Raw genomic sequence first — 56,211 nt, 5'->3', positions numbered from 1 at the left:
TCGCGAAGCTTTTATCGACCTCAAGGGCCTATTCGCGAGCAAGCTCTGCTCCTACAAGGACCGGGGTTGACCCTGATTGAATGACATCAGGACTGTCCCGGCCCCAGGGTTTCCTACCAGAGTGGCACCACATAACTTACATAGAAGCGGTTTTCGTCTTGGATGGTCGCCCCCGTGATGTCCGGGCTTGCATGGGCATTCTGCCAACGTACGCCAAGGCCTTTCAGCTGACCGCTCGGGACGTTGTAGGCCAGCGAGATATCGCGTTCCCATTCCTTGGCATTGGGGTCGGAGGGAGTCCTGATCTGATCGCCGTGAGCGTAGGTGGCGGCAAATGCCAGGCCATCGATCCCCAGGTGGGCGAAGTCGTATTTGTACTGCGCCAGCCAGGTGCGTTCACCGGCGTGTTGGAATTTGTTCAATTGCAGGTTGGTCAGCGCCGGGGTGTCAGCGCCCGAGCCCGGGCCCTGGAGGCTGGAGCCGCTGTTCAGGCCGGAGTCCAGGTATGGGAAGTCGCTGTTGCCACTGTTTTTCTGGGCACCCAGGCCAACGGTGTGGCCGGCCAGGCTATAGCTTTCCATCAGGCTGATGGTCGACTGGTTGATCCGCCCCTTGGTCAGGCCGTTGCCGTAGTAACCGGCGGCCGCGTACTGGCTGTCGCCATCGGAGTTGCCGCCGGTACCCAGGCTGCGGTAGGCGCGCAAGTCGCTGTCGATGGCGCCGACGGGCAGGGCGTCATGCCGCTTGGCGCCGAGGAAGGCCTGTTGGTAGTAGTCCGACAGGTTCGAGTACCAGGCGCTCAGGGTGGTGCCCGGGATACCGGCGTAGTCGGCACCGCCGTAGAGGAAACGATTACTCTTCTTGGTGCCGCCGGCGGTGATCATGCCGACGTCGCCGGTTTCGTTGCGAATCTTGGTCTGGGTGATATCGCCGACGGTGAAGGTGAAGTTATCCAGGTCCTTGGACACCAGTTGCGCACCGGTGTTGGTCTGGCGGTACAGGCGGCCGTCGGTGTTGGCCAGCATCGGGTTGTTCTGGTACAGGGTACCGACGCGCAGTTCATCCTTGAGGAAACGCGCCTTGATCGTCGGGCTGAGCACGCCGAACTGATCGACGGACTTGCCGTTGTCCAGCGGAAACATACTGCCGGGGTAGCGGCCCTGGTGGGTCTTGTCGTTCAGGTCGCCGCCGGAATCGAGCTTCAGGCCGTAGAACGCTTGCAGGTCCAGGCCCAGGCCGATGGTGCCTTCGGTGTAGCCGGACTTGAAGTCGAACTGGAAGCCCTGGCCCCAATCGTGATAGCTCTTGGCCTTGGCCGTGCTGCCACTGACGCCTTGACCATCCTGGTTCAGGTAGCGGTTAAGGAGGGTCACGTCGGCGTGACTGTCATCGATGAAGTCCGCGTGGGCGTAGATCGTGACACTCGCCAGGGCGGCGCCCACTAAGGGGCTCAACAGCTTGTTCATTGGGTTCGGATCCTAGTCACAGAATTGAAATAAGAGCAGCAAACTCTTGAAACAATTAAAGGGGCGGTATGTGACAGTTCCGAGTCAAAAAACCCTTGCGGGACATGAACTTTAGTTTAATAAGAGCCTGATTTCGGTCAGGTTTTTTTCCGGCTGGAGGCCTCAAGACGGCGGCTTTCAAGGCCGCCGCCGATGTCGCTGATCAGGCTTTTTGTGCTTCCGGCAGGAACCAGTTCAGCAGCAGCGCGCAGATGCCGCCGGTGGCTACGCCGGACTCCAGCACGTTACGCAGCGCCGCCGGCATATGGGCGAGGAATTCCGGGACCTGGGAGACGCCAAGGCCCAGGGCCAGGGACACGGCGATGATCAGCAGGGCCCGACGGTCGAGGTGGATGCTGGCGAGGATATTGATCCCCGAGGCCGCCACCGCGCCGAACATCACCATGGCCGCGCCACCGAGCACCGGTTCGGGCACCGCCTGGATCGCGCCGGCCACCGAGGGGAACAGGCCGAGCAGCACCAGCATCAGGGCGATCCACTGGCCGATATGCCGGCTGGCAATGCCGGTCAACTGAATCACCCCGTTGTTCTGGGCGAAGATCGAACTGGGAAAGGTGTTGAACAGCCCGGCGAGCAGCGAGTTGGCGCCGTTGACCAGCACGCCGCCCTTGATCCTCCGCATCCACAGCGGGCCTTCCACCGGCTGGCGCGAGACCTTGCTGGTGGCGGTGACGTCGCCGATGGCTTCCAGGGACGTCACCAGGTAGATCACCAGCATCGGAATGAACAGCGCCCAGGAGAATCCGAGGCCGAAGTGCAGCGGGGTGGGGACCTGGAACAGCGCGGCCTCGTGCATGCCGGTGAAGTTCAGGCGGCCCAGGTAACCGGCCAGGGCATAGCCGGCCGCCAGGGCGATGACGATGGCGCAACTGCGCATCCACACCAGCGGGATGCGGTTGAGGACCACGATGATTGCCAGGACCACGCCGGACAGCAGCAGGTTCTCGCCGTTGGCGAAGGTGCCGTTGGCCATGGCGCTGAAACCGCCGCCCATGCTGATCAGGCCGACCTTGATCAGGGTCAGGCCGATCATCAGCACGACGATGCCGGTCACCAGCGGGGTGATCATGCGCTTGACGAAGGGCAGGATCCGCGAGATGCCCATCTCGATGAAGGAGCCGGCGATGACCACGCCGAAGATCGTCGCCATCACCGTCTCCACCGGCGTGCCTTGCTTGACCATCAGCGCGCCGCCGGCAATCAGCGGGCCGACGAAGTTGAAGCTGGTGCCCTGGACGATCAACAGCCCGGCGCCGAAGGGACCGAAGCGGCGGCACTGGACGAAGGTGGCGATGCCGGAGATCACCAGGGACATCGAGACGATCAGGTTGGTGTCCCGCGCCGACACGCCCAGGGCCTGGCAGATCAACAGGCCGGGGGTGACGATGGGCACGATGATCGCCAGCAGGTGCTGCAGGGCCGCGAGCAGGCCGATCAGCAAGCGGGGGCGGTCCTCGAGGCCGAGGATCAGTTCGCTGGCCTGGGGCTCGGCGGCGGGCGGAGTCTGGTGAGCGGTCATGGCGGGGCCCTGGGAAAAAAGAGGTCGCGATTCTACTGCAACGCCCTTCATTTGCGTGAAGCTCGATCGGTAGGCGCCGACCTTGAGAACGCCATCGCCGGCAAGCCGGCTTATTCGAGGATATCGAAACCGCTGCTGCCCAGGCGCTCGCCATTGACCAGCAAATGCACGGCATGATGACCGCTGTAGTGCTTGCGGGTGGTCAGTTCACGGATGTGCTGGCGCCGGCTCAGGGTTTCACTGGCACCGGCGGCCAGGTGCAGGGTCTTGAGCTTGAAGACCTTGCTCGAGGTGGCACCCGAGGCCTTCACGTAGTCGATCGCGTAGTCGATCACCAGCTTCTGGCTGGCCGCCACGCGGGAGGCCAGGGTGAAGGACAGGGTGACGCTGTCGCCGAGGCGGATCACCGCGGGTTCGACCTTCAGCCCCCGCACTTCGACCTCGGCCCTGGCGCCGGCGCCCATCAGCGTGAGGGCCCGTGGATTGCCCTGTTTGATCAGGCTGCGCAGGGCATGACGGGCGATCCAGGCGGTGCGCGGGTCCTCCAACGACCAGCCCTCGATCAGTTCCAGTACCCAGTCGGGATGCTCCTTGGTGATGTCGTTGAGATGGTTGGCCACCGATTTGCGCACGTACAGGCTGTCGTCGGCCTTGAGGGTGTCGAGTATTTCGGCGGCGAGGCTCGGATCGGCCTGGATTTGGGCCAGTCGGAAGGACCATGGCAGGCGTGGTCGCGAGCCTTCGCTGGCGAGGCGACGGACGTGTTCGTCGGGGTCCAGGGACCAGCTTTTCATCACCGCCAGGGTGCGTTCGAAATCGCTGAGCAGAAAGTGCCGTATGGCGAACTCCGAAGAGCCGAAGGCGGTGAAGTACTTCAGTGCGTCCATCGACAGTTCGAAGTCCTCGCTACCGTAGCTCGCCACGTAGTGCGGCAGGCACATGCAGACAAAGCCGCTGTTCAGGCGCGGGGCGAGCTGGCGCAGCAGCTTGAGGGACTGCCTGTAGCTCAGCGGCAGCACCGCGTGCAGGCTTTCGCTGACCCGGGCCAGGCGCTGCATGATCGACAGTTCATCGAGACCCTGGTGGGTGCGACTGATAAAACCGGCGCTATCGAAGTCGGGGTACACCGCGCGCATCTCGTTGGCGATATGCAGCAGGCGTTCGCTGTTGAAGATTTCCTTCAGCGCCGGGGCGGCTTGTTCGGTGCTCATGGTGGGACCTTGTCGGGTTCAGGGCTGTTGGAAAACTCGCCGGGCCTGTTGCTGACGCTGGATGATCGTCGCCCAGGCGGTTGTCGTACAGGGCCTAGAAGGTTGGCGGAGTGATGACCCAGATGACCACGGCGTCGACCTCGCCGGGGTTGCCATAGCGGTGCGGTTCCTGGCTGGAGAAGCTGAAGCTGTCACCCTCGGTCAGTTGGAAGTGACGCTCGCCGACCCAGAGTTCGAAGGTCCCGGACAGCAGGTAGCCGGCTTCTTCGCCTTCGTGGCTGTAGCTTTGCTGGCTGTAGGTGCCTGGCGGGAAGCGCGAGTGGAGGATTTCCAGTTGGCGGTTGGGTTGCGGGGTCAGCAGTTGGTCGACGATGCCGTCTTCGTAGTGCACGCTCAGGCGGCTGTTCTTGCGCACCACGTAGCCGTTGTCCGCGGGGGCGGTGATGGCTTCGCTGGCGAAGAACCACTGGATGGTCACGCCCAGGCTGCGGGCGATATTGAACAGGGCCGGGATCGACGGGTAGGCGAGGTTGCGTTCCAGCTGGCTGATGTAGCCGGCGGTGAGTTCGGCCTGGGTCGCCAGTTCGGTCAGGGTCATGCCACGCCGTTTGCGCAGGCCGCGAATACGCGTACCGAGAAACTGCGGGCCCGCGGCGGCGCTGTCACCGGCGGGCGTTGGGGCGTTGCTCATGGCCTGCTCCAATCCTTGAAAGGGCCGCAGTATAAGGCACTTGGCGAGTGTTGAGGGGGCACCCTGGTACCCAATGATCTCAAGCCTTGCCGAGATTTGTGGCGAGCGGGCTTGCCCGCGCTGGGGCGCGAAGCGGCCCTAAAATCTGCGACCCCATGGTGTCAGATAGAACGCGATCACAGGTTTTACGACTGCTTCGCAGCCGAGCGCGGGCAAGCCCGCTCGCCACCGAGTTCACCTGCCACCGGGTTTAGCAGCCACGAGGTTTGTCCGGCTTACGGTCAGATCTCCCAGGCGACCTTCAGCCCTTCATAGATTGCTTCCTCCACCGTACGCGGCGCCAGGCAATCGCCGATCCGGCGGAACGCCACCAAACTCTGCAATTCATCACCCAGGGTATCGACCGGTTGATGTCCCTGGCACAGCACCAGGGTGTCGACCTCTTCGAACAACATCGGCTCGCCGCTGGCGGTATGTTGCAGGTACACCGTGTTGTCATCGCAGCCATAGAGCCGGGCATACGGGGTGATGGGAATACCGAGGCGATGCAGCTCACCGGCCAACTGGTCGCGCACATACAGCGGCAGGCTCTCGCCACAATGGGGGCCGTTGACCGCCAGTCGCACCTGATGCCCGGCCCGCACCAGACGCTCGGCAATCCCCGGCCCGATCCAGTCGCAACGCCAGTCGACCACCACCACCGAACGGCCGACCGGCACTTCGTCACGCAGCACCTGCCAGGCATCCACCACCTGCAACTCACCGCCGCGCTCGAAGGCCGGCCAGTAAGGTTCGGCACCGGTGGCGACAATCACCAGGTCCGGCCGCTCGCGCTCCACCAGCGCCCGGTCGACCCGGGTATTGCGCACCACCCGCACGCCGGCCAGTTCCATTTCCCGTTGCAGGTTGGTGCTGGCGCCGCCGAATTCGCTACGGCGCGGCAGCAACTGCGCCAGCAATACCTGGCCGCCCAACTGCGAGCTGGCCTCGTACAAGCTCACCTCATGCCCGCGCTGCGCCGCCACGGCCGCCGATTTCATCCCCGCCGGGCCACCGCCGGCAATCATCACGCGCTTGCGCCGCGTCGTGGCAATCAACTGCCCGTACTGCAACTCGCGGCCGGTTTCCGGGTGCTGGATACAACTGATCGGCAGGCCCTTGTGGAAGTGCCCGATACAGGCCTGGTTGCAGGCGATGCAGGCGCGAATATCTTCGCTGTGGCCGCTGTCGGTCTTGTTCGGCATCTGCGGGTCGCAGATCAGCGCCCGGGTCATGCCGCAGACATCGGCCTGGCCACGGCAGAGGATCAACTCGGCCTCCTGCGGCTGGTTGATCCGTCCGGTGACGAACAGCGGAATCGACAGCCTGGCCTTGAACGTGCCGGCTTCTTTCGCCAGATAGGCGGCTTCGATGGCCATCGGCGGGACGATATGCACCGCGCCACCGAGGGACGCTGAAGTCCCGGCGACGATATGCACATAGTCCAGTTCGCCTTGCAACTGCACCACGGCGGCCAGGGATTCGTCCTCGGTCAGGCCTTCGGCATCGCGCTCGTCGGCGGAAATCCGCAGGCCGATGATGAATTGTTCATCGGTGGCCGCGCGCACGGCGGCCAGCACTTCCCGGAGGAAACGCAGACGCTGCACCAACTCGCCGTTGTAGCCGTCGGTGCGCCGATTGATCCGCGGGTTGATGAACTGCGCCGGCAGGTAGCCATGGCTGGCGACCACCTCCACGCCGTCGATCCCGGCCTGGTGCAGGCGCCGCGCCGCCGCCGCGTAGCCGCCGACGATCTCGTCGATCATCGCCTGGTCCAGTGCCCGCGGCATGACCCGGAAACGCTCGTTGGGCACGCAGGACGCCGAGTAGGCGACTGCCAGCAGGCCATCGCTGGACTCCATGATTTCCCGGCCCGGATGGAAGATCTGCGACAACACCAGGGTGCCGTGGGCATGACAGGTCTCGGCCAGCCGCCGATAGCCGTCGATGCAGGCATCGTCGGTGGCCATCAGCACGTGGGAGGTGTAGCGCGCACTGTGGTGGACCCCCGCCACCTGCAGCACGATCAAGCCGACACCGCCTTCGGCGCGGGCCCGGTGATAGGCGATCAACTGCTCGTTGACCAGGTTGTCGGTGGGCATGGAGGTGTCGTGCCCGCTGGACATGATGCGGTTCTTCAGGCGCTTGCCACGGATCTGCAAGGGTTCGAACAGATGACGAAAGGCATGTGGCGACGTCGACATGGCAAGGCTCCAGGCGGCCCGGGATCAAGGACGGGCGGTTGTTATTATTGCTCCATGAAAATTTACCTGTAGTAAAAAATCAACTTGTTTTTTTACTTTGCCTTCGGTTAGCTTCAAAACACGCCTGATGACCGGGCGTACCTCATACAACAAGAAAATGGATCGCCATGGGCGTCGGACCCGGGTGATACCGCACGAGGATTCAACGATGAAATCGAACACCCGCACGTACGGTTTTTATCCCTTGCTCCTGACGCTGGTCATGGGCAGTGTCCAGGCCGGCCAGGACATGGTGGTGGTCGGCTATGGCGGCGCCGGGCAGAAAGCCCAGGACACGGCGTTCTTCCAGCCTTTCAGCGCCAAGGATGGCAGCAAGCTGATCCAGAGCGAATACAACGGTGAAATGGCCAGGATCAAGGTCATGGTCGACACCGGCAGCGTCGACTGGGATGTGGTGCAGATCGAAGGACCGGATTTGATGCGCGGGTGTGACGAAGGCATGTATGAACGCCTCGACTGGAAGCAGATCGGCCATGCCGACCAGTTGATCCCCGATGCGGCCCAGGAGTGCGGTTCGGCGGCGCTGGTGTGGAGTGTCGCCATCGCCTACGACACCGACAAGCTGGCGCGGGCGCCGGTGTCCTGGGCCGACTTCTGGGATGTGCAGACCTTTCCCGGCAAGCGCGGTTTGCGCAAGCGTGCGGTGTACAACCTGGAGTTCGCGTTGATGGCGGATGGAGTGAAGGCCGAGGACGTGTATACGGTATTGAGCACACCGAAAGGGATCGACCGGGCCTTTGCCAAGCTCGACCAGCTCAAGCCTTATATCCAGTGGTGGGAGGCGGGCGCCCAGCCGGCGCAATGGCTGATGGCTGGCGATGTGGTCATGACCTCGACCTACAGCGGACGCGTGGCCGCCGCCGCGCAGCAGGGCAGCCATCTGGCCCTGGTCTGGCCGCAGAGCCTGTACGGCATGGATTACTGGGCGATCATCAAGGGCTCGAAGCACGTTGATCAGGCCAAGCGTTTTATTGCCTTTGCCAACCAGGCCGATGCCCAGGTCAATTACGTGCGGCAGATTCCCTACGGTCCGACCAATACCGAGGCCGCCACGCGGCTGGATCCGAGCCTGGCGAAGTGGGTGCCGACGGCGCCGCAGAACCTCAAGGGCGCGTTGTCGATGAACGTGGCGTTCTGGAACGATCACGGCGAGGAGCTTGAAGAACGTTTCAATGCCTGGGCAAGCAAGTAAAGTAGCGGCAGCCGGGCGATGTCTGTCAGCTAAGAGTAATCTTCAGACTGGCCGATATTTATTTGTGGCGAGCGGGCTTGCCCGCGTTGGGGCGCGAAGCGGCCCTAAAATCAGCGACTTCATTGTGTCAGGTAGAACGCAGTCACAGGTTTTGGGTCTGCTTCGCAGCCCAGCGCGGGCAAGCCCGCTCGCCACAAGACCGCGTCCAGCCTCAAATTTCGTTAACTGGTTGGCATTAGGGATCGCGGACGCCTTTCGGGCACCGCGGTTTATCTGCCTGGAGGAGTTACCCGCTTGAACGACCTTCTGCACACCGCCGCCGCACCGGCGGCCATTGAGCGTCAATTGCGCGAGCAACTGGCGGCCTGTTATCGGTTGATTGCGCACTTTCGCATGACCGACCTGATCTTTACCCATATCTCCCTGCGCTTGCCGGGGCCTGACCATCATTTCCTGATCAACCCCTATGGGCTGATGTTCGAGGAAATCACTGCGTCGAACCTGGTGAAGATTGGTCTGGATGGGCGGGCGGTGGAGGACTCGCCGTATCCGGTGAATCCGGCCGGGTTTGTGATTCACAGTGCGATTCATGGTGCCCGGGAAGATGCGCAGTGCGTGTTGCACACCCATACCCGGGCCGGTTGCGCGGTGGCGGCGCTCAAGTGCGGGTTGTTGCCGGTGAACCAGATTTCCATGGAGTTCTTCGGGCGCACGGCTTACCACGACTATGAAGGCGTGGCGCTGGATCTGGATGAGCAGGCGCGGTTGGTGCGGGACCTGGGGGACAAGTCGGTGATGCTGTTGCGCAACCATGGTTTGCTGACGGTGGGCGAGAGCGTGGCCCAGGCGTTTTTCCGCATGTATTACCTGGAGAAGGCCTGCGAGATCCAGATTGCGGCCCAGGCGTGTGGAGAGTTGGTATTGCCGTCGGACGCGGTGTGCGCCCATACCGAGCGACAGTTCAATGACCCGGGCCGGCCGCTGGAGGAGGGGCAGTTGAGCGACCCGGATGCCATGGGGTTGGCGTGGGCGGCGATGTTGCGGTTGCTGGATCGGGTGGCGCCGGGGTATCGGGATTAACACTTAGGGAATGTTGGACTCGTTTTTGTGGGAGCGGAGCTTGCCCGCGAAGAACGATAACGCGGTGTATCTGCTACTCCGCGTGTTCTCGAGATTCGCGGGCAAGCTCCGCTCCCACAGGGTGCGTGTTCAACCCATGGATCAGTGGTGCCTAGAGGTGCAACGCATGCCCCAACGCCCGCAGCGCCGCTTCCTGCACGGCCTCACCCAGGGTCGGATGGGCATGGATGGTCCCGGCGATATCTTCCAGGCAGGCACCCATTTCCAGGGATTGCCCGAACGCCGCCGCCAGTTCCGACACCCCGGCCCCCACCGCCTGCCAGCCGACGATCAGATGATTGTCACGCCGCGCCACCACCCGCACGAAACCGCTTTTCGATTCCAGGGTCATGGCCCGGCCATTGGCGGCAAACGGGAAACTCGACACCAGGCAATCCAGCCCGGCGGCCTTGGCTTCATCCGGGGTTTTACCGACCACCACCAACTCAGGATCGGTAAAGCACACCGCGGCAATCGCCGTCGGATTGAACTCACGATGTTGCCCGGCAATCAGCTCGGCAACCATCTCGCCCTGGGCCATGGCCCGGTGCGCGAGCATCGGTTCGCCGGTCAGGTCGCCGATGGCCCAGACATTGCGCATGCTGGTCTGGCAGCGGTTGTCGATCTTGATCGCCGCGCCGTTCATGTCCAATGCCAGGGCTTCAAGGTTCCAGCCCTGGGTCCGTGGCTTGCGCCCTACGGCCACCAGCACCTGGTCGGTCACCAGGTGCAGGGTTTCACCCTGGGGATCGCGCACCGACAGGGTGCTTGACGCCGCATCGAAGCCTTCGACGCTATGCCCCAGATGCACGGTAATACCCAGGGCCTTGATCGACTCGGCCACCGGCTGGGTCAGTTCACGATCATAGGTTGGCAGGATCCGCTCGCGGGCTTCGACCACCGTGACCTCGGCCCCCAGCTTGCGGTAGGCAATCCCCAGCTCCAGGCCGATATAGCCACCGCCGACCACGGTCAGGCGCTTGGGAATCGAAGTCGGCGCCAGCGCTTCGGTGGACGAAATGATCGGCCCGCCGAGCGGCAGCATCGGCAGGTTCACCGTTTGCGAACCGCTGGCCAGCAGCAGGTGTTCGCACTGGATGCGCAAGCCATCGACCTCGACATGCTTGCCATCGATGACCTTGGCCCAGCCATGGATCACCTTGACGCCATTCTTCTTCAATAACGCGGCGACGCCGCTGGTCAGGCGGTCGACAATCCCGTCCTTCCACTCGACGCTCTTGCCGATATCCAGGCTCGGCGCCGACACCTTGATCCCCAGCGGCGAGGTGCCGCCACTGTAGCCTCGGGTGGTGTGGAACTGTTCGGCGACATGGATCAGCGCCTTGGACGGAATGCAGCCGACGTTCAGGCAGGTGCCGCCCAGCGCCTGGCCTTCCACCAGCACGGTGGGAATGCCCAGTTGGCCGGCACGAATCGCCGCGACATAACCGCCAGGGCCGCCGCCGATGATCAACAGGGTGGTGTTTTGGGTCTGTTGCATGATCACTCCACAAACAGGCTGGCGGGTTGTTCGAGCAAGCCGCGAATGGCCTGGATGAATTGGGCCGCGTCCATGCCGTCGACCACCCGGTGATCGAAGGAACTGGACAGGTTCATCATCTTGCGGATCACGATCTGGCCCTTGATGACCACGGGCCGCTCGACAATGCGGTTGACCCCGACAATCGCCACTTCCGGCAGGTTCAGCACCGGCGTGCTGACAATCCCGCCCAGCGCCCCGAGGCTGGTCAGGGTAATGGTCGAGCCGGACATCTCCTCGCGACTGGCCTTGCCACTGCGGGCGGCCTGGGCCAGGCGGTTGATCTCGTCCGAAGTGCCCCACAGGTTGAGGCTTTCGGCATGGCGCACCACCGGCACCATCAGGCCTCCGTCGGTCTGCGCGGCCACCCCGACATGCACCGCGCCATGGCGGGTGATGACCTGGGCCTCGTCGTCATAGCGCACGTTGATCTGCGGGAAATCGCGCAAAGCCACGACCATCGCCCTTACCAGGAACGGCAGCAGGGTCAGCTTGCCACGGCTGTCGCCGTACTTGTGGTTGAGGTGGACCCGCAGCTCTTCTAGGGCAGTGACATCCACTTCCTCGACATAGCTGAAATGCGCGGCGCGACGCTTGGCGTCCTGCATGCGCTGGGCGATCTTGCGGCGCAGGCCGATCACCGGGATCTGCTGTTCGTCGGTGCGCTTGGCGTAGCTGGCGACCGCTGGAGCCGGTTGCTCGGATTGAGCCAGGTAAGCGTCGAGGTCGTCGTGCAGGATGCGCCCGGCCGGGCCGCTACCGTGGACGAAACGCAATTCGATCCCGGCATCCCAGGCGCGTTTGCGCACGGCGGGAGAGGCCAGTGGACGCTCGTCGGCGGCGCGGGCCACGGGGGCAGGGGGGGCCGCTGCGGGGCCGGTTGGCGCCGGTTTGGCGACGGGCTTGCTCGCGGTTTCAGGTTCGGCCATCGGCTGTTCCACGACCGCCGCCGGTGCAGCCTTCGGTGCCGGCGCTTCAGCGCCTTCGCGCAGGTTGCCGGCGCCTTCCACTTCAATGCTGATCAGAACGCTGCCGACCGCCATGACTTCCCCGGGCACGCCGCCCAGGGCAAGCACCTTGCCGTGGACCGGCGAGGGGATATCGACCATGGCCTTGTCGGTCATGACGTCCGCCAGCACCTGGTCTTCGACCACCAGGTCACCGACCTTGACGTGCCACTGCGACAGTTCGACTTCGGCGATGCCTTCACCGATATCCGGCATCTTGATGATATGAGTACCCATTCAGACCTCCATGACCCGTTTCAAGGCCGCACCGACGCGCACCGGGCCGGGGAAATAAGCCCATTCCTGTGCGTGCGGGTAAGGCGTGTCCCAGCCGGTGACGCGCTCGATCGGTGCTTCCAGGTAGTAGAAGCAATGCTCCTGGACCAGGGCGATCAGCTCGGCACCGAAGCCGCAGGTGCGGGTGGCTTCGTGGACGACGACACAACGACGGGTTTTCTTCACGGAGTTGACGATGGTTTCCAGGTCCAGCGGCCAGAGGCTGCGCAGGTCGATGACTTCGGCGTCGACCCCGGTTTCCTCGGCGGCGGCCTGGGCTACGTAGACGGTGGTGCCGTAGGTGAGGATAGTCACCTCGGTGCCGGGACGGACGATGGCGGCGCTGTCCAGTGGCACGGTGTAGTAGCCCTCGGGCACGGCGCTGGCCGGGTGCTTGGACCAGGGCGTTACCGGACGCTCGTGATGGCCGTCGAACGGGCCGTTGTACAGGCGCTTGGGTTCGAGGAAGATCACCGGGTCATCGTTTTCGATGGCCGCGATCAGCAGGCCCTTGGCGTCGTAGGGGTTGGACGGCATCACCGTGCGCAGGCCGCAGACCTGGGTGAACATCGCTTCCGGGCTCTGGCTGTGGGTCTGGCCGCCGTAGATGCCGCCGCCGCAGGGCATGCGCAGGGTCATCGGCACGCTGAACTCGCCGGCGGAGCGGTAGCGTATCCGCGCCGCTTCCGAGACGATCTGGTCGGAGGCGGGGTAGAAGTAGTCGGCGAACTGGATTTCCGCCACCGGGCGCAAGCCGTAGGCGCCCATGCCGACGGCGACGCCGACGATGCCGCTTTCCGAGATCGGCGCGTCAAACACCCGCGAGGTGCCGTATTTGTTCTGCAGGCCTTCGGTGCAACGGAACACACCGCCGAAGTAACCGACGTCCTGGCCGAACACCACCACGTTGTTATCGCGCTCAAGCATCACATCCATGGCCGAGCGCAGGGCCTGGATCATGGTCATGGTGCTGGTGGCCACGGCGTTCTCCGTTTGCAGTTTGCTGTGATCGTTCATGGCTTATAACCCCAATTCCTGACGCTGCCGGCGCAAGTGCTCGGGCATGTCCTTGTAGACGTCCTCGAAGATGCTCGCGGCGCTGGGCATCTGCCCGCCGGCCAGGGTGCCGAACTGTTCGGCTTGCTTCTGCGCGGCGACGATCTCGGCTTCCAGTTCGGCGCTGACCGCGGCGTGTTCCTCTTCGGACCATTGGCCGATGGCGATCAGGTGCTGCTTGAGGCGCATGATCGGGTCGCCCAGGGGGAAGTGGCTCCAATCGTCGGCGGGACGGTACTTGGATGGATCGTCGGAGGTGGAGTGTGGGCCGGCACGGTAGGTGACCCACTCGATCAGGGTCGGCCCGAGGTTGCGCCGGGCGCGTTCGGCGGCCCAGGTCGAGGCGGCGTAGACGGCGATGAAGTCGTTGCCGTCGACCCGCAGCGAAGCGATGCCGCAGCCCACGCCACGCCCGGCGAAAGTGGTGGCTTCACCGCCGGCGATGGCCTGGAAGGTGGAGATCGCCCACTGGTTGTTGACCACGTTGAGGATCACCGGGGCGCGGTACACGTGGGCGAAGGTCAGGGCGGTGTGGAAGTCCGACTCGGCGGTGGCGCCGTCGCCGATCCAGGCCGAAGCGATCTTGGTATCGCCCTTGATCGCCGAAGCCATGCCCCAGCCGACAGCCTGGACGAACTGGGTGGCGAGGTTGCCGGAAATGGTGAAGAAACCATGGTCGCGCACCGAGTACATGATCGGCAGTTGCCGGCCCTTGAGCGGATCGCGCTCGTTGGACAGCAGTTGGCAGATCATGTCCACCAGCGGTACGTCCCGGGCCATCAGGATGCTCTGCTGGCGGTAGGTGGGGAAGCACATGTCGTCGAGGTTCAGGGCCATGGCCTGGGCGCTGCCGATGGCTTCCTCGCCGAGGCTCTGCATGTAGAACGACATTTTTTTCTGGCGCTGGGCAACCACCATGCGCGTGTCGAAGATGCGGGTCTTGAGCATGGCGCGCATGCCCTGGCGCAGGATCGCCACCGGCACGCCTTCGGCCCAGGGGCCAAGCGCCTGGCCCTGGTCGTCGAGCACGCGGATCAGGCCCTTGGCCAGGTCGGCGGTGTCGGCGGGTTCGACGTCGATCGGGGGTTTGCGGACCTGGCCGGCATCGGTCAGGCGCAGGTAACTGAAGTCGGTCTTGCAACCGGGACGCCCTGAAGGTTCAGGAACGTGCAGGCGCAGCGGTTCGTACGCTGAGGTCATGGCTTTCTACGCTCTATCTTGTGAATTTCTTGTAGTGGGCGCGCGAGCTGGCAATCATTCCCTAGGTAAGGGAAATCTTGTCCTACAACAATCATAGGCCGGACGAAGAAGAATATTTCTCTCTGTTTCGTTGCGCTTGAGACGATTTGCAGATAAAAAATCTGCATAACCATAAAAAGCAGGTGTTTTTATCTCATGCGCAAACTGGATCGCACCGATATCGGGATTCTCAACAGCCTTCAGGAGAATGCCCGCATCACCAACGCCGACCTCGCCCGCTCGGTCAACCTGTCGCCGACACCGTGCTTCAACCGGGTCAAGGCCATGGAGGAACTGGGGCTGATCCGTGAGCAGGTGACCTTGCTCGATCCGGAATTGCTTGGCCTGCACGTCAACGTGTTTATCCATGTCAGCCTGGAAAAGCAGGTGGAGGAGGCGTTGCAGCATTTCGAGGCGGCAATTGCCGATCGGCCGGAAGTGATGGAGTGCTACCTGATGGCCGGAGACCCGGACTATCTGATCCGCGTGCTGGTGCCGACGATCCAGTCACTGGAGCGCTTCATGATGGATTTTCTGACCAAGGTGCCGGGGGTGGCGAACATCCGCTCGAGTTTTGCCCTCAAGCAGGTGCGCTACAAGACAGCGCTGCCGTTGCCGGCGGGCGGCCTGATCCTGGGGAGTTGAAATAACGGGCGCGGTTGAGCAAGCGGCGAGGAGAGGGGGGAGCTTTCGTCAGCCGCGACCCTGAAAACGGCGGGCTGACGAGGGAGCAGGCTTACTTTGGTTCTTTATCACCGGCCGAGAGTCCGGCCTGGATGCGCTGGTAAATCTCTTCACGGTGCACGGCAACGTCCTTGGGAGCGTTGATGCCCACCCGGACCTGCTGGCCGCTAACGCCCAGAATCGTGATCGTGATGTTGTCACCGATGTTGATGCTTTCACCGACTTTGCGGGTGAGTATCAGCATGTCTTTCTCCTTGAATGTTACTAAGGTGCCTTTCTCAGGCATTCCTGGCTTAGGTCTTACACACAGAATACCGCTAAGTGCATCCGTACGGGTGGTTCATTACAGACGTCATTTCATTCTATTTAATTCCCCAGGGTCGGAAAATCGTCGGTAATTCAGCCTGATAAGACCGCCACAGCCAGTGGAACGAGGTTAAGACAGGCTGCAAGGTGATAAAATCACATTAACTGATCATTACGGGAGACGCTTTGTGCGCAGAATAGCAGTGATGGTGGCACTCGTGGTGCTGGCTGGGTGTGGAGATGGCTCGGGAAACAAGGTCGAGCCGGCGAAAGTGGCCTCGGCGCCGGTCGCGGCGGTGGCGCCCGTGGGCGGCTGGGACCTGCTGATCAAGGACGACAAGTCCAAGGCCCTCACCGACTGGACGGCCTGGCTGATCGAGCATGCCTATCCGTTCAAGATCCTCGATAACGGCCAGGTCGTCGCCGGACCGTTCGCGAGCAAGGAGATTGCCGAGCAGAAAAAGGCGCAGTTGGCCGACAAGCAGAACATGGATTCCGAGGTGGTGGAGCACAAGGTGCCGGCGGACAGCCCGGCGCAAAATAACGCCGCGCCCGCGCCGGGCTATTGAGCCTGTAGCAGGGCTTGTCGCGATCCCTGTGGGAGCAGAGCTGACCCGCGATCCCTGTGGGAGCAGAGCTTGCTCGCGAAGAGGCCCGTGAGAACACTAAAAGCTTCGCGGGCAAGCACCGCTCCCACAGGGGCAGCGTTCTCCCCTGGGGACCGCGTTCTCAGGGCATCTTCAGCCGCAAGCCTTGAGGTTCACCGGCCCGACAAAGCCGTTGCCGTGGCCCATGACGCAGGCTACGCTCTGGTTGCGCTGGCGCTCCCAGGCCTGGACCGGGTAGGTCTTGTTCCAGGCTTCATACAGCTGGCGATCCTGTCTCGACAGACGCAGGCCGTACTGCTTGCTCATGTAGAAATAGGTTCGCGCGATCATCCCGCGAATCGACGGGCGCGGCATGACCTTCTTGGCCTTGAAGTCGACCTGGGTCAGGCAGGAACCGTATTGGCCTTTCTGCACCGGCAACCAACCAAAGCTGAAGTTGCTACGGTCGCCGTTGACCTCGCCGATGCTCGGCACCAGGTTGTGCAGGTCGGCCTCGGCCTTCTTGTAGGTCGTATCGTTCTGGCTGCAGTTCTTGCGTCCGCCCTGTTGCCAGCACTGGCGCTGATGGCCGATCTGCCAGGCCGGGACAATATGCTCCCACTCGATGCGCGCCGCCCGCTGGGCATTCTTGCGCGGCACATATCCGCAGGATTGCAGGTCGACCCGATTGCCGTTGTACTTGCAACCGCAATAGAACTCAGTGGACTGCCGGGCATAGAGCTTCCAGGCGACTTTCTTGGCTTCGGCGAAGGTGCGGGGCGCATCGGCCTGGGCCGGCAAAACACAGAACAAGCACAACAAGGCGATAAAGCGGACAATCATTGGTTCAGTCTTCCTTCGGGACAACCCAGAAAATCTGTATGCCACCGTCGTCGCGGTAGGCCAGGGTGACGTTGTCGTTCTCGGCGATTTCCTCGAGCAGTTGCTCCCACTCGTCCACCGGTTCGTCCGGCAGCCGAAAGAGCAGGGCGGCCTTGGCTTTCTGCGCGTTCGGCGAGTTGATGATTTTCTGGACGCGCAGGCCCATGCGTTCGTAGGTGCTGGGAGCGGCGGAAGTTGAGTTGGCCACGGAACAATCCTCAATTAGCTGTACGTGCATACAGTATTTAACTGTAAGCCATTTCGCAACTGTCAGGGAATGGTGAGGTGCTTCTGACAGCGCTTTTTGCGATTTGGTGCACGCCAATCGAGAAATTATTAGGTTTTACAGTGAGATGCGCAGTATGGCGGGGGCGGCGGGGGGCTGACGCCAGGGAAGTCCTTGCCCGACCTGGTCGAGGACGTCTTGTTTGTAAGACCGGCGACTATGCTGTGACAGACCGTTGACAAACCTGCGCGAGATTCGCATAGTTGAATTACGCAAACGTTTGCGCGAACTGTTTCCAGGGCTGTGCACACGCATTTCCCGTCACGCTCCTGGCGTTGCTCACAACAATCATAAGATCCGGAGTAAACCCATGAAGTTGCCATTCGCTGGACGCCTTCTTGCTGTCGCCGTACTTGCCGCCGCCTCCGCTACCCTGCCGCTGTCCCAGGCCTTCGCCGCCGATGCCGCCGCCAAGCCGAAGGTCGGCCTGGTGATGAAATCCCTGGCCAACGAATTCTTCCGCACCATGGAAGACGGCGCCAAGGACTACCAGAAAGCCCACACCGCCGATTTCGACCTGGTCTCCAACGGCATCAAGAACGAAACCGATACCACCGCGCAGATCGACATCGTCAACCAGATGATCGTCTCCAAGGTCAACGCCATCGTGATCGCCCCGGCCGACTCCAAGGCCATGGTCTCGGTGATCAAGAAAGCCAAGGATGCCGGGATCGTCGTCATCAACATCGACAACCAGCTCGACGCCGGCGTGCTGAAAAGCAAGGGCATCGAAGTACCGTTCGTAGGGCCTGACAACCGCAAGGGCGCGCGCCTGGTCGGCGAGTACCTGGCCAAGCAGCTGAAAGCCGGTGACGAAGTCGGCATCATCGAAGGCGTGTCCACCACCACCAACGCCCAGATGCGTACCGCCGGTTTCACCGATGCAATGAAGGCCGCCGACATGAAGATCGTCTCCGTGCAGTCCGGCGACTGGGAAATCGACAAGGGCAACGCGGTCGCCTCGGCCATGCTCAACGAATACCCGAACCTCAAGGCGTTGCTCGCCGGCAACGACAGCATGGCCCTGGGCGCGGTCTCGGCCGTGCGTTCGGCGGGCAAGGCCGGCAAGGTGCAAGTGGTGGGTTATGACAATATCAATGCCATCAAACCGATGCTCCAGGACGGTCGCGTGCTCGCCACCGCCGACCAGTTCGCCGCCAAGCAGGCGGTGTTCGGCATCGAAACCGCACTGAAAATCATCAAGGGCGAAAAAGTCGACAGCAAGGACGGCGTGATCGAAACCCCGGTCGAGCTGGTACTCAAGAAGTAAACCTCTCGCCGTTCAACGTGCCCGCTCGTCCTGAGCGGGCACATGGAGACTTTCCTATGTCATCTTCCGCTCCGAACGCTGTCCTGTCGGTCAGCGGTATCGGCAAGACCTACGCGCAACCTGTCCTCAGCAACATCGACCTGACGTTGCTGCGCGGCGAAGTGTTGGCGCTGACCGGTGAAAACGGTGCCGGCAAAAGCACCCTGTCGAAAATCATCGGCGGGCTGGTCACGCCGACCACCGGGCAGATGCTGTTCAACGGTCGCGCCTATACCCCGGGCAGCCGGACCCAGGCTGAAGAGCTGGGCATCCGCATGGTCATGCAGGAACTCAATCTGCTGCCGACCCTGTCCGTGGCGGAAAACCTGTTTCTCGACAACCTGCCCAGCCACGGTGGCTGGATCAGTCGCAAGCAGTTGCGCAGCGCCGCCATCGAAGCCATGGCCCAGGTCGGCCTCGATGCCATCGACCCGGACACCCTGGTCGGTGAGCTGGGTATCGGGCACCAACAGATGGTGGAGATCGCTCGTAACCTGATCGGCGATTGCCATGTGCTGATTCTCGACGAGCCGACTGCGATGCTCACCGCCCGCGAAGTCGAAATGCTCTTCGACCAGATTGCCCGCCTGCAAGCCCGTGGCGTGGCGATCATCTATATCTCCCACCGGCTCGAAGAACTGGCCCGGGTCGCCCAGCGCATCGCGGTGTTGCGCGACGGCAACCTGGTCTGCGTCGAGCCGATGGCCAACTACAACAGCGAGCAACTGGTCAACCTGATGGTCGGCCGCGAGCTGGGCGAACACATGGACATGGGCGTGCGCAAGATCGGCGCGCCGGCCCTGACCGTCAACGGCCTGAGCCGTGGGGACAAGGTGCTCGACGTTTCCTTCGAAGTGCGCGCCGGTGAGATCTTCGGCATTTCCGGCCTGATCGGCGCCGGTCGCACCGAGCTGCTACGGCTGATCTACGGCGCCGATATCGCCGACAGCGGCACGGTCGCCCTCGGCTCGCCGGCCAAGGTCGCGGACATCCGTTCGCCGGTCGATGCGGTGCGCCATGGCATCGCCCTGATCACCGAAGACCGCAAGGGCGAGGGGCTGCTGCTGACGCAATCGATCAGCGCCAATATCGCCCTGGGCAACATGCCGGCGATTTCCAGCGCCGGCCTGGTCAATGGGCGTGACGAGTCGGCGCTGGCACAGCGTCAGATCGATGCCATGCGCATTCGCAGTTCCAGTCCCGACCAACTGGTCTCCGAGCTGTCCGGCGGCAACCAGCAGAAAGTGGTGATCGGTCGTTGGCTGGAGCGCGACTGCGCGGTGTTGCTGTTCGATGAACCGACCCGCGGGATCGACGTCGGCGCCAAGTTCGATATCTATGCCTTGTTGGGCGAACTGACCCGCCAGGGCAAGGCGCTGGTGGTGGTGTCCAGCGACCTGCGCGAGCTGATGCTGATCTGCGACCGCATCGGCGTGCTCTCGGCCGGACGCCTGATCGAGACCTTCGAGCGTGACACCTGGACCCAGGACGAGTTGCTTGCCGCCGCGTTCGCCGGCTACCAAAAACGTGATGCGTTGCTCAACGAAGCGGCGCCCAGGAATACCCTATGAAAACTGCACCTTCCGCCGGCAAGACCTCGCGCAATTTCTATGGCCTGGGCACCTACCTGGGCCTGGCGGGCGCCTTGCTCGCCATGATCATCCTGTTTTCCAGCCTGAGCAGTCATTTCCTCTCCTATGACACCTTCAGCACCCTGGCCAACCAGATTCCCGACCTGATGGTGCTGGCGGTGGGCATGACTTTCGTGCTGATCATCGGCGGCATCGACCTGTCGGTGGGCTCGGTGCTGGCCCTGGCGGCCTCGGCGGTCAGCGTGGCGATCCTCGGCTGGGGCTGGGGCGTGTTGCCGGCCTCGCTGCTGGGCATGGGCTGCGCGGCGCTGGCCGGCACCGTGACCGGTTCGATCACCGTGGCCTGGCGCATTCCGTCGTTTATCGTGTCCCTCGGCGTGCTGGAAATGGCTCGCGGCCTGGCCTACCAGATGACCGGCTCGCGCACCGCCTATATCGGCGACTCGTTCGCCTGGCTGTCGAACCCGGTGGCCTTTGGCATCTCGCCGTCGTTCATCATCGCCTTGCTGGTGATCGTCGTCGCCCAGTTGGTGCTGACGCGGACCGTGTTCGGCCGTTACCTGATCGGCATCGGCACCAACGAGGAAGCCGTGCGCCTGGCGGGGATCAATCCAAAGCCCTACAAGATCCTGGTGTTCAGCCTGATGGGCCTGCTGGCCGGGGTTGCCGCGCTGTTCCAGATCTCGCGCCTGGAAGCGGCGGACCCGAATGCCGGCTCCGGCCTGGAGCTGCAAGTGATCGCCGCCGTGGTGATCGGCGGCACCAGCCTGATGGGCGGCCGTGGTTCGGTGATCAGCACCTTCTTCGGCGTCCTGATCATCTCGGTGCTGGCGGCGGGGTTGGCGCAGATCGGCGCCACCGAGCCGACCAAACGCATCATCACCGGCGCGGTGATCGTGATCGCGGTGGTACTCGATACCTACCGCAGCCAACGCGCCCGTCGGCGGGCCTGAGCCATGGCAACCATCAAGGATGTGGCGGCGCTGGCCGGGATCTCGTACACCACGGTGTCCCATGTACTGAACAAGACGCGGCCGGTCAGCGAGCAGGTGCGGCTCAAGGTCGAAGAGGCGATTGCCCAGCTCGACTATGTGCCCAGTGCCGTGGCGCGCTCGTTGAAAGCCAAGACCACCGCGACCATCGGCCTGCTGGTGCCGAACAGTCTCAACCCGTACTTCGCCGAGCTGGCGCGGGGCATCGAGGATTACTGCGAGCGCAACAACTACTGCGTGATCCTCTGCAACTCCGACGATGACCCGGACAAGCAGCGCAGCTACCTGCGGGTACTGCTGGAGAAACGGGTCGACGGCCTGATCGTCGCCTCCACCGGCGGCGACGACAGCTTTGCCGGCGGCTTGGCGGCGGTGCGCACGCCGATGGTCATAGTTGACCGGGGCATTGCCGGGATCGAAACCGACCTGGTGCGCATCGACCACGAAGAGGGCGCCTATCTGGCCACCCGGCACCTGCTGGAGCTGGGGCATCGGGCGATTGCGTTTATCGGCGGCCCGGCCGATACCAGTGTGGCGCAGATGCGTCTGGCCGGTTATCGACGGGCCCTGGAGCAAGCGGCGGTGCAAGTGCCCGAGCGCTGGGTGGTGAAAAGCGATTTCACCAGCACCGGCGGTTATCAGGCGGCGGCCTTGCTCCTGGAGCGGGACCGGCCCAGCGCGATCTTCGCCGGTAACGACATGCTCGGCATCGGTGTGCTGCGCGCCGCGGCGGAGCGCAATATCCGCGTGCCCGGCGAGCTGTCGGTGATCGGCTTCGACGATATCCAGATGAGCCGTTATGTTTTTCCGGCGTTGACCACGGTCGGCCAGTCGATTCTCCAACTGGGGGAAACCGCGGCCGAAATGCTCTTGAACCGAATCGCCACGCCACTGCTGGCGGTGGACCGGCGGATCGTGACGCCAAGTATTGTCCTGCGCGAATCGACGGCCCCGGTGCCGGGCGTGTTTGCGCAATACCGCTGAATCGAATTGATGGGTACTGATGTATGCAAGCAAAAGTAGTGGTGGTGGGCAGCCTCAACATGGATCTGGTCACCCGTGCCGAACGTTTGCCGCGAGCGGGGGAGACCCTGGTGGGCCGGTCGTTCGCCACGGTGTCCGGCGGCAAGGGCGCGAACCAGGCCGTGGCCGCCGCGCGCCTGGGCGCCACGGTATCGATGATCGGCTGCGTCGGTGACGATGCCTACGGTGCGCAACTGCGCGATGCGCTGCTGGCGGAGGGCATCGATTGCCAGGCGGTCACGGTCGCCCCGGGCGTGTCCAGTGGCGTGGCGCTGATTGTCGTCGATGACAACAGCCAGAATGCCATTGTGATTGTCGCCGGCGGCAACGGTTGTCTCTCTCCCGAGGTGCTCAAGGGCTTCGATGCGGTGCTGCAGGATGCGGATGTGATCATCTGCCAGCTGGAAGTGCCGATGGAAACCGTCGGCTACACGCTCAAGCGCGGGCGCGAGCTGGGCAAGATCGTGATCCTCAACCCGGCGCCGGCCAGCGCGCCGCTGCCGGTCGACTGGTACGCCTCGATCGACTACCTGATTCCCAATGAAAGCGAAGCCTCGGCCCTGAGCGGCCTGCCCGTGGACTCCCTGGCGAGTGCCGAGGCGGCCGCCAGCCGACTGATGGCCGCCGGGGCAGGGAAGGTGATCGTCACCCTGGGCGCCCAGGGCTTGCTGTTCGCCGATAGCCAGGGTTCCGCGCATTTCCCGGCGCCCAAGGTCAAGGCCATCGACACCACGGCGGCCGGCGACACCTTTGTCGGCGGTTTCGCCGCGGCGCTGGCCCGAGGGCAAAGCGAGGTCGAGGCGATTCGCTTCGGCCAGGTCGCGGCGGCGCTGTCGGTGACCCGTGCCGGTGCCCAACCCTCCATTCCCCACTTGTCCGACGTACAAGGTTTCCAATCGCCATGAAAAAAACACCCTTGCTCAATATCGCCCTGTCGCGCCTGATCGCGTCCCTCGGCCACGGCGACATGCTGGTGATCGGCGACGCCGGCCTGCCGGTACCGCCGGGCGTGGAGCTGATCGACCTGGCCCTGACCCACGGGATCCCCGACTTTGTCAGCACCCTGCGCACGGTGCTCAGTGAAATGCAGGTGGAGAGCCATGTGCTGGCCGAGGAAATCCTGCTCAAGCAGCCGCCGGCCCTGGAGCAGCTCGACACGTTGAATGCCGAGGGCGCCCTGGGGCAGCGCCGGTTGCTCAGCCATGAAGCATTCAAAATGCTCAGCCGCAAGGCCCGGGCTGTCGTGCGCACCGGCGAATGCCAGCCCTACTGCAACGTCGTGCTGGTGGCCGGCGTGACGTTCTAACTGTTCTTTCTCGCACAAGGAGTGCGCTATGCAACGCTATGCTCAGATCTTGCAACGCTGGTTCCGGAGTCTGCTGATTTTGTCCTTCCTCACGGCTACAGGCGCCCAGGCGGCGGAAAAAATCGACCTGATCATCGACACCGACCCGGGGGCCGACGACGTGGTGGCGCTGCTGTTCGCCCTGGCCTCGCCGCAGGAGCTGCAGATCCGCGCGCTGACCACCGTGGCCGGCAACGTACGCCTGGACAAGACCTCGCGCAATGCCCGCCTGGCCCGCGAGTGGGCCGGGCGCGAAGAGGTGCCGGTGTATGCCGGTGCGCCCAGGCCGCTGCTGCGCACGCCGATCTATGCCGAGAATATCCACGGCAAGGAAGGCCTCTCCGGCGTCACCGTGCATGAACCCAAGGCGCCCCTGGCCAAGGGCAATGCGGTCAACTACCTGATCGAGACCCTGCGCGCGGCCAAGCCCCACAGCATCACCATTGCCATGCTCGGGCCACAGACCAACCTGGCGCTGGCGCTGATCCAGGATCCCGGGATCACCCAGGGCATCAAGGAAGTGGTGGTGATGGGCGGCGCGCACTTCAACGGCGGCAATATCACCCCGGTCGCCGAGTTCAACCTGTTCGCCGACCCGCAGGCCGCCGAAGTGGTGCTCAAGAGCGGCGTCAAGCTGACCTACCTGCCGCTGGACGTGACCCACAAGATCCTCACCAGCGACGAGCGCCTGAAGCAGATCGCGGCGCTGAACAACAACGCCAGCAAGGTGGTCGGTGATATCCTCAACGAATACGTCAAGGGCGACATGGAACACTACGGTATTCCTGGCGGCCCGGTACATGACGCCACCGTCATCGCCTACCTGCTCAAGCCCGAGCTGTTCAGCGGACGTCAGGTCAACATGCTGATCGACAGCCGTGAAGGCCCGACCTTCGGCCAGACCATCGTCGACTGGTACGACGGCCTGAAACAGCCCAAGAACGTGTTCTGGGTCGAGAATGGCGATGCGCAGGGCTTCTTCAACTTGCTGACAGAGCGTCTGGCACGCCTTAAGTGATCCCATGCAAATCGATCTGAACAACCCCGACAACCTGACCCAGGACGCCGTGCGCCAGCTGCTCGCGGCGGCCAGCGACGAGGTGCACACCCAGTTGCGCGTGACCCGCTCGGGCATCGCGTACATCTCTTCGGGAGTGGTCGGCGGCGCGCAGATCGATGACCTGCTGTTCCGCCTGGAAACCTGGGCGGCCGGCTCCGGCTACGTCGGCAAAGTCGCGGCCGCCGACGAGGTCTGGGTCATGCAGGTGTTCAATGCCCTGAAGCAGAACTGGCCCAACCCGCCCTTCGATTACATCGATATCTACTGAACGGCGTCGCTCGTTCATATTCAGTCACGATTGCGCGCAGAAGTCGCAGGACAGGTCAGGCAGACTTGTCGACTGCGGCTGTCGGAATCGGCTGATCTGGCACCTGGCGTGCAACCAATGCCGCAAATCACGGTCGCACGCACTCTACTTATTTTATTTAAAGGAGGCTTCATGCCTTGGAAGCTTGCATCCCTGGGGACGCTGTTCGCCCTCTCGGTACTGGCGGGTTGCACCACCCCCGAGTCATCCGCGGCTAAACAGCCGGCCAAGGACTCGGGCGCCCAGACCACCTACGATCGTTGCGAAGCCAAAGGCGCCGATTTCACCCTCGGCCAGCCGGCCTCGGCCGCGTTGCTGGAGCAGGCCCGCAGCCGCAGCGGCGCGCAGAGCGCACGGGTGCTGGGGCCTAACGACATGGTGACCCTGGAGTACCGTTCGGACCGCCTGAACCTCAACACCGACAGCAGCGGCAAAATCATTCGCGCCAACTGCGGCTGAAGCCTTGGGGCTTTTGTAGCGCACATAAAAAACCCCGTCGCATGGACGGGGTTTTTTCAGTTCGCGGAAAACTTACTCCGGACGAACCTGTGCAGCTTGCATACCCTTTTGGCCTTTCTCAGCCACGAAGGAAACGGTCTGGCCTTCTTTCAGGCTTTTGAAACCGTCGCTTTCGATAGCTTTGAAGTGTACGAACAGGTCGTCACCGCCACCTTGAGGAGTGATGAAGCCGAAGCCTTTTTCATCGTTGAACCATTTTACGGTGCCGGTTTGGCGATTAGACATGGTGTATCTCCAAGAAACATATATTTTCAGTAGTACTGTGCTGCTCAGGCCAACTGGGCACACTGGGCTATCATAGTCGAAATGTTCGACTTGGGAGCCCCCCCTAGCGGCGGATTGCTAATCAGTCGCGCTTTCTTCAGTCGTTTTATTGGCTGGAGGCCCCGGTTTTAAAGGCTTTCACTAGAAACGACAGCCCCTAAAAAAACCCATAAAAGCTGCGTAAATATTGATAAAAATCACCTTTTCAGGCGTTTTTCACCTGGCTTGAGGGGCAAAAGCCCCATGCTTGCGAGTTACTTCTGCACCTTGCAGACGGCGATTTCGTTCAGGGCGCGGGTCCGCAGCTCTGCCGGTGGCATCGTTTTGCTGTTCATCAACTGGGTGATTTCCTCGGTGGTGAATTTCTTCTCCAGGACATCGGCGCCGCAGGTGCAGTGCTGCTTGGCGATGGTGGGGTTGACGCTCTGGCTGGCCGCGCCAACGCAGTCTTTCATGTAGCTGGCTTTGGCGCCGGCCGGCCAGGCGGCCTGTGCGCTCAGGGGCAGCAGCAGGGCGAGCGGGGCGGCAAAAGCGAAAAGGTGGATCAGGCGCATGTTCGGGTACTCCATGGAGACGGGTGGATACGGTGCGATATTCTGGATATTTGAGGCTGGCGCGTGGGGCAAGTTCACCCAAGGCACAAAACCCCCGCGACTTTAGCAGTTTGTGAACGAGGCGATGACCGTTCATCTGTGCTAGCATCCACGACCTGGCTATTTTCGGTATCGCAGGCGTGTTTCGCGCTTGATATCAAGCCATCAACCCTTTTTTGAACTCCAGTCACTCTGGTTCGTTTCCGGTTGGCCTTACGGCTCCTGCCACTGTGCGGCAGGCGTTTTTGATTAAACGGCTGGACGAATCGCGTACTGGCTGCTCATCCCAACCCACGTGACCTTTGGTAGGGGTCACCACTAGGAGAGGAGGCGCCATGCCCACTATTACTCTTCCCGACGGCAGTCAACGTTCGTTCGACCATCCGGTTTCCGTAGCCGAGGTCGCCGCTTCCATTGGTGCCGGCCTGGCCAAGGCCACCGTGGCCGGCAAGGTCAACGGCAAGCTGGTCGACGCCTGCGACCTGATCGACAGCGACGCGACCCTGCAAATCATCACGCCCAAGGACGAAGAGGGGCTGGAGATCATTCGCCACTCTTGCGCGCATCTGGTCGGCCACGCGGTCAAGCAGCTGTACCCGACGGCGAAAATGGTCATCGGTCCGGTCATCGATGAAGGTTTTTACTACGATATCGCCTATGAGCGTCCGTTCACCCCGGACGACCTGGCCGCGATCGAGCAGCGCATGCAGCTGCTGATCGAGAAAGACTACGACGTGATCAAGAAGGTCACGCCGCGCGCCGAAGTCATCGACGTGTTCACCCAGCGTGGCGAAGACTACAAGCTGCGCCTGGTCGAGGACATGCCGAACGAACAGACCATGGGTCTGTACTATCACGAAGAATACGTCGACATGTGTCGCGGTCCGCACGTGCCGAACACACGCTTCCTGAAATCCTTCAAGCTGACCAAGCTTTCCGGCGCCTACTGGCGCGGCGATGCCAAGAACGAGCAACTGCAGCGCGTCTACGGCACCGCCTGGGCGGACAAGAAGCAACTGGCCGCCTACGTCCTGCGCATCGAAGAAGCGGAAAAACGCGACCATCGCAAGATCGGCAAGCGCCTGGGCCTGTTCCATACCCAGGAAGAAGCGCCGGGCATGGTGTTCTGGCACCCCAATGGCTGGACCCTGTACCAGGTGCTCGAGCAGTACATGCGCAAGGTGCAGCGTGAAAACGGCTACCTGGAGATCAAGACCCCGCAAGTGGTCGATCGCTCCCTGTGGGAGAAATCCGGGCACTGGGCCAACTACGCCGAAAACATGTTCACCACCGAGTCGGAAAGCCGCGACTACGCCATTAAGCCGATGAACTGCCCATGCCACGTGCAGGTGTTCAACCAGGGCCTGAAGAGCTACCGCGAGCTGCCAATGCGCCTGGCCGAGTTCGGTGCCTGCCACCGCAACGAGCCATCGGGTGCGCTGCACGGCATCATGCGCGTGCGCGCCTTCACCCAGGACGACGCCCACATCTTCTGCACCGAAGAGCAGATGCAGGCTGAATCCGCGGCGTTCATCAAGCTGACCATGGCGGTCTACGCCGACTTCGGCTTCAAAGACATCGAAATGAAGCTGTCCACCCGTCCGGAAAAGCGCGTGGGTTCCGACGAACTGTGGGATCGCGCCGAAAGCGCGCTGGCCGCTGCGCTCGACAGCGCCGGCCTGCCGTACGACCTGCAGCCGGGCGAGGGCGCCTTCTACGGTCCGAAAATCGAGTTTTCGCTCAAGGACTGTCTCGGTCGCGTGTGGCAGTGTGGTACCCTGCAGCTCGATTTCAACCTGCCGATCCGTCTGGGCGCCGAATACGTGTCCGAAGACAACAGCCGCAAGCACCCGGTGATGCTGCACCGGGCGATCCTCGGCTCCTTCGAGCGGTTCGTCGGAATTCTGATCGAACACTACGAAGGCGCGTTCCCTGCGTGGCTGGCGCCAACCCAGGCCGTGATCATGAATATCACGGACAAGCAGGCTGATTTTGCCCTCGAAGTGGAAAAAACTCTGGCCGAAAGCGGATTTCGTGCCAAGTCCGACTTGAGAAATGAAAAGATCGGCTTTAAAATCCGCGAGCATACTTTGCTCAAGGTTCCCTATCTTTTGGTTATCGGAGATCGGGAAGTCGAGATGCAGACTGTCGCTGTGCGTACTCGTGAAGGTGCTGACCTGGGCTCGATGCCCGTCGCCCAGTTCGCCGAGTTCCTCGCGCAAGCGGTTTCCCGGCGTGGTCGCCCAGATTCGGAGTAATTACTATTAAGCGTGAAATGAGACAAGATAAACGAGCTGCACCGAAGGCCCCGATCAACGAGAATATCTCGGCACGCGAGGTTCGGTTAATTGGCGCTGATGGCGAGCAGATTGGCATCGTCTCGATTGATGAAGCGCTTCGGATTGCCGAAGAAGCCAAGCTGGATCTGGTGGAGATTTCCGCCGATGCAGTGCCACCCGTCTGCCGGGTGATGGACTACGGCAAATCGATTTTCGAAAAGAAAAAGCAAATTGCTGCTGCGAAGAAAAACCAGAAGCAAGTGCAGGTTAAAGAAATCAAGTTTCGTCCAGGGACGGAGGAAGGGGATTACCAGGTAAAACTGCGCAACCTGGTACGTTTCCTGAGTGATGGGGACAGGGCCAAGGTTTCCTTGAGATTCCGCGGTCGTGAGATGGCCCACCAGGAGCTGGGGATGGAACTCCTCAAGCGGGTTGAAGGTGACCTGCTCGAGTACGGTTCGGTCGAACAGCATCCTAAGATGGAAGGACGCCAGCTTATTATGGTCATCGCCCCGAAAAAGAAGAAGTAACCACCAGGGCACGGCAGGCCTTGCGGTTATGTTTATCAACTGAATGCGGAGTATCCGAACATGCCAAAGATGAAAACTAAGAGTGGTGCTGCCAAGCGGTTTCTGAAAACTGCTAACGGCATCAAGCACAAACACGCTTTCAAGAGCCACATCCTGACCAAAATGTCGACCAAGCGTAAGCGTCAACTGCGCGGTAGCAGCTTGCTGCATCCGTCTGACGTGGCAAAAGTCGAGCGCATGCTGCGCCTTCGTTAATTTTGGATCAAGAATAGAGGAAGTAACTCATGGCTCGTGTAAAGCGTGGCGTCATTGCCCGTAAGCGTCACAAAAAGATTCTGAAACTTGCAAAAGGCTACTACGGTGCACGCTCGCGCGTATTCCGTGTTGCCAAGCAAGCGGTCATCAAGGCAGGCCAATACGCCTACCGCGACCGTCGTCAGAAAAAACGTCAGTTCCGCGCTCTGTGGATCGCTCGTATCAACGCTGGTGCACGTGTTAACGGTCTGTCCTACAGCCGTTTCATCGCTGGCCTGAAAAAAGCGTCCATCGAGATCGACCGTAAGGTTCTGGCTGATCTGGCAGTGAACGAAAAAGCGGCGTTTGCTGCGATTGTCGAGAAAGCTAAAGCCACCTTGGCTTAAGTACCCCCCGACAATCACCAGGCCCTGCCTTTGTGGGGTCCGGTGTTAAACGTCATAAATAGGGGAAGAGCCTTCAAGCTCTTCCCCTATTTCGTATCTGGAGTCTGTACATGGAAAACCTGGACGCGCTGGTCTCTCAAGCTCTCGAGGCTGTGCAAAGCGCTGAAGATATCAATGCCCTGGAGCAAATCCGGGTTCAATACCTTGGCAAGAAAGGTGAATTGACTCAGGTGATGAAGACCCTGGGCAGCTTGCCGGCCGAAGAGCGACCGCAGGTCGGTGCGCTGATCAACGTTGCCAAGGAGCGTGTCACAGAGGTTCTCAATGCGCGCAAGGCGTTGTTCGATGAGGCGGATCTGACCGCCAAGCTCGCCGCCGAGTCGATTGACGTGACCCTGCCTGGCCGTGGCCAGACCTCCGGTGGTCTGCATCCGGTCACCCGGACTCTGGAACGGATCGAGCAATTTTTCACCCACATCGGCTACGGCATCGCCGAAGGGCCCGAGGTGGAAGACGATTACCACAACTTCGAAGCGCTCAACATCCCAGGCCATCACCCGGCCCGGTCGATGCATGACACCTTCTATTTCAACGCCAACATGTTGCTGCGCACCCATACCTCGCCGGTCCAGGTCCGCACCATGGAGTCGAAACGACCGCCGATCCGCATCGTCTGCCCAGGCCGTGTGTACCGTAGCGACTCGGATATTACCCACTCGCCGATGTTCCACCAGGTCGAAGGTCTGCTGATCGATCGCGACATCAATTTTGCCGACCTCAAGGGCACCATCGAAGAGTTCCTGCGGGTGTTCTTCGAGAAGGAACTGGCGGTGCGCTTCCGTCCTTCCTACTTCCCGTTTACCGAGCCATCCGCTGAAGTCGACATGGAATGCGTGATGTGCAGTGGTAAAGGCTGCCGCGTCTGCAAGCAGACCGGTTGGCTGGAAGTCATGGGCTGCGGCATGGTCCACCCCAACGTGCTGCGCATGTCCGGGATCGACCCGGAAGAATTCCAGGGCTTTGCCTTCGGCATGGGCGCCGAGCGTCTGGCCATGCTGCGTTACGGCGTGAATGACTTGCGCCTGTTCTTCGACAACGATTTGCGGTTCCTCGAGCAATTTCGCTAGGTCGCGGCCCGTAACGAATCTATTAGGAGAGCAGGATGAAATTCAGTGAACAATGGCTGCGCAGTTGGGTAAGCCCGCTGGTGAGCCGCGACGAGCTGGTGGCTCGTCTGTCGATGGCCGGCCTTGAGGTCGATAGCGTCACGCCGGCCGCTGGCGAATTCAGCGGCGTGATCGTCGGTGAAGTGTTCAGCACCGAACAGCACCCGGATGCCGACAAGCTGCGGGTGTGCCAGGTCAGCAACGGTTCCGAGACCTTCCAGGTCGTCTGCGGCGCGCCGAATGTGCGCCCGGGCCTGAAGATCCCGTTCGCGATGATCGGTGCCGAACTGCCTGGCGACTTCAAGATCAAGAAAGCCAAGCTGCGTGGCGTCGAGTCCAACGGCATGCTCTGTTCGCAGGCCGAGCTGCAGATCGGCGAAGGCAACGATGGCCTGATGGAGCTGGCGGCTGACGCGCCGGTGGGCATGGACATCCGTGACTACCTGGATCTGGACGACGCGAGCATCGAGGTCGACCTGACCCCGAACCGTGGCGACTGCCTGTCCCTGGCGGGTCTGGCCCGTGAAGTCGGCGCGCTGTATGCCACTCCGGTCGAGCGCCCGGTGGTAGCGGTGGTGCCTGCCGTGCACGACGATGTCCGTTCGATCGAAGTCTTGGCCCCGGCCGCCTGCCCGCGTTACCTGGGGCGGGTTATCCGTAACGTCGACCTGTCGAAGCCGACCCCGCTGTGGATGGTCGAGCGCCTGCGTCGTTCCGACGTGCGCAGCATCGACGCCGCCGTGGACATCACCAACTACGTGATGATCGAGCTGGGCCAGCCGCTGCACGCCTTCGACCTTGCCGAAATCAACGGCGGCATCCGCGTGCGCATGGCCGAAGAGGGCGAGAAGCTGGTGCTGCTCGACGGCCAGGAAGTCACCCTGCGTAGCGATACCCTGGTGATTGCCGACCACACTCGCGCCCTGGCGATTGCCGGCGTGATGGGTGGCGAGCACAGTGGCGTGAACACCGCGACCACTCGCGACATCTTCCTGGAAAGCGCGTTCTTCGACCAGATCGCCGTCGCTGGCAAGGCCCGTTCCTACGGCCTGCACACCGATGCCTCGCACCGCTACGAGCGTGGCGTGGACTGGCAACTGGCCCGTGAAGCCATGGAGCGCGCCACTGGCCTGCTGCTGGAAATCACCGGTGGCGAAGCCGGCCCGATCGTCGAGACCGTCAGCGCGGCGCACCTGCCTGCCGTGGCACCGGTGACCCTGCGTGCCGAACGCATCACCCAGATGCTCGGCATGGAGATGGAGGCGGCTGAGGTCGAGCGTCTGCTGACCGGCCTGGGCCTGGGTGTTTCCGCGAGTGGAGCAGGGCAGTGGCGTGTTGATGTGCCCAGCCATCGCTTTGATATCAGCCTGGAAGTCGACCTGATCGAAGAACTGGCCCGTCTGTACGGCTACAACCGTCTGCCGGTCCGTTACCCGCAAGCCCGCCTGGCGCCGCAAGCCAAGGCCGAAGCCCGTAGCGACCTGCCTGAGCTGCGTCGTCTGCTGGTGGCTCGTGGTTACCAGGAAGCGATCACCTACAGCTTCATCGATCCGAAACAGTTCGAACTGTTCAATCCGGGCGTCGAGCCGCTGCTGTTGGCCAACCCGATCTCCAACGACATGGCGGCCATGCGCTCGTCACTGTGGCCGGGTCTGGTCAAGGCGTTGCAGCACAACCTGAACCGTCAGCAGGCTCGCGTGCGTCTGTTCGAAAGCGGCCTGCGTTTCGTCGGTCAGTTGGAAGGCCTGAAGCAAGAGCCGATGCTCGCTGGTGTGGTTTGTGGCAGCCGTCTGCCGGAAGGCTGGGCACAAGGGCGCGATGTCGTCGACTTCTTCGACGTCAAGGCTGATGTGGAAGCGCTGCTGGGCTTTGCCGGTGCGCTGGATTCGTTCAGCTTCGTGCCGGGCAAGCATCCGGCGTTGCACCCGGGTCAGACCGCGCGCATCGAGCGCGAAGGGCGCCTGGTCGGTTTCGTCGGCGCAATCCACCCGGAATTGTCGAAAACCCTCGGTCTCGACCGTCCGGTCTTCGTTTTCGAGCTGGTGCTGGCTGAAGTTGCGTTGGGGAAAATGCCTAAATTCAGCGAATTGTCGCGTTTTCCTGAAGTGCGTCGTGACCTCGCGTTGCTGGCGGACAAGGGCGTGGCGGCCAGCGCGGTATTGGACGTAATCCGTGAAAATGCAGGCGAATGGCTCACAGAGCTCAGGCTCTTTGACGTCTATGAGGGTAAAGGCATTGATCCGCATAGAAAAAGCCTTGCAGTTGGCTTGACCTGGCAGCATCCATCGCGCACTCTTAATGACGATGAGGTGAATTCCACGACGCAAAACATCCTCACCTCGCTTGAAACCAGGTTGAACGCCACGCTAAGGAAGTGACGTATGGGGGCTCTGACGAAAGCTGAAATGGCGGAACGTCTCTACGAGGAATTGGGTCTGAACAAACGGGAGGCCAAGGAATTGGTCGAACTGTTTTTTGAAGAAATCAGACACGCTCTCGAAGATAACGAGCAGGTCAAACTGTCGGGTTTTGGCAATTTTGACTTGCGGGACAAACGCCAGCGGCCTGGCCGCAATCCAAAAACGGGAGAGGAAATCCCGATCACGGCTCGCCGTGTGGTCACCTTTCGTCCAGGGCAGAAGTTGAAAGCCCGAGTTGAGGCCTATGCTGGAACCAAGTCATAACGACGAGCTTCCGCCGATTCCAGGCAAACGCTACTTCACCATTGGTGAAGTCAGCGAGCTGTGTGCGGTAAAACCGCACGTGCTGCGTTACTGGGAGCAGGAGTTTCCTCAACTCAACCCCGCCAAGCGTGGTGGCAATCGCCGATATTATCAGCGCCATGACGTGCTGATGATCCGGCAGATTCGCGCGTTGCTGTACGACCAGGGGTTCACCATCGGCGGGGCGCGTCTGCGTCTCTCCGGCGATGAGGCCAAGGATGACAGCACCCAGTACAAGCAACTGATCCGCCAGATGATCTCGGAGCTGGAGGATGTGCTGGTGGTGCTGAAGAAGTGATTCAAGGTTTTAAAATACTTTGACATTTCAAACGCTTGCGGTATATTTCTCCTCGCTTCCACAAGAAGCAAAACCCAGTTTCACGCCTAGTCGGGGCGTAGCGCAGTCCGGTAGCGCACTAGCATGGGGTGCTAGGGGTCGAGTGTTCGAATCACTCCGTCCCGACCATATTTTTGAAAAAGCCCAATCTGAGAAGGTTGGGCTTTTTTATGTTTGTAATCCTCCCCCTTCTCTGCTTTTTGTGTGCGTTTGCACCAATTTGACATTACTTCGCTCTACCTTTGGTGCAAGCAGCCATGGCGGGGGCTAGGGTAAAATTTCAGTGCTGGGCACCCCGCCAAAATAGCTTAAAAATACTTCTAGCTTTGGCCGTTAGCCAAGAGTTACTCGATGTACCGAGTGAAACAAATCCGGGTGCAACGTTTTCGTTCAATGAATCGCAAGGCGAAAACACTAGATGGTGGCGGATTGCTATTGCGTTAAGTGTCCTGCTGGCGGCAGTATGGCGTAGGGTTTTGATATTTTTCAGGGATAGAGGGAGGGAGTGATGGATTACTTGGTCGTATTGTGCACGACCCAAACCGGTCAGTCGCGAAGGGTAGAGGTACAGACTCTCCCGCTACCGGTCAAAAGAAGCCAATCGTATGCATATAGGCACCGGAAGCAAGTCAAGAATAAGTTTCGAGACTCTGATATTTTTGGGCATAATACTCTCGAAATTGGTTAGAAAAGAACTTCCAAGGCGGCGGTTACGCAATCGCCGTTGGTCAGATGTTGAAGCGATCGCACAGGTGTAGAAATGGCTGAAACCCAAATCGAGTGGACAGATTCCACATGGAACCCTGTAGCAGGCTGTTCAATCATTAGCGATGGATGCAAAAATTGCTATGCCATGGAAATGGCGAAGCGACTTGAGTCCATGCATGTTGAAAAATACGCCGGACTTACTAGGCAAACAGGGAAGCGAACTGTTTGGAATGGAGTGGTCAGAGAGGACGAGAAATCACTGGCGATACCATACTCATGGAAAAAACCTCGAAAAATCTTCGTGAATTCTATGAGTGATTTGTTTCATGACCAGGTCAGCGATGAATTTATTTTGCGTGTGTGGAAAGTTATGCGCGAAACCCCGCGCCATAGCTACCAAATTTTGACGAAGCGACCTGATCGTATGAAAGAGATAATCTCCAAAAAAATCAAGGATGTTCTTCCAAACGTTTGGATCGGCACAAGTGTCGAAAACGCGGATGTATTACATCGCATCGACAGCCTCCGCAAGGTTCCAGCAGCTATAAGATTCATATCTTTTGAGCCATTGATTGACTCCGTAGCGGATGTCGACTTAAGCAAAATAGATTGGGCTATCGTTGGCGGTGAAAGTGGTCGATCCGCACGGCCTATCAAGGAACACTGGATTGACGAAATTTACGAGCAATGCTTAATAAGCGATACGGCGTTTTTCTTCAAGCAGTGGGGGGCGTGGGGGAAAGATAATACAAAAAGGTCTAAAAAGGATAATGGTAGAGAGTACAGAGGGCGGACTTGGGATGAAATGCCCATCACCATTATAAAACCTTCGCAGCAGGCCTCATTCAGATAGGGAATTTTTGAGCGAATGGCAGAGAAAAGATATGAATGGTTAAGTGGTGCGGTTCTCGACGATCACTCCAGGCGAAAACACAAAATATTAAGAGAGTATTTCTTTCAATATCTTACTGTGCGTTGTCAGTTGCCTCAGCAATCAAAGTTCCGCTTAGCGGTTGTTGATGGCTTTTCAGGAGGCGGCCGTTATCAATGCGGTTCAGCAGGATCTCCGGTTATTTTTATTGAAGAGCTGAAACGAGCTTTGAATTCAATAAATATAAACCGCGCTATTCAAGGGTTGGGGCTAGTTACGATTGAGTGTCTGTTAATTTTAAATGATGCGGATAAAAATGTAACTGAGTATCTAAAAGAAAATCTAGCACCATTACTTGCTGAAATTTTGGCATGTGATGTCCAGCTTCAGATAAATGTGGAGTATTTTAGCGAGCCCTTTGAACAGGTTTATCCAAAAGTGAAAGGGCTCTTATCAAAGTATCGCTATAGAAATGTCTTGTTCAATCTTGACCAATGTGGTCATAGCCATGTGGAAAGAAAAACGATACTTGATATTACCCGCTCAAATCCATCAGCAGAAATATTTTACACATTTGCAATCGAAGCGTTGGTTTCCTTTTTGAGGAAGTCAGAGCCAGTCTTGGTATCAAATCAGCTATCTGCAGTTGGTCTGGGAATGGATGATTTAAAGGCTTTGGAAGGTCAAATGAATAAAAATAGTTGGCTTGGTACTGCGGAACGATTAGTTTTTCAAGCCTTCAAAGAGTGTGCTCCATACGTAAGCCCGTTTTCGATAAATAATCCGCTCGGTTGGAGATATTGGCTTATTCACTTTGCGACGTCCTACAAGGCACGTCAAGTCTACAATAATATTCTGCACGACAACAGCAGCGCTCAAGCTCACTTTGGTCGTTCAGGCCTAAATATGCTCTCTTATGATCCCGCTGAGGATGGGTCTCTATACCTCTTCGGTGAGTCTGATCGTGAGAATGCGAGAAACGAGCTTTTGGAGGACATACCAAGACTAATTTCAGAGTCAGGTGATACTGTTATAGTGAGTGATTTTTACGCAAGTATCTACAATGAAACTCCTGCCCATTCTGATGACGTTCACTCTGCGATCATAGAAAGTTCAGAAATAGAGGTTCATACGTCGAGCGGTGGCACTCGTAGAAAAGCAAACACTATCACAGCAAATGACACGCTTAAATTCAAAAGTCAGCGAAGTTTTTTTCCACTCTTTTTAAGTGTTAATAAAAAATAATTATGTCGAGTGTGCCAGGAAGTGAGTGCCGCTCCTGATATGGTTATTTTGGGTTCTCTCTAGGGTGATTGTTTGCTTGGAAGCCTAAATAAAACTATGTACCTTATTTGGAAATACGATAATGTTTTATTCGCGTAAATTAAATTCCGATACTGGGCAAGTAGAGGTGTGGGAGTGCGAGTGGTCTGATCCTGGGACGGGAATGGCAAAAAAAGACTTCATTCGAAAATACTGCAACGAAGGGGAAGAGGAAGATAATCCTGAACAATATTCCACAGCAGCGGCTATCTGCTGGGCCCCTGGGAGGACTATTGGTAATATCGCTGTAAACTCGGAGGGTGTCTTCGGTAGTTTTACTGCGAAATCGGGTGATCGTGCTGTATTACCATGCCACATTGTTCCATGTGGGAAGTTTAGAAATGGAGCGGATCGGTGGTATTGCAAAACACACCAGATTCACTGGGGTGTAAAAGCCGACATTGCCGCAGTTCCTGCTACTGGCGAGGTTACATGCAGTAACCACCTGATGGGTATGAGTTATGTTGTTGATCCGCTTATTGTAGATTTTAATGAGTTTGAAGAAATAGGCGTTTGGTGCTCATTACCTCCAGCATTTTCGAGTGATGTGATTGTTCCTCGTGCGCCAAAAATACATGTGCATAAGCGATTTTCCGGAGCAGATAAAAAATTATTGGATAGGGATTATGATGCGATAGTTTGCTCTTATAATCAAAATCTTGGGTTGTTTTCTAGTAGTGAAATTACGCAAATACAAATCACTCCACCTGCGGCGTTTGAGTTTGTCAAGTCGCTTGAAGAAGGGCGTGAAATGGCATGTGTAACATGTAAGAAATGCGGTTATCCTCACTTGGATCTTGGTAGTTTTGCCAATACACCTCATGCAAAGCACTTTTGTGGAAATTGTGGGAATGATAGTGTTTGGAGTGAAGGTAAAATTGTTTCCACTCCTCTCAAGCCATTGCATGATCAATTCAATAATAGCAATCAATATGTAATTCCTGAGCGTACTCTAAATATGGACGATTATGCGGGCCTTAGGTTTGAGGTTTGGTCTTCGACTCCAGCAGTTTTGTGGACTGCGAACAGAGCTCAGGAAAAAGGTATTCATGTACATATTTACGAGCACGGAAGGCGCGTAGTCGACGACACATTTGGGGCAGTGATATATCAAGGGCAGCAACTCGATCGGAAAATATTGTGGCAGCAAATGGCTCAAAATACGTTATATTAATACTAGGTGTGCCGTACGAACAGTAATGTCGTAAGCACCGTAGTGAACAGGCCTGCGTGACAATGGCTGAAAAAACTCTTTGCCAGCTTGTCGAAGCGTGTGCCGGTGCGGCGGTGCGGCGGTGCTCTATCAGCCAACCAAATATGATGTTGCGCTGACGGTACTTGGGGCGATCAAACAGCTTCTTGGTAAGCCCGGCTTTGGCTTGCGTTTCATACTGCATAGCTGGATGACGGGTTGCCTCCGGTAACAGTCGCATGGCGTAAAGATTCTATTTCGTAGCCCTTATGTCAGTAGAAAGCTCAGCGATACAGCATATGAGTTTTGGTCGTCGGGCAGCCCTGGCTTCGTCCGAGCGCGTGGTCTCGTGGTTCTCAGGTCCCATTTTTCCTGCGCCTGCTGAGGCTCGGGCTGCCCGTACGGCGATAGAGTCGATTATCCAAGTGCCCAGCCCCATCGAACCCTTTTTGCTCAAGCGAATATAACGCTTCTTGAGCATCTGATTGAAAAGACCTTGATTTTACCAGTCTCGAAAACGTAGGTAGACCGTTGACCATGGTCCAAAACGTTAAGGCATATCCCATTATGCTGCGCCGGAGCAAAGCATCCACAGTACTCTGTCGATCAATGTGTAATGAAAAAAACGCGATTATTTCACAGTCCGCATCGAAAAGTTTGTCTTCTTCTGGTATGGCAGGGTCCTTCGCCTAAGTGGCGAGAACCCTATGGAAGCTCCGGCCCTGAGTGGCCGCGACGGAGTTTCAAAAATTTTTATATAGACTCAGGGAATATTTAAGTTGGGTCGACCTGAATATTTTCAGAGGAGCAGAAAATTGGCAATGTGAGAGGATAAAATTGCTATGGTGAGGGTTAGTGCGGGATAATTATGTACTCGTTGCGCTTGAGTATTCCTCGATTTTCGCTTTTGACCAGATTGATATAGCGACCACCTGCAGAAAATATCGGAAGGCAATCATCAATATCAAAAACTGCATCAGTGTGTTGTTCACTCCATCGATTTAGCATTGCTTTCTTAGTTTTGGCGTGAGCCTCTGCTTTTGAGTTTTCTACTACTAGCATATAATCATGAGCTTCGCCAAATGCTCTCGAGTCATACCCACCCATATTTACAAAGTAAAGATGTGGGCTATTTGGCGCTGGAGCAAGATCACTAAATTCGACCTTCCAATCTCCTACACCGTCCACTTGCATCCACGAATCAATATGTAAGCCACTTTGATTTCCAAACCATTCTTTACGTAATTCTTCAAAAGTATCTTCTAAGCACTGTGCATTAACAAAGGCTACGTCATGTACCTCAATTTTTGCTTTAGGGTGCCTTCCACCTAGTAATACAATAAATAGCATGATTTTCAAGATTCTGAGTTGATGGATAAATTTAAGATTATAGCTTTTTTTTTGATTTTTTGCACCCTGGGAGTTAAGTTGTTCTATTTATCGCTTCGTGTTTATAAAGTTGCGTTTGTCAGTATTTTAATGGTATATCAGATTTTCAGTTTGATTTTGGATGGCTTTATTATAAATTTTTATGCTGGTGGCTATAGTGTGTGGGGCGTGATTTTGAAATTTTCTTAATGTTTAAGTTTGCTTGCCTAGTGGTTCAATGTGTTTCCTTCGGGAGAGTTGAATTGTGATGCCGGATTGGTTGTGGTGTGGGCGTGTGACAAGCCGAGTCCAAGTCTTAGTATGGTCAAATAATATATTTAAAAAAGTTGTAATTAGGGGTGGATTTTTACTAAGCTATTAGAGGTCTTTCTGCTACGTCCACAATTTTCTGCGTGCCGCGGCGTACGGTTGGTAATGTTGCGATGAGCTCCGAAGAAGTATCTAGTCATTTTGTGTGGGCAGGCAGCAATGCTTTTTTGCTCTGTTGCATTACTCCATTTAGCAAGTTCTGAAATGGTACCAAACGCTGGTGGCGTATCTAATAGTTCTCTGTTTTATGAATGACCGGATGCCAGGTTGTAATGGCATCCGGAAAGTTAATTTGGCTAGGTGTTGAGTGTGTTGTCTATCATTTTTTTTAGCATATCATCACGGTTTAGGGGCTCTCCGCGGTAAATGACAGTGCCAAACGTATCGTCTATGACGCGTGTACCATCCATACTCAAGTGAACATGAATTCCACGTTCCTGTGGTCTGTTGGCTGTCCATATTATGGCGGGAGTTGAAGCCCATAGTGCGAACTCGCAATTATCCCATTCGTCTATATTTAAATGTCTCGCAGAGTCAATGTATCCATACCCTCTGTCATAGTAACGATGCAGCGGTTGCAGCGGGCTAGATGTGCTCGGTACACTGGTCCACGTATTATTTCTTCCGCAATTTCCGCAAAGATGTTTTCGGTGTGGTCTTTGGTTGAAAATCCCCAGGTCTAAGTGTGGGGCGCCGCAATAGTTGCAGTTAAAGCATGTGACATGGACTCCGTATTCTAAAGCCAACATAAAGTCACTGGCCGCAGGTGGAGTAACGTGAATTTTATTAATTGGTGAGGGCGCGAATAGATTCGCTCTGGCGTCGATTATAATTGCCAAAGCACTGAAATCTTTATCTACAATTTTTGTGCCTTCAACAGCGTTTCGTACGTGCACGTGGATGTTTGGATGTCGTGAGTGCGGTGTTCCAAGGCTAGTTAGGGCAGGAGGTAGGGAGCACCACACACCAACTTCTGCGTGGTTGTCTGGTTGCAACTCATAAGGGTTAGCAATATAGGACATAGGCTGGAACCATTGAGCGCATCTAATGGTTCCCGTGTTAGCTGCATCTTTTACATCAGCTAAAGTACCCCAGTGCTTTTGATGGGTGCGGCACCATAAACGCTCTTTTCCATTTTGATAAAGTCCGGCGTCCACTATTTCACACTCAAGAATGTCATTCACACCACTGGTTCCGGGAAGCCTTAATAAAACCTCAGGATTCACCGTTGCTATGTTTCCCAGTGTGCGCCCAAATGCCCAGGATATTGCTTCGTTTGCACTGATCATATTTGAGGCGTGAGGCAAGGGTTGCTCGATGCCAAGATGTACACGATTACATTTAGCCGGTGGTTTTCTGGTTAAATCCCACTCATAGGCCCAGATGTCATTGCGGCCGTCTGTACGTGCTAATCTTTCAAATTCCATGTTCAAAGCTTCCTTATTTATGTGGTCTACATCCTCTCTTAGTTTATAGATAGTATCAAATCGCCATCCCGGGGGCTCTTTTTTGTGTGAGAATGTGTGAGTTGTGAGCGTATTAATAATCAGTTGCATTTGTGGTCGAGTATTTAGCTTGGGCTTATGTCTAGTAGATATTTTTTGTATCTATGGCGTCTGCGACTCCTGAGAGTTCACCGTAAGGTGACTGATTTGTTTTCCCTTGTTGTTTCAGACGCAGCTGACCAGCGTTCACTCAGCATGCGAAATCGCCTTCTAAAAAAACTCATATTTCCCACGCGTTTCAGGCATGGGAGAATATTGTGTGCGCCAATTGCCATGGCTACAGTTCGACAGTCGCTGCAAATTCAGCGATGCGGGTTTCGCAGCCCGGTCGTAAGTAGGCGCACAGCGCCGCGTAAAGCGGCTTTTTGGTGTTCGCGTTATGGCGAGCTGTGCGCAGGAGGCTTAGCCCTGCCGGTTCCTACTTACCGGTCTGCGAACCTGCGTGCAGTTCGCCACCCTTGTGTCGCAGCAGGAGTGGATGAATCCCTTGCCTAAGTAGGAGACTCTCCATGACCAAGAAGATAACCCCCGATCCACCTCCAGTTCGCAAATCCCTCAGCACTGCCGACAGGGCCGTGTATCTGCGTAAAGTATCTGATGTCCCTTCGATTGAACCCGAACTAGCCCCGGCAGACACTCCCCGTTTGCTCGATACCCTCGCGTTTACGTGCTCCAAGCCCGTCACGCCCGAAGCCCCATACAAACCCACACTATTCGCCATCCAACCCGGGGTAAGCGCCCAGGACGCCCTGACCTACGTTTCGAATCTACTCGAAACGGCGGAACTCAATGGTGATGAAATCAGCCTGCACACCAACCCCGTCGAACGAGCTCTGTTCTGGGGCATGCTGCATTCGGTGGAGGTAGCGCGGGCGGTCGTGGATGCGCTGCTTGAGGGGGCGTCCCCATCCCGTCAGCTATCGTCCGCGTTGGACAACCTTCCGATTGATTGAGGTCGTTGCGCTGAAAGAGATCAAGCACTTGGCAGCTTGATCTCTTTTTCGTAAGGGCCCGGGCAGAGCCGTGTGCCAACGTCTGGCACACGGTTGGCTTGATCATCTAGTTGTCAGGTCGATCAAACCTTGCTTGCCCGAACACATCTCACTTGGGTTCTGCGCAGTATGATCGACATATAATTGCTCGATCAACGCAATTGAGGTCCAGCGCGTGGGCACTATCAGCCTTGAAGCCAAGAAGGCCTATGCGGCCAAGACTCGCCAATCTAACTACGCGGCCAGTCTGCGTCTGGAAGGCTTCAAAACTACCCTCGCGGATGGTGAGAGAAGCCTACCCTCGCGTGAGGAGGTCCTGAAGGCTTTCTCCAAGAACAGAGACTGATGCCTGGTAGGGTGGGTCAGTTTTCAATCGGTGTTGGTGAAGGCCTCGGCGGGGATGGCTGTATCGCGGCTCTGACCTATCTTCTGGTGTGTAGCAGGCGCAGAAGGGATTGAACCTCCAGGTACATGCGGAGGAACGTGCAGGGACACTTGCTCCGGCGGGGAAGCCTTTCCCGCGCCGGCCTGTAAGGTGAATAGGGGGATCTGAGCTGGTATTTCATGGCTATGCGCCGCTAACTACCCTTCAATTCCAGCGTAAGGTGCTGCCTGACTTCCATTGCGTCATGCAGTATCCGAACGATCTCAATGATCTGGTCATCCGCCAATCTATAGAAAACGATATGCCGCGGCCTCTGTACGGTGCCAGTGGCAGTCGCAGCTTGGTTGCGTACATAGGCCAGATGAAAGCTTCTCAGTCCCACTGAAAGTTCATCTCTAGGGTTGCTACCCACCCTGTTTGGCGTTTCCGCAAGGTCTTCGATTGCTGCGCGTATAAGCGCTTGGTACCTGACCCTGGCATGTGAGCCAAACTGTACGTGGGAGTACCTTAGAATATCCTCGATATCACTGAGGGCCGTATGAGAGAGACGGTACTTCCCCATGCTCAACGGTTCTTGGTGGGGGAGAGGGCAGCTCGTTCGCCGATGTCAGCCAGAAGCTCTCCCAACTGGTCACCGCCAATCTCGATGAAACGACCCCGCTCCAGGTCCATCAGTCCTGCTGAAGTGGCATGACGCAAAGCATCGAGCTTGGCCAGTTCTTCAGCCTCACGCTGCTCCAGCAGACGAAGCCCTTCGCGCATGACTTCGCTGGCGTTCTGGTATCGGCCGGAGACAACCAGGTCGTTGATGACCTGGTCCATGTGATCAGTGAGAACGACATTTCGCGTAGCCATGTTGTGCTCCAGGAACAAATAACGTTGCTGCGGATGTTGGCATATTATGCCATCGCATTGGCTCATGCCTAGTTTGAGTCTGGAATTCATGCTGGAGGGCCTCTTGCAAGATTTGTCAGGGTGATGGATGGAAAACGGAAAATGGCCCTGCCTGATCATGGATGGAGGGCAGGGAGCGGACCTCAAAGGCCATTCCTGTCGGTCTGATCGGCATTGTTATCATGTTTCCCAGAGTGTTCATCTGGCGCAGACTCGTCACCCAGCAAGAACTTGACGCGATACCGCAGGGGCCCAAACGATGGAGCAAGGCGCCTTTGTATCTTGAGATTCCTCTATTCTTCGGCATGATTGCCTTTTGGATATGGCACCCATTTCAGTGAGATCTCCTTGGATGGCCGCGCGATCCTTCTGCACTGGCGAGGTACGGCAATGGGGGATTTTGGCAAAGATGGACAAAGCCATGAACACCACGAGCGTCTCCCTACTGGATGCCCTCAAGTCCTTTGTCGATGCTCAAGTGAGCCAGCGAGGTTGCTGCACCGGTAGCGAATATGTCTGGGAGCTGATTCGCAAGGATCAGGATCGGCAGCACTTGCGTGGCCTGCTGCTGGCTGGGGCCGAATCGGCTCCCACTGCTCCTGTGGATGGCGATTACTTCGAGTCCCTACGTGTCAGTATTGGTAATATCTAGGCGCGCGCTGCAACCGGTTGAAATCCATGTGACGCAGTCAATCAAGGATGTTGATATCCTCAGTGCCCCCCGAGATTTCTTCTGGATAATGGCTCATGTTGACTGGTCTGAATCATCTCACGTTGGCGGTTGCGAACCTCTCTCGGAGCGTCGAGTTCTATGAGTCTTTACCTGGTTTTCGATTGACCGCACGCTGGGTGGCGGGGGCGTATCTTTCTCTGGGCGATCTCTGGCTATGTCTGTCTCTGGATAAGAGCAGGGAGACAGAAAAGAATATGGATTACACGCATTACGCGCTTTCGGTCGAACAGGAAGATTTCAAAAAAGTAACCGCACACCTGCGAGCACTTAACGTCGTTGAGTGGAAAAGTAATTCGAGCGAAGGTGACTCATTTTATTTTTCAGACCCTGATGGTCATCGGCTAGAGGTGCACGTGGGCAGCCTTATTTCTCGACTTGATCAATGTCGGCTCCGACCTTACGAGGGTATGGAGTTTTTCGACTGACCGCTGCTGACTCAGGTTGTGTGAAAACGCCTTCATTGGCACCAACAATGGCTAATGGAGACAAGCCTCGGCCATGCTGAGAGCACGCAAGAGGTCATGATGGAATTCCAGGTTGATCAATTGCGTAACGCACGCCACGTCGTGGTGTTTTCCGGCGCAGGCATTTCCGCTGAAAGTGGCATCCCGACATTTCGCGATGCCTTGACCGGCCTGTGGGAGAACTTCGACCCCGCTGTACTGGCCACTGCTCAAGCGTTCCGCAATGACCCCACCCTGGTGTGGGGTTGGTACGAGTGGCGACGCGCCAAGGTCCTTGCCGCACAACCAAATGCCGCACACCTGGCGATAGCCGAATTGGCGCGTCGGGTGCCCATGGTCACCGTCGTCACCCAGAACGTCGATGATTTGCTAGAGCGCGCCGGCTGTAGTGATGTCTTGCATCTGCACGGAAGCCTGAGTTCACCGCGCTGTTTTGCCTGTACGCGACCGTACACGTTGAGTGCGGACCCGCTCGATGAGCCGCCTGGCGGGCGCCGCATCGAGCCGCCGCGCTGCCTGCGTTGCAATGGAAAAGTGCGACCTGGTGTGGTCTGGTTTGGCGAGTCGCTGCCCGATGATGTGTGGCGCAAAGCTTTGTCGGCAGCGAAGGATTGTGATGTGCTGCTTTCGATTGGCACCTCTGGCCTTGTGCAGCCGGCGGCCGAGATCCCAAGGATTGCCCTGCGACATGGCGCGCAGGTGCTGCACATCAATCTGCAACCTGAGCCTGTAGAAGGGGATCGCGAATTCAGCCTGGCGGGCAGGGCGGCCGAGGTTCTGCCTCGGCTGGTTGAGGAGGTCTTCTCAGCGTAGGTCCAATCGCCCACATCCAGCTCAATGAGCGAAACCGATAGGGTGCAGCAGCTCCTTGGACTTCAGTCGACATTCCGCCAACAGGGCCTCAGCCAACTCCGGTCCGGTGCTGAGGAGTACTAGTTGCTCGAGCGGTTAGCATGGGGTACTCGTTGGCGCTGCTTGTTCAACAGGTGTCGAACGACAAGCGATCATGGACCTGTGCAACAGCTCGGGCTACGCCCATTTGCCGCCCAGCCAGATCGTGCCGAGATTGGCGGACCAACAGCGCTATCTGGGGGCGGAGTCGACGTTTTTTCGGGTGTTGCGTGCGGCGGGTCAGCAACAGCATCGTGGTCGTAGCCAGCGTCCCCGGCATCCCCGGCGTCACGCCGCACCGACGACTCACGCGGCCCAAGGCCCCAACCAGGTGTGGTCGTGGGACACTACCTGCCGTCTCCGGTACGCGGTCAGTATTACTACCTGTACCTGATCGAGGATATTTACAGCCGCAAGGCCGTGGGCTGGGAGGTTTACGAAGAGGAAAGCGGCGAGAAGGCGGCTGCGCTACTGCAACGTAGCGTGATCGGCGAGCAGTGTTTGCACGAGCCACTGGTGCTGCACTCGGACAATGGGGCCCCGATGAAATCGCTGACGCTGTTGAGCAAAATGCATGAGCTGGGCATCACGCCGTCACGTGGCCGACCGCGAGTGAGCAATGACAACCCGTACTCGGAATCACTGTTTCGGACGTTGAAATACTGCCCGCAATGGCCGGCAGATGGCTTTGCCAGCCTGGACGCTGCCCGCGCCTGGGTCAGGGATTTCATGCGTTGGTATAACCACGAGCACCGGCACAGCCGAATCCGCTTCGTGACCCCGGCCGAACGGCACCGTGGCCAGGATCATCAGATCCTGGCTCGGCGTCATGAGCTGTACGAGCAAGCCCGGGAGAAAAGCCCGGAACGCTGGTCTGGACAGACGCGAAACTGGGAGCCGATGGGTACGGTGCTGTTGAACCCTGATCGGGAGCAGCCGGTCGAGAAAAGAGCGGCATAGTTAGACGGTGACGCGACAACTACCTTGAAAAACGCCGGTATTCACCAATGATGGAGTGTTTGAGAGGTTCCACTGAGGTGCTCTTCCCTAATTTGAAGTCAGGATCATAGGCAAGAAATATGCCCTGACGGAAATGTTTTTTGCAGATACGCGTGTGCTGAGTACACGCTTGCGGGAGAGTCTGGTTCCAACTGACTGTTGTGGTTCAACTGAATCTCTCTCAAATTCGTAGATACAGGTGAATGAAAGCTCCAGCATCACCTTTCTCCTGATGTCGCTCAAGCGCTTGGCGCCCTTCTAGAGGCCCTCCAGACTCAGGCGCTTTAGGCCGCCTCATCGGAGCTTGGGCTCAACTTGTCACCTCCAAGGGGTCAGTTTTGGGTTGGCGTTGACATCAACTCAATGAGTAGTGTTTCCACCGGCTCCGATGAACCCATCAATCCCTTCTTCGTTTATAGCCCGCATTGCTTCCGCGAATGCTAGATCCGCTGTCTCGAAGGAATTTTCCCAGCAAGTGGAGTTCCAGTGCTCATCGACAATCTCGATCAGCCAACCGCCCTCACCATCTTCATAAACCTGAACCTCGACAGTCTTCCCGTCTACCGTAACTTTCTGTTCCATTTCAGCTCTACCTGCACACTTTAGCTCGACAGGGTAGCGCGTAGAATTCCTATGGACCAGCCCAGAAGGCAGGACTGAATTTTGAGAAAATTTGTGAGACTCCTTGTTAAGGTGCGGACGCCATGATCATCTCAATATCGCTGACTGGGCAATGTACCTGCGCAAACTAACGAGCTCGAATCAGCTCTGGCAAACACTCCCCGTCTGCTCGATACCCTCGCGTTCACCTGCTCCAAGCCCGTCATCCCCGAATCTCCATACAAACCCACGCTGTTTGCCATCCAACCGGGCATCACTGCTCAGGACGCACTGACCTACGTTTCCAATTTGCTGGAAACGGCAGAACTCAATGGCGATGAAATCAGCCTGCATACCAACCCCGTCGAGCGAGCGTTGTTCTGGGGCATGCTGCATTCGGTGGAAGTGGCGCGGGCAGTGGTGGATGCGCTGCTTGAGGGGGCATCCCCATCCCGTCAGCTATTGTCCGCGTTGGATAACCGCCCGATTGATTGAGGTCGTTGCGCTGAAAGAGATCAAGCACTTGGCAGCTTGATTTCTTTTAATTACTCGATGAACACAATTGAGGTCCAACGCAATGGGCGCTATCAGCCTTGAAGCCAAGAAGGCCTATGCGGCCAGGACTCGCCAATCCAACTACGCGGCCAGTCTGCGCCTGGAAGGCTTCAAAACGACCCCCGCAGATGGTGAGAAAAGCCTGCCGTCGCGTGAGGAGGTCCTAGAGGCTTTCTCCAAGAACTCAAGGCGAACCAAGTGAAAGAGCATTTTCCGTAATTTCCTATCGATGTTGGTCGCCATGTAGGACATTTCTGGTAGTTGGTTGGGATCTGTAGCAAACAGCAGTATTGCTCTTCTTTTCGATCTTTATCTGTCTTTATATCTGACGCCATCTTTCATACATCAAGGATGTGAAGCATGGCGAACGGATTCATCAATGAAAAGACCATCCATTACCCCAGTCTGAAAAACCAACTGTTGATACAGCGCGGTTCACATGCACAGACCAAGTTCGACACGATCAATAGCCACCTGCGCCGCTCGATGGTGACATCGGGACAATTGGTGATCGTTCCCGATGACAGCACGGCGTCCTGCACCTTCGAAGAAGCCTGGCTGATGACCCGGGCACGGGAAATCGATCTGGCCTTGAGCCTCGACCCCAAGGCCGGTGTCGAGGTTCTGAACAACTATGATTTGTTACAGGGCTTGCTGGGCTATAGCTCGATTGGCATCGGCAGCACCACAGCGGCCTGGGGGCGGCATTTGACTGGGGTCGAGGAAACCTTGAAGGACATCGAAAAATTGCATCAGCAGCATTTAAAAGGCGGCAGCTCGGCCAGGAGCGAATTTATCGTCAAGCGCCAGGCCCTGTTCCAGAAGCTGGACACTCAACTCCAGGGTGTGGGCCATTACGGCACCAGCCTGCGACACAACGAGTCGATCAAGAAAATGCTCGGCATTTCCACCCAACGCTACCTGCATCGCCAGACCATCGACGGCTATGCGCAGCGGATCAACAAGATTGCCAGCACCTCGCGTTTTCTGAGCAAAGGCGGCTATGTGGGCATGGCCCTGGACGTGGGGGCGGCGGGGCTGGCGATTCAGGAGGCGTGTTCGACGGGGCGGGAGGAGCAGTGCAGAAAGGCCCGGTATGTGGAGGGCGGCAAGGTGGCGGGAGGAATTGCTGGTTCTCACTTCGGAGGAAAGCTTGGGGCGCGTGCAGGGGGATTGGTGTGCGCGGTTGGGTTGGGTGTTGTATCGGGCGGGTGGGGAGCATTGAGTTGCGGAATTATTGGTGGGGTCGTAGGTGGATATACTGGCGGAATAATATTTGGAGGGCTGGGAGAGCTTGCGGGTGATTTGATTTATGAGGGAACGCATTGATGATGATGTTGGAGGCGGTGAGTGTTTTTCTACTTCTGTTTCTATTGTTCTTTAGTCTTGGCTTGTCAGCCTATATCACTAAAACAAAGCTGGATTTGGTCGAAGCCTATTTCGATAATAACGAAATGATGATCGGTGACCGCAAATGGTGGGGCGGCAAGTCTTACAAGCATCGCTCAATGAGGTTATGTCTGATCGGCATTGTTATCATGTTTCCCAGAGTGTTCATCTGGCGCAGACTCGTCACCCAGCAAGAACTTGACGCGATACCGCAGGGGCTCAAACGATGGAGCAAGGCGCCTTTGTATCTTGAGATTCCTCTATTCTTCGGCATGATTGCCTTTTGGATATGGCACCCATTTCTGTGAGATGGGCAGTGCGCAAGTTCACGCTGAGCAACTGGCCGACGTATCACGCCGGCGATGTCATTGTCAGTCTGGATGCGCGGGTCAGCGGGGCAGGCAAGAGGTAGACTGCTGGTTTATCCTTCGTCCGGAGTAGCTTCCCCTTGGAACTCAAGCAACTGCGCTATTTCGTGAAGATCGTCGAGCACGGCAGCCTTGGCCGTGCCGCATTGGAGCTGGACGTCGGCGTCTCGGCACTAAGCCAGCAGGTCGGCAAGCTTGAGAGTGAACTGTCGACTCGCCTGCTAAACCGTACCAGCACCGGCGTGACACCGACCAGCGCCGGGTTCGCCTTCCTGCACCACGCCCAACTGACCTTGCGCCAGGCGGAGAACGCGATCCTGGCAGCACATCGCGGACGCATGAGCGGATACGTCAGTGTCGGTCTGCCACCCACCACCGCCACGGTTCTGGCGCTGCCATTGATCAATGCAATGCGCGAGCGTTACCCAGACATCCAGTTGCATCTGGTGGAGATGCTGTCCGGGCACCTCGCGGCGCAGCTCAATGCGCGACAGATCGATCTGGCCATCCTGTTTCAACTCGAAGGCGGCAAGCGCTGGAGTGTGACGCCGTTGCTGGACGAAAAACTATTCGTGATTACCTCCCGGGAGCTGCCAGGCGCACCGCGCGGCGACAGCGTGCAACTGGCAGATCTTGGTCAACTGCCGCTGGTGATGCCCAGCTCTCAACATGGGCTGCGTACGACTCTGATGACTGCATTTGAACGCTCGGGCGTGACGCCCAACATCATCATGGAGATAGACGGGCTGGTCGTGCTGATGAACGCGGTACGGGCCGGACACGCCGCTACGATTCAACCAGGTGCCGCCGCGGCATTAGAAGGGGAGTCGGGACTGTCGCTGGTACAGATTGCTGATGCGCACGTTGGGCGTAGGAATTTGCTGGCGACTCTTGCTGACGACGAACTGTCTCCGGCTGCTCTGGCGACGCGGGTCGTGATAACCGATGTCGTGCGACACCTGGTCAATGATCGACAGTGGCCCGGAGCGCGTTTGATCGAGGAAATTTGAGACTTGGAACCCTGTCACCGTACCTATGCCTTACAGGCAATGCCGCCCACTCAATAGTTGTTCGCCTCGCATAACCGTTGCGATCAAAGGGGCTGTTGCCTGAAGAAAGTTCACTTCCCCCCTTTAGCAAAACTAAAGCCCCCATGTAAAAACCCGCCTTTCGCCCCCTTGGGTGCCGCACTACTGTTCGCCCACTCGCCAGCAGCAACTCGTTCCCGTCTGCTTGCGAATTGAGGAGAAACGATGGTCGATGTTTTGGTTATAGGTGGCGGTAACGCGGCCTTGTGCGCGGCGCTGATGGCGCGGGAAGCCGGTGCCAGCGTGATGTTGCTGGAAAGCTCGCCAAAGGTCTGGCGCGGTGGTAATTCACAGCACACGCGCAACCTGCGCTGTATGCATGATGCGCCGCAGGATGTGCTGGTCGACGCGTATCCGGAAGAAGAATATTGGCAGGATTTGCTCAAAGTTACCGGCGGCATAACCAATGAAAAACTGGCACGTATTGCCATTCGCGCCTCTTCCTCGTGTCGTGACTGGATGCGATCCCACGGCGTGCATTTCCAGCCGCCGCTGTCCGGCGCGTTGCATGTAGCGCGCACCAATGCGTTCTTCATGGGCGGAGGCAAGGCGCTGGTCAATGCGTACTTTCGCAGCGCCGAACGCCTGGGCGTCAAGATTCGCTACAACGCTCAAGTCACCGATATCGAGCTGCAGGATGGAAAATTCGTCGCCGCGCACATAGGCGAGCGCGAGGTCGATGGGCAGCGTTTGCCTGCCGAACGTGTTGAAGCCCGCTCCTGTGTGCTGGCAGCCGGTGGCTTCGAATCCAACCGCGAATGGCTGCGCGAGGCTTGGGGCCAAAACGAACGTGGCGAATGGCCGTCGGATAACTTTCTGATCCGTGGCACGCGTTTCAATACCGGGGTGTTGCTGCGCCGCATGCAGGATCTCGGCGCTGACATCATAGGTGATCCGACACAGGCGCACATGGTTGCCATCGATGCCCGGGCGCCGCTTTACGACGGTGGGATCTGCACCCGTATCGACTGTGTGTCGCTGGGCGTGGTGGTCAACCGCGACGGCGAGCGCTTCTACGACGAAGGCGAAGATTTCTGGCCCAAGCGCTATGCAATCTGGGGGCGGCTGGTGGCCGGTCAACCCAACCAGAAGGCGTATTCGATCATCGACCAGCAGGCGATCGGCCGTTTCATGCCGCCGGTTTTTCCTGGTGCCAAGGCCAACTCACTGCAAGAGCTCGCGCGTCTTCTGGATTTGCCAGAAGCGCAGTTCATGCAAACCATCGAAAACTACAACCGTGCCTGTCAGGTCGGCACTTTCGACCACACCGCTCTGGACGACTGCCATACCGAAGGTCTGACACCGGCCAAGACACACTGGGCACGGCCTTTGGTCAAACCGCCGTTTTATGGCTATCCGCTTAAACCCGGTGTGACCTTCACCTACTTGGGCTTGGCCACCGATGAAACGGCGGCTGTGCACTTCAAAGGCAAAGCCAGTCCGAATCTGTTTGTCGCCGGGGAAATGATGGCGGGCAACGTGCTGGGCAAGGGCTACACCGCCGGCATCGGCATGGCCATAGGCACTGCTTTCGGGCGTATCGCTGGCGTTCAGGCGGCGGCCTCGGTGGGTTTCGGCCCTTCTACTGTGATATCGGAATCTCGACATGCAACTGTTTGATCCCCAAGCGTCCAGCCAACTGATCCCAGTCCTTAATCTGGAGGAAAGTGAAGTTGAGCGGCAGATGACCATCTGCAATGCCTGTCGCTATTGCGAAGGTTTCTGTGCGGTGTTTCCGGCCATGACCCGGCGTCTGGAGTTCACGCAGGCAGACATCCATTACCTGGCGAACCTATGCCACAACTGCGGTGCTTGTCTTTCGGCGTGCCAGTACGCCGCGCCCCATGAGTTTGCGGTCAATGTGCCTAAAGCAATGGCCAAGGTGCGTCTGAACACTTATGCCGAGTACGTTTGGCCGCAGCCTTTGGGCAAGCTTTACCAACGTAACGGTCTAACCCTGGCTCTGGCTTCGGGTGGCGGGTTGGCGTTGTTTCTGTGCTTGACCCTGGTGGCGATGGGTAACCTGTTCACGGCCATGCCGGGGGGCAATTTCTACGGTATTTTCCCGCACAACACATTGGCCCTGATGTTTGGCGCGGTGTTCGGCTTTGCGGCACTGGCGCTGACAATCGGAGTACGACGCTTCTGGCGTAACGTCTCACCTGCCGACGCGCCGCTGCCACTGAAAACCTCTGCCGCCCTGGAGGCCACGGCCAACGTCGCACAGCTCAAGTATCTGGACGGCGGCCACGCAGAAGGCTGCAATAACGACGATGACAAATTCACTCTATGGCGCCGTCGCTTCCACCACTTCACCTTCTACGGCTTTCTGCTGTGCTTCGCCGCCACGGCAGTGGCCACGCTCTATCACTTCCTGCTCGACTGGTCTGCCCCATACCCGATCTTCAGTCTGCCGGTGATGCTCGGAATCCTCGGCGGTATCGGTCTGCTGGTGGGCCCGGCCGGATTGCTATGGATGAATCTGCGCCGCAACCCGGAACAGGGCGACGAGAACCAGAAACCCATGGATCGCGGATTTATCGCGCTGCTGTTGCTGGTCAGTTCCAGCGGCCTGGCATTGCTCGCCTTGCGCGAGACCAGCGCCCTGGGCTTGCTGCTGGCAATCCACCTGGGGCTGGTGATGGCGTTCTTTCTGACCATGCCCTACAGCAAATTCGCCCACGGTATCTTCCGTAGCGCCGCGCTACTCAAGTACGCCATCGAAAAACGTCTACCCAACCCGATCAACGCCGGCAGTGACTGACCGTCACGACCTCTATTCCAATAACAATATCGAGTAGCACCGTAACCATGGTCAAAATAAAAACTGAAAACACCCGATCCCGGACGTCAAAATTCGGCGCTATCATAAGGGTCACCAGCGGCAACTTTCTCGAACAGTTCGACTTCTTTCTGTTCGGGTTCTACGCAACCTACATATCCCAGACGTTCTTCCCCGCAAGCAGTGAGTTCGCCTCGCTGATGATGACCTTTGCCGTATTCGGTTCGGGTTTTCTGATGCGTCCATTGGGCGCCATCGTGCTGGGCGCCTACATCGACAAGGTGGGGCGTCGCAAGGGTTTGATTGTGACGCTGTCGATCATGGCATGCGGCACGGTTCTGATCGCATTGGTACCGGGGTATGCCAGCATTGGCGTCGCGGCACCGATTCTGGTGCTGTTGGGTCGATTGCTGCAGGGCTTCTCGGCGGGCGCGGAACTGGGCGGTGTGTCGGTTTATCTGGCCGAGATCGCAACGCCGGGCCGTACGGGTTTCTACACCAGTTGGCAGTCGGCCAGCCAACAGATCGCGATCATCCTTGCGGCGGCGTTGGGCTATGGGATCAACGCCTACCTGAATGCAACCGAGATAGCGGCGTGGGGCTGGCGCATTCCGTTCTTCATCGGTTGTGTGATCATCCCGTTCATTTTCATTATTCGTCGTTCGTTGCAGGAAACCGAAGCGTTCAAGGCTCGTGCGCATCATCCAAGTACTGCCGAAGTGTTCCGCTCCATGAGGGAAAACTGGCGCACAGTGCTGGCGGGTGGACTGTTGGCATCGATGACCACGACTACCTTCTACCTGATCACCGTATACACCCCGACATTCGGCAGAACGGTGCTGCACTTGAGCACCACTGATAGCCTGGTGGTGACGTTGTTTGTGGGGCTCACCAACTTCATTTGGTTGCCCATCGGCGGTGCGATTTCAGATCGAATCGGCCGTCGTCCACTGCTGTTGGCGATCTCGCTGCTGTGCATTTTTACAGCGTATCCGGCCATGCATTGGCTGGCTGAAGCCCCCAGTTTCGAGCGATTGTTGGTGGTCTTGCTGTACTTCTCGTTCTTCTTCGGCGTGTACAACGGTGCAATGGTTGCGGCCTTGACCGAAGTCATGCCACAGAATGTGCGGGTGGTGGGGTTTTCTTTGGCCTTCAGCCTGGCGACCGCAATTTTTGGTGGGTTTACCCCGGCGATGTCGACCTTTCTGGTGCAGGCAACCGGCGACAAGGCGTCTCCGGCCTATTGGTTGATGTTCGCAGCGTTGTGCGGGTTCTCGGCAACGATGGTTTTGTATCGACAACGTAATAGGTCTGCGAAAAAAGAGGGGGCGCTCCCAAAAAGGGGATTGTCGCGAAAAACGCCTGGCCAGGTGGTTTAGCGTGGCAGCGAATTTTCATGCGATATCTGAACAAATATGGCAATTGAGCCCGGCCTGCACAATCGGCTGTTAGATTGCCAGCCGTTGAGTTCAGGGATGACAGGAGCAGTGCCAGTGCAAGGAAGCGCAGATGGAAGAGCCTTGGCTCTGGCTGTAGTCGGAAGGGGCTCGGGATAGGCGCCTTGCGGTACACAAGACATAGGCTGTTGCAACAGCGGATTGCAGAATGGAAATGCCCGTCGAGACGGCGCGTGAGCACCGATATGAACGGACTTGCACGTCCGTGGAAAGGGAGATCTCTTGCCGATCGCTGAAATGGCTGGTGTTCGGATCAGCCTGTCAGCGTCTGGGCTGCCGGAGTAAAGACCGAGCGGTTGAGGCTCGTTGCAGAACATGTTGGGCATGGTGGCTCTCCAGATTCATGAAACAGAACGCGGAGAACACCTCGCCCGGCGGGGAAGCGTTTCCCGCGCTGGTGTACAAAGTGAATAGGAGGGGAGTACCTGAGAACATCCTCAATATCACTGAGGGCCGTATGAGAGAGACGGTACTTCCCCATGCTCAACGGCTCTTGGTGGGGGGGAGGGTCGCTCGTTCGCGGATGTCAGCCAGAAGCTCTCCCAACTGGTCACCGCCAATCCCGATGAAACGACCTCGTTCCAGGTCCATCAGCCCTGCTGAAGTGGCATGACGCAATGCATCGAGTGTGCTCCAGGAACAAATAACGTTGCTGCGGATGTTGGCATATTATGCCGTCGCGTTGGCTCATACCTAGTTTGAGTCTGGAACTCATGCTGGAAGGCCTCTTGCAAGATTTGTCAGGGTGATGGATGGAAAACGGAAAGTGGCTCTGCCTGATCACGGATGGAGGGCGGGGAAGAGGACTACAAATCTGCTTCCACAACCAGCGTGGGAGCCTTCCTGACCCAGGTGTTGACGGAACGCATGCGGAGAACGGCTAGCAGGGCCGTCAGGTCGAGCGATTGGAGAAGGGGCGATAGCTTCATGAGAAAGGTCCGGGTGATGGAAGCCCGAATCTTCTTCAAAATGACGCACGATCGCAGCACGAAAACCGGATCATGGATTGGCGTGTTGTGTCTGACGTTATGGTCACATGGTGTCGGCCGTTAGGATCAAGTTTTTGAAAACGCAAAAAGGGTTGCTAGTTAGCAACCCTTTTTGCAGAAACTGTTTCATTTCTAATGAGACGGTTTTAGGTTTTGATGTGATTTCAAAGTTACCCGATTAATCCCAGCTCAACGCCCCACCAGTCTGATACTCGATCACCCGC

The 56,211-nt window shown here is 58.2% G+C and carries 56 protein-coding genes, 1 tRNA gene and 2 pseudogenes; 39 read left to right on the top strand and 20 right to left on the bottom strand.

All coding sequences use genetic code 11. The features are described from left to right. Positions 1-113: 113 nt before the first annotated feature. From M5B96_RS26790 to M5B96_RS26770, 5 genes are all read right to left on the bottom strand, one after another. Entirely contained in the window at positions 114-1,466 is a 1,353-nt protein-coding gene (locus tag M5B96_RS26790) for an OprD family outer membrane porin (RefSeq protein WP_248799986.1), read from the bottom strand. A gap of 202 nt (positions 1,467-1,668) precedes the next feature. Continuing rightward, the gene (locus M5B96_RS26785; RefSeq protein ID WP_248799985.1) at positions 1,669-3,045 is read right to left on the bottom strand and encodes a nucleobase:cation symporter-2 family protein; all 1,377 of its coding nucleotides are present in this window, start codon (positions 3,043-3,045) and stop codon (positions 1,669-1,671) included. Positions 3,046-3,155: 110 nt separating this feature from the next. Beyond that, complete coding sequence (locus tag M5B96_RS26780) at positions 3,156-4,256, bottom strand: DNA alkylation repair protein (protein ID WP_248799984.1); 1,101 nt, start codon at positions 4,254-4,256, stop codon at positions 3,156-3,158. Between the two features lie 94 nt (positions 4,257-4,350). Beyond that, positions 4,351-4,947, bottom strand: coding sequence for a helix-turn-helix domain-containing protein (locus M5B96_RS26775; RefSeq protein WP_248799983.1), 597 nt, complete (start codon positions 4,945-4,947; stop codon positions 4,351-4,353). A gap of 281 nt (positions 4,948-5,228) precedes the next feature. Continuing rightward, positions 5,229-7,190 (bottom strand): FAD-dependent oxidoreductase, encoded by a 1,962-nt coding sequence (locus M5B96_RS26770; protein ID WP_248799982.1) that lies wholly within the window; start codon positions 7,188-7,190, stop codon positions 5,229-5,231. 208 nt (positions 7,191-7,398) lie between these two features. On the opposite strand from M5B96_RS26770, the gene M5B96_RS26765 reads away from it, so the two are divergent. Both M5B96_RS26765 and M5B96_RS26760 read left to right on the top strand, forming a co-directional pair. Continuing rightward, positions 7,399-8,442 carry an ABC transporter substrate-binding protein gene (locus tag M5B96_RS26765; RefSeq protein ID WP_248799981.1) on the top strand — a complete coding sequence of 348 codons (1,044 nt, stop codon included), beginning with the start codon at positions 7,399-7,401 and terminating at the stop codon, positions 8,440-8,442. Between the two features lie 294 nt (positions 8,443-8,736). Continuing rightward, positions 8,737-9,522, top strand: a complete 786-nt coding sequence (locus M5B96_RS26760; RefSeq protein WP_248799980.1) for a class II aldolase/adducin family protein — start codon at positions 8,737-8,739, stop codon at positions 9,520-9,522. A 151-nt stretch (positions 9,523-9,673) separates the two neighbouring features. Here the strand turns inward: M5B96_RS26760 and lpdA are convergent, their stop codons facing one another. Genes lpdA through M5B96_RS26740 form a run of 4 tightly spaced genes read right to left on the bottom strand, consistent with a single transcriptional unit; the run spans position 9,674 to position 14,640 of the window. Continuing rightward, entirely contained in the window at positions 9,674-11,062 is a 1,389-nt protein-coding gene (lpdA, locus tag M5B96_RS26755) for a dihydrolipoyl dehydrogenase (protein WP_248799979.1), read from the bottom strand. Positions 11,063-11,064: 2 nt separating this feature from the next. Then, complete coding sequence (locus tag M5B96_RS26750) at positions 11,065-12,345, bottom strand: dihydrolipoamide acetyltransferase family protein (protein WP_248799978.1); 1,281 nt, start codon at positions 12,343-12,345, stop codon at positions 11,065-11,067. Next, positions 12,346-13,401, bottom strand: coding sequence for an alpha-ketoacid dehydrogenase subunit beta (locus M5B96_RS26745; protein WP_248799977.1), 1,056 nt, complete (start codon positions 13,399-13,401; stop codon positions 12,346-12,348). Positions 13,402-13,404: 3 nt separating this feature from the next. Next, on the bottom strand, positions 13,405-14,640 hold the full coding sequence (locus tag M5B96_RS26740; protein WP_248799976.1) for a 3-methyl-2-oxobutanoate dehydrogenase (2-methylpropanoyl-transferring) subunit alpha: 1,236 nt from the start codon (positions 14,638-14,640) through the stop codon (positions 13,405-13,407). A 195-nt stretch (positions 14,641-14,835) separates the two neighbouring features. Here M5B96_RS26740 and bkdR point away from each other — a divergent pair, with 195 nt between their 5' ends. Continuing rightward, a complete protein-coding gene (gene bkdR / locus M5B96_RS26735; protein WP_040069147.1) occupies positions 14,836-15,324 on the top strand; it encodes a Bkd operon transcriptional regulator BkdR in 489 nt (162 codons plus the stop codon). Between the two features lie 91 nt (positions 15,325-15,415). On the opposite strand, the gene csrA is transcribed toward bkdR, so the two are convergent. Continuing rightward, a complete protein-coding gene (gene csrA, locus M5B96_RS26730; RefSeq protein ID WP_100940160.1) occupies positions 15,416-15,607 on the bottom strand; it encodes a carbon storage regulator CsrA in 192 nt (63 codons plus the stop codon). Between the two features lie 250 nt (positions 15,608-15,857). Between csrA and M5B96_RS26725 the strand changes: the two genes are divergently transcribed. After that, positions 15,858-16,238, top strand: coding sequence for a hypothetical protein (locus M5B96_RS26725; protein ID WP_248799975.1), 381 nt, complete (start codon positions 15,858-15,860; stop codon positions 16,236-16,238). Positions 16,239-16,409: 171 nt separating this feature from the next. On the opposite strand, the gene M5B96_RS26720 is transcribed toward M5B96_RS26725, so the two are convergent. Next, positions 16,410-17,099 carry an endonuclease gene (locus tag M5B96_RS26720; RefSeq protein WP_248799974.1) on the bottom strand — a complete coding sequence of 230 codons (690 nt, stop codon included), beginning with the start codon at positions 17,097-17,099 and terminating at the stop codon, positions 16,410-16,412. 4 nt (positions 17,100-17,103) lie between these two features. After that, entirely contained in the window at positions 17,104-17,376 is a 273-nt protein-coding gene (locus M5B96_RS26715) for a DUF1654 domain-containing protein (RefSeq protein WP_248799973.1), read from the bottom strand. A 358-nt stretch (positions 17,377-17,734) separates the two neighbouring features. Between M5B96_RS26715 and M5B96_RS26710 the strand changes: the two genes are divergently transcribed. The 9 genes from M5B96_RS26710 to M5B96_RS26670 all read left to right on the top strand — a co-directional run bounded on the left by M5B96_RS26710 (position 17,735) and on the right by M5B96_RS26670 (position 25,511). After that, a complete protein-coding gene (locus M5B96_RS26710) occupies positions 17,735-18,694 on the top strand; it encodes a sugar ABC transporter substrate-binding protein (RefSeq protein ID WP_248799972.1) in 960 nt (319 codons plus the stop codon). Positions 18,695-18,750: 56 nt separating this feature from the next. Continuing rightward, positions 18,751-20,304 carry a sugar ABC transporter ATP-binding protein gene (locus M5B96_RS26705; protein WP_248799971.1) on the top strand — a complete coding sequence of 518 codons (1,554 nt, stop codon included), beginning with the start codon at positions 18,751-18,753 and terminating at the stop codon, positions 20,302-20,304. Then, complete coding sequence (locus tag M5B96_RS26700; RefSeq protein WP_248799970.1) at positions 20,301-21,278, top strand: ABC transporter permease; 978 nt, start codon at positions 20,301-20,303, stop codon at positions 21,276-21,278. The genes M5B96_RS26705 and M5B96_RS26700 overlap by 4 nt, the downstream gene beginning before the upstream one ends. A gap of 3 nt (positions 21,279-21,281) precedes the next feature. Then, positions 21,282-22,301 carry a LacI family DNA-binding transcriptional regulator gene (locus M5B96_RS26695; RefSeq protein WP_248799969.1) on the top strand — a complete coding sequence of 340 codons (1,020 nt, stop codon included), beginning with the start codon at positions 21,282-21,284 and terminating at the stop codon, positions 22,299-22,301. Positions 22,302-22,324: 23 nt separating this feature from the next. Then, positions 22,325-23,245: a ribokinase gene (gene rbsK, locus M5B96_RS26690; RefSeq protein WP_248799968.1), complete on the top strand. Its 921-nt coding sequence runs from the start codon at positions 22,325-22,327 to the stop codon at positions 23,243-23,245. Continuing rightward, positions 23,242-23,646, top strand: a complete 405-nt coding sequence (gene rbsD / locus M5B96_RS26685; protein ID WP_248799967.1) for a D-ribose pyranase — start codon at positions 23,242-23,244, stop codon at positions 23,644-23,646. The genes rbsK and rbsD overlap by 4 nt, the downstream gene beginning before the upstream one ends. Before the next feature lie 28 nt (positions 23,647-23,674). After that, complete coding sequence (locus M5B96_RS26680; RefSeq protein ID WP_248799966.1) at positions 23,675-24,703, top strand: nucleoside hydrolase; 1,029 nt, start codon at positions 23,675-23,677, stop codon at positions 24,701-24,703. A gap of 4 nt (positions 24,704-24,707) precedes the next feature. Continuing rightward, on the top strand, positions 24,708-25,013 hold the full coding sequence (locus M5B96_RS26675; RefSeq protein ID WP_248799965.1) for a hypothetical protein: 306 nt from the start codon (positions 24,708-24,710) through the stop codon (positions 25,011-25,013). A gap of 171 nt (positions 25,014-25,184) precedes the next feature. Continuing rightward, entirely contained in the window at positions 25,185-25,511 is a 327-nt protein-coding gene (locus M5B96_RS26670; protein WP_248799964.1) for an I78 family peptidase inhibitor, read from the top strand. A gap of 72 nt (positions 25,512-25,583) precedes the next feature. On the opposite strand, the gene M5B96_RS26665 is transcribed toward M5B96_RS26670, so the two are convergent. Then, positions 25,584-25,796, bottom strand: coding sequence for a cold-shock protein (locus M5B96_RS26665; protein ID WP_003179963.1), 213 nt, complete (start codon positions 25,794-25,796; stop codon positions 25,584-25,586). 293 nt (positions 25,797-26,089) lie between these two features. Then, entirely contained in the window at positions 26,090-26,389 is a 300-nt protein-coding gene (locus tag M5B96_RS26660) for a hypothetical protein (protein ID WP_248799963.1), read from the bottom strand. A gap of 374 nt (positions 26,390-26,763) precedes the next feature. On the opposite strand from M5B96_RS26660, the gene thrS reads away from it, so the two are divergent. The 12 genes from thrS to M5B96_RS26600 all read left to right on the top strand — a co-directional run bounded on the left by thrS (position 26,764) and on the right by M5B96_RS26600 (position 38,180). Continuing rightward, positions 26,764-28,686, top strand: a complete 1,923-nt coding sequence (thrS, locus tag M5B96_RS26655) for a threonine--tRNA ligase (RefSeq protein ID WP_248799962.1) — start codon at positions 26,764-26,766, stop codon at positions 28,684-28,686. Then, complete coding sequence (infC, locus tag M5B96_RS26650; RefSeq protein WP_177103717.1) at positions 28,686-29,237, top strand: translation initiation factor IF-3; 552 nt, start codon at positions 28,686-28,688, stop codon at positions 29,235-29,237. Before thrS ends, infC begins: the two co-directional genes overlap by 1 nt. A gap of 60 nt (positions 29,238-29,297) precedes the next feature. Next, the gene (gene rpmI / locus M5B96_RS26645) at positions 29,298-29,492 is read left to right on the top strand and encodes a 50S ribosomal protein L35 (RefSeq protein ID WP_002553160.1); all 195 of its coding nucleotides are present in this window, start codon (positions 29,298-29,300) and stop codon (positions 29,490-29,492) included. A gap of 29 nt (positions 29,493-29,521) precedes the next feature. Beyond that, on the top strand, positions 29,522-29,878 hold the full coding sequence (gene rplT, locus M5B96_RS26640) for a 50S ribosomal protein L20 (RefSeq protein WP_002553161.1): 357 nt from the start codon (positions 29,522-29,524) through the stop codon (positions 29,876-29,878). 110 nt (positions 29,879-29,988) lie between these two features. Beyond that, positions 29,989-31,005 (top strand): phenylalanine--tRNA ligase subunit alpha, encoded by a 1,017-nt coding sequence (gene pheS / locus M5B96_RS26635; protein ID WP_248799961.1) that lies wholly within the window; start codon positions 29,989-29,991, stop codon positions 31,003-31,005. 35 nt (positions 31,006-31,040) lie between these two features. Next, entirely contained in the window at positions 31,041-33,422 is a 2,382-nt protein-coding gene (gene pheT / locus M5B96_RS26630; protein ID WP_191486765.1) for a phenylalanine--tRNA ligase subunit beta, read from the top strand. A gap of 3 nt (positions 33,423-33,425) precedes the next feature. Continuing rightward, entirely contained in the window at positions 33,426-33,728 is a 303-nt protein-coding gene (ihfA, locus tag M5B96_RS26625; protein WP_002553164.1) for an integration host factor subunit alpha, read from the top strand. Further along, complete coding sequence (locus tag M5B96_RS26620; RefSeq protein WP_017128239.1) at positions 33,709-34,065, top strand: MerR family transcriptional regulator; 357 nt, start codon at positions 33,709-33,711, stop codon at positions 34,063-34,065. Before ihfA ends, M5B96_RS26620 begins: the two co-directional genes overlap by 20 nt. A gap of 91 nt (positions 34,066-34,156) precedes the next feature. Beyond that, positions 34,157-34,233 (top strand) — tRNA-Pro (locus M5B96_RS26615). A 631-nt stretch (positions 34,234-34,864) separates the two neighbouring features. Further along, positions 34,865-35,665, top strand: coding sequence for a DUF5131 family protein (locus M5B96_RS26610; protein ID WP_248799960.1), 801 nt, complete (start codon positions 34,865-34,867; stop codon positions 35,663-35,665). 15 nt (positions 35,666-35,680) lie between these two features. Continuing rightward, positions 35,681-36,928 (top strand): three-Cys-motif partner protein TcmP, encoded by a 1,248-nt coding sequence (locus M5B96_RS26605; protein ID WP_248799959.1) that lies wholly within the window; start codon positions 35,681-35,683, stop codon positions 36,926-36,928. Positions 36,929-37,049: 121 nt separating this feature from the next. Beyond that, a complete protein-coding gene (locus M5B96_RS26600) occupies positions 37,050-38,180 on the top strand; it encodes a hypothetical protein (protein ID WP_248799958.1) in 1,131 nt (376 codons plus the stop codon). A gap of 7 nt (positions 38,181-38,187) precedes the next feature. On the opposite strand, the pseudogene M5B96_RS32615 reads toward M5B96_RS26600, so the two are convergent. The 3 genes and pseudogenes from M5B96_RS32615 to M5B96_RS26585 all read right to left on the bottom strand — a co-directional run. After that, positions 38,188-38,808: pseudogene (locus M5B96_RS32615) on the bottom strand (transposase); the annotation flags it as partial. 242 nt (positions 38,809-39,050) lie between these two features. Further along, entirely contained in the window at positions 39,051-39,548 is a 498-nt protein-coding gene (locus M5B96_RS26590) for a DUF1543 domain-containing protein (protein WP_248799957.1), read from the bottom strand. A gap of 644 nt (positions 39,549-40,192) precedes the next feature. Beyond that, positions 40,193-41,452, bottom strand: a complete 1,260-nt coding sequence (locus M5B96_RS26585; protein ID WP_248799956.1) for a hypothetical protein — start codon at positions 41,450-41,452, stop codon at positions 40,193-40,195. Positions 41,453-41,910: 458 nt separating this feature from the next. On the opposite strand from M5B96_RS26585, the gene M5B96_RS26580 reads away from it, so the two are divergent. Together M5B96_RS26580 and M5B96_RS26575 are read left to right on the top strand one after the other, a co-directional pair. Beyond that, entirely contained in the window at positions 41,911-42,354 is a 444-nt protein-coding gene (locus tag M5B96_RS26580) for a hypothetical protein (protein ID WP_248799955.1), read from the top strand. 214 nt (positions 42,355-42,568) lie between these two features. Then, complete coding sequence (locus M5B96_RS26575) at positions 42,569-42,739, top strand: YhfG family protein (protein WP_248799954.1); 171 nt, start codon at positions 42,569-42,571, stop codon at positions 42,737-42,739. A gap of 232 nt (positions 42,740-42,971) precedes the next feature. Here the strand turns inward: M5B96_RS26575 and M5B96_RS26570 are convergent, their stop codons facing one another. After that, positions 42,972-43,340 carry a type II toxin-antitoxin system RelE/ParE family toxin gene (locus M5B96_RS26570; protein ID WP_248799953.1) on the bottom strand — a complete coding sequence of 123 codons (369 nt, stop codon included), beginning with the start codon at positions 43,338-43,340 and terminating at the stop codon, positions 42,972-42,974. Positions 43,341-43,342: 2 nt separating this feature from the next. Further along, positions 43,343-43,633 (bottom strand): type II toxin-antitoxin system ParD family antitoxin, encoded by a 291-nt coding sequence (locus M5B96_RS26565; protein ID WP_040066196.1) that lies wholly within the window; start codon positions 43,631-43,633, stop codon positions 43,343-43,345. Positions 43,634-44,093: 460 nt separating this feature from the next. Between M5B96_RS26565 and M5B96_RS26560 the strand changes: the two genes are divergently transcribed. The 4 genes and pseudogenes from M5B96_RS26560 to M5B96_RS26545 all read left to right on the top strand — a co-directional run. Further along, entirely contained in the window at positions 44,094-44,324 is a 231-nt protein-coding gene (locus tag M5B96_RS26560; RefSeq protein ID WP_248799952.1) for a type II toxin-antitoxin system ParD family antitoxin, read from the top strand. Between the two features lie 95 nt (positions 44,325-44,419). Beyond that, entirely contained in the window at positions 44,420-44,830 is a 411-nt protein-coding gene (fos, locus tag M5B96_RS26555; RefSeq protein ID WP_248799951.1) for a fosfomycin resistance glutathione transferase, read from the top strand. Positions 44,831-44,929: 99 nt separating this feature from the next. After that, positions 44,930-45,682: an SIR2 family NAD-dependent protein deacylase gene (locus tag M5B96_RS26550; RefSeq protein WP_248799950.1), complete on the top strand. Its 753-nt coding sequence runs from the start codon at positions 44,930-44,932 to the stop codon at positions 45,680-45,682. Between the two features lie 178 nt (positions 45,683-45,860). Beyond that, positions 45,861-46,720, top strand: a pseudogene (locus M5B96_RS26545) (IS3 family transposase); the annotation flags it as partial. Positions 46,721-47,119: 399 nt separating this feature from the next. Here M5B96_RS26545 and M5B96_RS26540 read toward each other — a convergent pair. Then, a complete protein-coding gene (locus tag M5B96_RS26540) occupies positions 47,120-47,341 on the bottom strand; it encodes a hypothetical protein (RefSeq protein ID WP_152739973.1) in 222 nt (73 codons plus the stop codon). 144 nt (positions 47,342-47,485) lie between these two features. Between M5B96_RS26540 and M5B96_RS26535 the strand changes: the two genes are divergently transcribed. The 8 genes from M5B96_RS26535 (at position 47,486) to M5B96_RS26500 (ending at position 54,920) form a co-directional block, all read left to right on the top strand. Then, positions 47,486-47,854, top strand: a complete 369-nt coding sequence (locus M5B96_RS26535; RefSeq protein ID WP_412548657.1) for a hypothetical protein — start codon at positions 47,486-47,488, stop codon at positions 47,852-47,854. Between the two features lie 82 nt (positions 47,855-47,936). Next, positions 47,937-48,116, top strand: a complete 180-nt coding sequence (locus M5B96_RS26530) for a YhfG family protein (RefSeq protein ID WP_248799949.1) — start codon at positions 47,937-47,939, stop codon at positions 48,114-48,116. Positions 48,117-48,274: 158 nt separating this feature from the next. Further along, positions 48,275-49,243 (top strand): hypothetical protein, encoded by a 969-nt coding sequence (locus tag M5B96_RS26525; RefSeq protein ID WP_248747270.1) that lies wholly within the window; start codon positions 48,275-48,277, stop codon positions 49,241-49,243. Next, the gene (locus M5B96_RS26520; RefSeq protein WP_248799948.1) at positions 49,243-49,611 is read left to right on the top strand and encodes a hypothetical protein; all 369 of its coding nucleotides are present in this window, start codon (positions 49,243-49,245) and stop codon (positions 49,609-49,611) included. Before M5B96_RS26525 ends, M5B96_RS26520 begins: the two co-directional genes overlap by 1 nt. A gap of 140 nt (positions 49,612-49,751) precedes the next feature. Continuing rightward, a complete protein-coding gene (locus tag M5B96_RS26515; protein WP_152739976.1) occupies positions 49,752-50,681 on the top strand; it encodes a LysR substrate-binding domain-containing protein in 930 nt (309 codons plus the stop codon). Positions 50,682-50,924: 243 nt separating this feature from the next. After that, the gene (gene tcuA / locus M5B96_RS26510; RefSeq protein WP_248799947.1) at positions 50,925-52,379 is read left to right on the top strand and encodes an FAD-dependent tricarballylate dehydrogenase TcuA; all 1,455 of its coding nucleotides are present in this window, start codon (positions 50,925-50,927) and stop codon (positions 52,377-52,379) included. Then, a complete protein-coding gene (gene tcuB / locus M5B96_RS26505) occupies positions 52,366-53,523 on the top strand; it encodes a tricarballylate utilization 4Fe-4S protein TcuB (protein ID WP_248799946.1) in 1,158 nt (385 codons plus the stop codon). The genes tcuA and tcuB overlap by 14 nt, the downstream gene beginning before the upstream one ends. A 47-nt stretch (positions 53,524-53,570) precedes the next feature. Beyond that, on the top strand, positions 53,571-54,920 hold the full coding sequence (locus M5B96_RS26500; protein WP_248799945.1) for an MFS transporter: 1,350 nt from the start codon (positions 53,571-53,573) through the stop codon (positions 54,918-54,920). Positions 54,921-56,211 lie beyond the last annotated feature (1,291 nt).

Source organism: Pseudomonas sp. MWU13-2105, from assembly GCF_023242315.1.
Classification (GTDB): domain Bacteria; phylum Pseudomonadota; class Gammaproteobacteria; order Pseudomonadales; family Pseudomonadaceae; genus Aquipseudomonas.
The sequence above is the reverse complement of the archived record's forward strand: the minus strand, read 5'-3'. Positions and strand labels throughout refer to the sequence as shown.

Bases quoted from the DNA above. Each gene is read 5' to 3' on its own strand.
- M5B96_RS26790 (WP_248799986.1), bottom strand. From the start codon at position 1,466: ATGAACAAGCTGTTGAGCCCCTTAGTGGGCGCCGCCCTGGCGAGTGTC.
- M5B96_RS26785 (WP_248799985.1), bottom strand. From the start codon at position 3,045: ATGACCGCTCACCAGACTCCGCCCGCCGCCGAGCCCCAGGCCAGCGAA.
- M5B96_RS26780 (WP_248799984.1), bottom strand. From the start codon at position 4,256: ATGAGCACCGAACAAGCCGCCCCGGCGCTGAAGGAAATCTTCAACAGC.
- M5B96_RS26775 (WP_248799983.1), bottom strand. From the start codon at position 4,947: ATGAGCAACGCCCCAACGCCCGCCGGTGACAGCGCCGCCGCGGGCCCG.
- M5B96_RS26770 (WP_248799982.1), bottom strand. From the start codon at position 7,190: ATGTCGACGTCGCCACATGCCTTTCGTCATCTGTTCGAACCCTTGCAG.
- M5B96_RS26765 (WP_248799981.1), top strand. From the start codon at position 7,399: ATGAAATCGAACACCCGCACGTACGGTTTTTATCCCTTGCTCCTGACG.
- lpdA (WP_248799979.1), bottom strand. From the start codon at position 11,062: ATGCAACAGACCCAAAACACCACCCTGTTGATCATCGGCGGCGGCCCT.
- M5B96_RS26750 (WP_248799978.1), bottom strand. From the start codon at position 12,345: ATGGGTACTCATATCATCAAGATGCCGGATATCGGTGAAGGCATCGCC.
- M5B96_RS26745 (WP_248799977.1), bottom strand. From the start codon at position 13,401: ATGAACGATCACAGCAAACTGCAAACGGAGAACGCCGTGGCCACCAGC.
- M5B96_RS26740 (WP_248799976.1), bottom strand. From the start codon at position 14,640: ATGACCTCAGCGTACGAACCGCTGCGCCTGCACGTTCCTGAACCTTCA.
- bkdR (WP_040069147.1), top strand. From the start codon at position 14,836: ATGCGCAAACTGGATCGCACCGATATCGGGATTCTCAACAGCCTTCAG.
- csrA (WP_100940160.1), bottom strand. From the start codon at position 15,607: ATGCTGATACTCACCCGCAAAGTCGGTGAAAGCATCAACATCGGTGAC.
- M5B96_RS26720 (WP_248799974.1), bottom strand. From the start codon at position 17,099: ATGATTGTCCGCTTTATCGCCTTGTTGTGCTTGTTCTGTGTTTTGCCG.
- M5B96_RS26715 (WP_248799973.1), bottom strand. From the start codon at position 17,376: ATGCACGTACAGCTAATTGAGGATTGTTCCGTGGCCAACTCAACTTCC.
- M5B96_RS26710 (WP_248799972.1), top strand. From the start codon at position 17,735: ATGAAGTTGCCATTCGCTGGACGCCTTCTTGCTGTCGCCGTACTTGCC.
- M5B96_RS26705 (WP_248799971.1), top strand. From the start codon at position 18,751: ATGTCATCTTCCGCTCCGAACGCTGTCCTGTCGGTCAGCGGTATCGGC.
- M5B96_RS26700 (WP_248799970.1), top strand. From the start codon at position 20,301: ATGAAAACTGCACCTTCCGCCGGCAAGACCTCGCGCAATTTCTATGGC.
- M5B96_RS26695 (WP_248799969.1), top strand. From the start codon at position 21,282: ATGGCAACCATCAAGGATGTGGCGGCGCTGGCCGGGATCTCGTACACC.
- rbsK (WP_248799968.1), top strand. From the start codon at position 22,325: ATGCAAGCAAAAGTAGTGGTGGTGGGCAGCCTCAACATGGATCTGGTC.
- rbsD (WP_248799967.1), top strand. From the start codon at position 23,242: ATGAAAAAAACACCCTTGCTCAATATCGCCCTGTCGCGCCTGATCGCG.
- M5B96_RS26680 (WP_248799966.1), top strand. From the start codon at position 23,675: ATGCAACGCTATGCTCAGATCTTGCAACGCTGGTTCCGGAGTCTGCTG.
- M5B96_RS26675 (WP_248799965.1), top strand. From the start codon at position 24,708: ATGCAAATCGATCTGAACAACCCCGACAACCTGACCCAGGACGCCGTG.
- M5B96_RS26670 (WP_248799964.1), top strand. From the start codon at position 25,185: ATGCCTTGGAAGCTTGCATCCCTGGGGACGCTGTTCGCCCTCTCGGTA.
- M5B96_RS26665 (WP_003179963.1), bottom strand. From the start codon at position 25,796: ATGTCTAATCGCCAAACCGGCACCGTAAAATGGTTCAACGATGAAAAA.
- M5B96_RS26660 (WP_248799963.1), bottom strand. From the start codon at position 26,389: ATGCGCCTGATCCACCTTTTCGCTTTTGCCGCCCCGCTCGCCCTGCTG.
- thrS (WP_248799962.1), top strand. From the start codon at position 26,764: ATGCCCACTATTACTCTTCCCGACGGCAGTCAACGTTCGTTCGACCAT.
- rpmI (WP_002553160.1), top strand. From the start codon at position 29,298: ATGCCAAAGATGAAAACTAAGAGTGGTGCTGCCAAGCGGTTTCTGAAA.
- rplT (WP_002553161.1), top strand. From the start codon at position 29,522: ATGGCTCGTGTAAAGCGTGGCGTCATTGCCCGTAAGCGTCACAAAAAG.
- pheS (WP_248799961.1), top strand. From the start codon at position 29,989: ATGGAAAACCTGGACGCGCTGGTCTCTCAAGCTCTCGAGGCTGTGCAA.
- pheT (WP_191486765.1), top strand. From the start codon at position 31,041: ATGAAATTCAGTGAACAATGGCTGCGCAGTTGGGTAAGCCCGCTGGTG.
- ihfA (WP_002553164.1), top strand. From the start codon at position 33,426: ATGGGGGCTCTGACGAAAGCTGAAATGGCGGAACGTCTCTACGAGGAA.
- M5B96_RS26620 (WP_017128239.1), top strand. From the start codon at position 33,709: ATGCTGGAACCAAGTCATAACGACGAGCTTCCGCCGATTCCAGGCAAA.
- M5B96_RS26610 (WP_248799960.1), top strand. From the start codon at position 34,865: ATGGCTGAAACCCAAATCGAGTGGACAGATTCCACATGGAACCCTGTA.
- M5B96_RS26605 (WP_248799959.1), top strand. From the start codon at position 35,681: ATGGCAGAGAAAAGATATGAATGGTTAAGTGGTGCGGTTCTCGACGAT.
- M5B96_RS26600 (WP_248799958.1), top strand. From the start codon at position 37,050: ATGTTTTATTCGCGTAAATTAAATTCCGATACTGGGCAAGTAGAGGTG.
- M5B96_RS26590 (WP_248799957.1), bottom strand. From the start codon at position 39,548: ATGCTATTTATTGTATTACTAGGTGGAAGGCACCCTAAAGCAAAAATT.
- M5B96_RS26585 (WP_248799956.1), bottom strand. From the start codon at position 41,452: ATGCAACTGATTATTAATACGCTCACAACTCACACATTCTCACACAAA.
- M5B96_RS26580 (WP_248799955.1), top strand. From the start codon at position 41,911: ATGACCAAGAAGATAACCCCCGATCCACCTCCAGTTCGCAAATCCCTC.
- M5B96_RS26570 (WP_248799953.1), bottom strand. From the start codon at position 43,340: ATGGGGAAGTACCGTCTCTCTCATACGGCCCTCAGTGATATCGAGGAT.
- M5B96_RS26565 (WP_040066196.1), bottom strand. From the start codon at position 43,633: ATGGCTACGCGAAATGTCGTTCTCACTGATCACATGGACCAGGTCATC.
- M5B96_RS26560 (WP_248799952.1), top strand. From the start codon at position 44,094: ATGAACACCACGAGCGTCTCCCTACTGGATGCCCTCAAGTCCTTTGTC.
- fos (WP_248799951.1), top strand. From the start codon at position 44,420: ATGTTGACTGGTCTGAATCATCTCACGTTGGCGGTTGCGAACCTCTCT.
- M5B96_RS26550 (WP_248799950.1), top strand. From the start codon at position 44,930: ATGGAATTCCAGGTTGATCAATTGCGTAACGCACGCCACGTCGTGGTG.
- M5B96_RS26540 (WP_152739973.1), bottom strand. From the start codon at position 47,341: ATGGAACAGAAAGTTACGGTAGACGGGAAGACTGTCGAGGTTCAGGTT.
- M5B96_RS26530 (WP_248799949.1), top strand. From the start codon at position 47,937: ATGGGCGCTATCAGCCTTGAAGCCAAGAAGGCCTATGCGGCCAGGACT.
- M5B96_RS26525 (WP_248747270.1), top strand. From the start codon at position 48,275: ATGGCGAACGGATTCATCAATGAAAAGACCATCCATTACCCCAGTCTG.
- M5B96_RS26520 (WP_248799948.1), top strand. From the start codon at position 49,243: ATGATGATGTTGGAGGCGGTGAGTGTTTTTCTACTTCTGTTTCTATTG.
- tcuA (WP_248799947.1), top strand. From the start codon at position 50,925: ATGGTCGATGTTTTGGTTATAGGTGGCGGTAACGCGGCCTTGTGCGCG.
- tcuB (WP_248799946.1), top strand. From the start codon at position 52,366: ATGCAACTGTTTGATCCCCAAGCGTCCAGCCAACTGATCCCAGTCCTT.
- M5B96_RS26500 (WP_248799945.1), top strand. From the start codon at position 53,571: ATGGTCAAAATAAAAACTGAAAACACCCGATCCCGGACGTCAAAATTC.